This is a genomic window from Paenibacillus sp. ACRRY, from assembly GCF_022346995.1.
Lineage (GTDB): Bacteria > Bacillota > Bacilli > Paenibacillales > Paenibacillaceae > Paenibacillus.
In genome coordinates this window covers 115,344-173,014 of the sequence record NZ_JAKRNM010000002.1, presented here as the reverse complement: position 1 = coordinate 173,014, position 57,671 = coordinate 115,344, and the positions used below count along the sequence as shown (strand labels likewise).

Sequence of the window (57,671 nt, the reverse complement as noted above, 5' to 3'; positions counted from 1 at the left end):
GCCTCGTTTAAATGTATTTCCAATAATGCCTTCACCCGGCTTCAGCTTCATTTTCAGCATGTCCTCGCCCATTTCTCCAGCTCTCGCCTTAACCTTCAGTGCATCAATTGCAGGATCATATCTCCATAACACCCCGATACATTCATAAGGGATGACCGATAGCGCACTCACCAAAATCCGCCCCAACAGTTCATTCAGATCTAACAGCTGAGTCACATCACGGATACTGTTCATGATTTCGTTCAAGGCACGTTCATGCTTGCTGGCCACAGCCTCCGTATAATACGGATAGAGTAATGAGGATAACGTAACTAAATCTTCCGCAGAACAGTGCCAGTTCTTAAAAACACGAATAGCCACACATATATTATTACTATATGGCAGAAAAACTAACACAATATCATCTGATTCTTGCTCTACTTTAGGGTGTTGAAGAGGGAGACTTTCAGCAAAACAAGGCGGTATACTTTCCTTTCTGCCAATGGCTTCATTCAGCACCCAATCTTCCCAATTACTGCTGATCCAAACCTCATAATCGCATTTCCCCAAACGTTCTCTCAGGATTTCATGTAAGATTCCATTCAACAGAGCCGCCCCCAAGTCAATGTAGGTTTTCACATAAAACTATAATTAATTATACATATATATACATTGTGTTGGTACCCTCTCATCCTGTAACTTTATATCAACACAGAAATCAAGTTAACAATCGATGAGAAAGAAGGTAACACAATGTCCAAAATCATGCAAAGCAAACACTTTAAGTACATTGTTCTCGCTCTCTTGTTTCTTGGCTGGTGCCTAGGCAACCTCGATCGCTTCGTCATCAACTATGCCATTGTGGGAATAACTCAGGACCTGGGTCTGGGCGCTTCCGCACAAGGAATCATCCTCAGCAGCTTTTTTCTCGGATATGCCATCATGCAGATCCCGGGCGGAGCACTCGCTGACCGTTTTGGCTACCGGAAGGTCATACTCGTTTCCTTGTTCTCCTGGTCCATATTCACCATCTTGACCGGGTCGGCCTGGTCATTGCTCTCTCTCATCTTTGTTCGTTTCCTGTTTGGTATTGGTGAAGGCAGCTTTTTCCCTTCCGGTTCCAAAGCTATCGCCACCAACTTTCCAGTCAACCAGCGAAGTGGAGCCATGTCGATCATGCTGGCATCCGCTGCGATTATGGGGGTTGTCACTCCCATTCTGACTGGACACGCCCTTGTCACCATCGGCTGGCGCAACCTGTTCTATATCATCGGTGTGGTGGGCATCCTCATCACTGCCCTCATGTTCTTTTTACTCAAAGAACCGGCCAAACCTTCACTCGCTGCCTCTGCCTCGGGCCAACAACCCAAAACATCGCTTAAAGAAGTCCTGAAAACACCCATGATCTGGAACTTGTTCATCAGCTACTTCAGCATTTATGCCGTGAACTGGGGCCTTCAATCCTGGATGCCAACGTACATGGTCAATGTCCGGGGTTTGGATATGACGCAAATGGGACTGTATGCAGCCATCCCGGCTGTCGTCAGCATTTTCACCATGATCCTCAGTGGCTATGTACTTGACCGCATCCCGGCTGGCAAAGATCGAATCATCGCTTCCGTGTTCGGAGTACTAGTTGCCTTGTTCCTGTACCTTATGGGCTCTGCAGGCAGCATTACTACATTTATTACGTACATGACCATCGTAACGGCAATGGCTGGATTTATTTCCACGCTCATCATTTCAAAATCCCTTAAAACGATGCCCGAATCCGTGGTCGCAACCGCTAATGGATTCATTAACACAGGTGCACAGCTTGCCGGTTTTCTGACACCAATGCTGATCGGATTTCTGGTACAGGCCTCGGGGGGATCTTATGCAACGGCCTTCATCATGTTGATCGCCTTCGCCCTCATCTGCTCCCTTTCGTTATTGTTCTCGCGTCGTTCGAAAAACGACAGTGCTTCCGAAATACAAGCAACAGCTGTTTAATAAGGCAGCTTAGTACCCTTAACTCATGCCAAACACAAAAGCCATATCGTGCTCACTATAAAACTAATGTAAAGAGGTGTATCCCATGACAACAACGATGGATCTAACCCAATATTTATCCGATGCCATTGAAGGAAAACGCGAGTTGTTCACCCATGCCAGTGACCGAATCTGGGAATTTGCAGAGACAAGGTTCGATGAATTCCAATCCGCAGAGCTGCTGATCGAATTGCTTGAATCGGAAGGCTTCACGATCGAGAGAGGTGTTGCCGGACTGGAGACCGGATTCATTGCCTCTTATGGTTCAGGGCTGCCTGTTATTGCCTTACTGGGCGAATATGACGCACTGGCTGATCTCAGTCAGGAAGCAGGAATCAGCACATATCAGCCCGTTCAGCCGCGCGGTAACGGTCATGGATGCGGACATAACCTGCTCGGAATAGGCGCTGTAGCTGCGGCCGTCGCAGTCAAAGACTATCTTCGGGAGCATCCCGAAACCCAAGGAACGGTGCGCTTCTATGGATGCCCGGCTGAAGAAAGCGGATATGGTAAAACGTATCTTGCTCGAGAGGGCTACTTTAAGGATGTGGATGCCGCACTCTCCTGGCACCCTCATTCCATGAATGCCGTTATGCACGGAAGCTCCAATGCGGTCATTCACGGCACGTTTACTTTTAAAGGCATTAGTGCTCATGCCGCTGCCGCTCCCCACCTGGGCCGAAGCGCTCTCGATGCCGTTGAGCTGATGAATATCGGTTCAAATTATATGCGAGAGCACATGATTGATCAGGCCCGAATTCATTACGCAATCACCAACTCAGGAGGTTTGGCTCCTAATGTCGTGCAAGCGGAAGCCGAGGTCACTTATCTCGTACGAGCACCGAAGAGCGCTCAGGTACGGAGCCTGTTTGAACGTCTGGTGAAAGTCGCAGAAGGAGCTGCCCTAATGACGGAAACCACGATGGATTTTAAATATGAAGGCGCATGTGCCAACCTGATTCCGAACAGTACACTCGAGAAAGTAATGCATCAGCATCTCGTGGCTTTCGGTGCACCCGAATATGCAGAGGAAGAATACCATTATGCCAAAGCCATCTATGATACGCTGCCGCTCCCAAATCAGCAGGAAGCTGGCGCATTAGTTGGTCCTGAACTGGCCCCTCTTCTGGCTGAGCGACCGCTGCCGAACTTTATTGCTCCTTATTCGGATGAGAAGGAGACCTTCATGGGTGGATCAACCGATGTAGCCGATGTCAGCTGGAACGTGCCGACGGCGCAGTGCATTACAACCACGATGGCCTTTGGTACGCCGCTCCATGCTTGGCAAACCGTTGCCCAGGGCAAGAGCAGTTTTGCCCACAAGGGCATGCTGCTCGCCGCCAAAGCGATGGCAGCAACGGCCATTGAATCCATCTTGCATCCAGAGATCGTCAAGGAAGCACAACAGGAGTTACTGGACAGACTCGGCGGGGAAGTGTACGACTGCCTCGTTCCCGCAAATGTGCAGCCTCCCAAACGGGGAGAATGAGACGGTGAGGTTCAAAGACGTATTCTCCATTATCGGTCCAGCCATGGTTGGACCGTCAAGTTCGCACACTGCAGGAGCAGCACGGATTGGACGAACGGCTAGACAACTGTTTGGCGAATGCCCCTCCCATGCGGAGATCATCATGTTTGGCTCTTTTGCCGCAACGTATAAAGGACATGGTACCGATACCGCCATCGTTGGCGGTCTTCTGGATATGGACACGGATGACCCCGGATTGCCCGAGGCTTTTGCCCACGCAGACATAGCTGGCATGCAAACCGTCATCCGTCCGGGGACAGGTCTGTACCCGCATCCGAACACAGCGGAGATTGTACTGACCAACGCAGCGGGAAATCGCACATTAAACATGATCGGTACATCCATTGGCGGAGGGAATATCGAAATTGTCCGGATTAACGGCTACAACTTGAAGCTGACGGCTCTCTATCCTACACTCATCATTCGTCATAGCGATGAACCCGGTGTCATTGCTGTCGTCACCCGCCTGCTTGTAGATAATCGCATTAATATCGGACACATGTCCGTGGATCGTAAGAACCGGCGAGGTGAAGCCATGATGGTGCTCGAATGTGATGGCCGGATTGACCCCGCCGTGGTCAGGCAGATTGAGGTGATTCCGGAAGTCCAGGAAGTCACACTGCTCCATCTTTAATCTGAATATTGGAACTGATTTCCGCTTAATAGATAAAGGAGCCTACGCCAATGAACTTCCGAACGTTAAAACAACTTGCCGAACTGGCGGAGACCCGCAAGCTTTCTCTTGGCCAGCTCATGCTGGAAGAGCAATGTCATGAATCAGGCGAAGACACGGACGTCGTGTTCAGCCAGATGCAAGAGTATTATGAAATTATGAAAAGTGCCGTGCATCAAGGTCTTCATACCGATACCACTTCCAAAAGCGGCTTAACAGGAGGAGACGCCCGTAAATTGATGGCTTTTCGCGCAGATGGGCAGTCCATGCTCGGCGACCATGCCAGTCTGTCGATGAGTTACGCACTTGCGGTATCCGAGGTCAATGCCTCGATGGGCCGAATTATCGCTACACCGACGGCGGGTTCCTGCGGCATTATTCCGGGGGTATTTATCAGCAGCCAGGAGCGATTTGGCTGGACCGATGAACAGATGGTCTACGGCCTGTTCGCCTCCGGGGCAATCGGCTATGTCATTGCCAACAATTCGTTCATCTCTGGTGCAGAAGGCGGATGTCAGGCTGAAGTGGGGTCAGCGATCGGCATGGCAGCCGGGGCATTGGTGGATATCCGGGGCGGTTCTCCTTCCCAGGCTATCCATGCCGTTGGGCTTGCACTGAAGAATACCCTTGGCCTGATCTGCGATCCGGTGGCCGGGCTTGTCGAGATTCCGTGTATTGTACGGAATGGTTTTGGAGCCATTACTGCTCTCGGAGCCGCCGATATGGCACTAGCCGGGGTCCGCAGTGTTATCCCTTCCGATGAGGTGGTACAGGTCATGCTCGAGGTCGGCTCAGCCATGCCTGAATCATTACGCGAAACGGCAGGCGGCGGCCTCGCCCAAACCCCGACAGGGCGCAAAATCACACGGGATTTGCAGCACAAATAAAGATCAGGCATGTCATTTACACTCGGGGAGACGTTCAGAACGCCCTAAGGTAAATGCATGCCTGTTTTTTATTTTATGTTTATAATGTGTTCCAACCAAGGAACAGCTCGTACATCCTTCATGTAAGTTTTGTGGACTAAAAGGGGCTAAAGCTATAGCTTGTCCACCTGCAACAGTGTAACCTGTTTTACGGTACAGGCAGGACTGACCTGCTCTTCGGAAAGCACGTTCAGCTTAATCAGGCTTTTCAGCTTATGACTGTCTACCTTGGATAGCAGTCGCCAAATTTCCGGATCAGGCAGTGCGGCATACAGCTTCTGGTCATCATATTCCTTACGGTGCTGGAGCACCGTTTTCACCATGTAACCGCCAACCTGTGTTTCGTATGCCCCTTGTTCCGCACAATACGCGACAATCTCATCTCGTAGTACAGACAATTGCTGCTCGATGTCTTTTTGCTGCTGTTTCAGTTGAAAGTAGGTTTGCACTTTCTGTTCCATGACCTATCACGCTCCTCTATACCATAGGTATGCAGGAAACGATCGTTTAAGACAGGCTATTCATGACCATTGGCGGAGAAATAATGAATCATGATTTGAATGAAGATTACCGTTGGTAGTATTCCAGCAAAAATATAAGTACGGATTTCACCTGCTTACTCCACCATCTAATAACTCCATCGGGCGTTTCTGTCATGCTTGCAACAGACTCTCCCTCAAATACGGACTTTCACGAACAATTGCACGCACCCGCTGCATTACCTTCGGTCCCATGGGCACATCGGCGACCCGGCTTAACAGAATCCAACGCAGACAAGCCATTGCCTCAAATACTTTCTCATCCTCCAGCGAGTAACTTGCTGTGCGCCTGAATTCAGCACAATACGTCTCGCCATAATTCTCGCCACTGTAGATCGTAATGAGAAAAACAGACCATGCCATATCGTATCTCGGATCACCTACCTGTCCGTTCGTCCAGTCGATAATGGTATAGTGGTCTTCTGTTTCAAGAATGTTACCCAGGTTATAATCCCCATGGATTAAGCAGTCCTGCCTGAGCTGGACCCGTTGAAGGAGGTGCGACAAATGGGTGCTTATGTCTTCATAGAGCTCTATGGAAGGAAAGAAATAACCTACAAAATCATACCTGGATATGTATGCTCCATCTTCTGCACCCGATTCATTTAACGGATAACGATGGACCTCCATTAAATTTTGGGCTAAATGTGCCAGCTTGGAAGATGTTAATTGGGTAATAGCCGCGCCATCATAGCTCGTTAACAAAACCTGATTCTGCTCCTCATCCATGCCCCAGCCGTAAGGTGTGGAGACATGGATTCCATTACGGAGAAGTTTGGACAACAGCCTGTATTGGTTGCCGACGTTCGGTTTTGAATCCTTGTTCCATATCTTCAGAACATACGGCTTATCATCTAGAACGATTTTCATCACATCTGCTTCCAGTCCAGGAGACAAAGGAATGACCTCATATCCCCCTTTCACCATAAGTTTTAGACGTTCATCCAATTGGATCCAATTCATACGACTAAGTTCGATGGTCATTACTTCCTCCTCTTCTGCACATGGCCTTACCCCCAGTAACAAATGATCGTTCTCATCTTTTTTCAGCTAGTCACGGGTATACCCGATGCGGTCAGTCAGGAATAATCAAGCCTTTACCAATCACATTGGCGGACACCGGCTCCTTGCCCAATTCTCTGGCCCATACCGACAATTGTCCCATATGGTGAATCTCATGAGCGATGACGTGACGCATCACTTCTCCCCATGAATCAATTACGACTTTGCCATTCGATAGATGATCGATATGAGCTCTCTTTTCCATGTTTGTGTCCCAAGCCAAAACAAATGCTTCTACATCAGGACGCAATTTGCGATCGAATTGTCGCACCGCTTCAAGGCTCTTGTAATGTTCAAAATCTTCCGCTCCATCCGGCTTACCTTGCAGAATCTGAAGCCAGCTCCACTCCACATCAATGATGTGAAAAAACGTCTGCAAGATGCTCCCTACCCCGCCTGTACGAGGTCGCAGCAACTCTTCAAGCGGTAAGTCCTCACACCATGCATACCACTGTTCACGCACCATCCAGTTATAACGAAAAAAAGTTTCCATCCCCATCCCCCTTTTCCTGTTGCATTCCTAGAGTGTTTTGATTAATTCTGTGTTGGCAAACGCAGTATCCGAATGCTCAAGATCCCCGTAAATTCCGCTAATCTGATTGAATCCGGATTTAATCCAGAATCGTAATGCTGGCCAGTTTTTGAGCGCTACATTGATTCTGATTTCTCTGTAACCGAGTGAGGAAAGGTAGAGGCTCAGTGCTTGAATCATTTCCTGTCCATATCCTTGCTTCTGAATTTCACTTTGGATATATAAAAATTCAAGATATACGGAATCCTCAGAAGGGTAACCGTGGTACATACTCAATAGACCGATTTTTCGATTCTCTTCAGCTGTACGTATCGATTGAATCCGATAATTTTCCAACTTTCCTCCCGGAGGAAGATTGCCTTCTTTAACACATTTCTTCACATAATCCGGTTCATACTCCCGTCCGTCCCATTGTTGTAAGTAACGGCTTGTTTCACAAATGGACTGGATCTCGGGGATTTCGTATTCCTCCACATCCGAGATAATGAGTCGTTCTGACTTCCATTCTGCTGGAAGCTGCTGCATATTAATCACTCCAATGTATTGTTAGGCTCGTCTCCAAATACCTGGATCGGTCCAGTCCATCGTTCCTCATTCAGAATCATCTCCCTATACATTCCTTCCGTATAGCTATCAATAACACGATTCCAAAATTGATTGGCAGGCTTGTTGGCTAGCGTTTGCCGAATCTCCCATGCACCAGGGAATTGATCAAAGATGTGGAACGCTGCTCGCTTACCATATCCTTTCTTTCTATACTTGCGCACAATGAAAAAATCACTAATTATATTCGTCTCGGATGCCACACTGACATGCACGAACTCTCTCGGAACATCCAGCATTAATAAGGCAAACCCTGCTAGCTCTCCATTCACTTTGATCATTAGAGGTTTCCTGTAAGTGTCCGTCCATTGATGATCAATGTACTTGTATAGATATAGCCCATGAATAGTCAATTCATGTCTATCGAACTCACTTGAATCATATCGATATAGTTGCATCAGGTTATGTAATACATGTTTATCTTCATATTCTATCGCATTAATTTCTAACATTTCTCTTCTCCACTCTCCCTTCCTGTCAAGCAAATTTTCTGATGATTATCGCCCTCACCTTCTATCGTAACCCATGATATGGAAAAACCAAGAGAACCGCATGCTTGCGGCTCTCTACTCTTTTGAACGAGTTATTCTCTTTTTTATAGAAAGGAAAACATGAATTGCGGCATAAATAAGTAGAACATTAAACAAATAGGAAAGCACTTGGATATTGACACCTGAAAGAAACCAGATTGTGTCATGGGGACTGGCATGGTGATATTCCGTGTAAAACCGAATTGGGAAACCATACTCCGTCCTCGGTGTATCTTCCGTGTATGCTGTTCCAGGTATAAGCACGACAGCTAACGTGGCAAGCCAAGCGGAAAGGTTTAGTATTCTATAATTAATGTTCAAGCGATCTCCCCCCACTCATCTGGCTCTTCTCCGAAAAAACGTTCCTTGCAGCTTGTTATCAAAGAAGTCTTCCCAATCCTTCTGATCGATTACATATTTTCTATTAATTCAAACTCTTCCTGAACGTAACGCGCGAATACCCTGCTTGAAAATAATCCTTCTCAAACTTCGATACCGAGTAACCAATCGATTTATAAAATACTAATGTGTCTTCATTATCAGGATGGCCGAGGGTGTGCAGCATAACTTCAGTTACTCCTTTTTCTTGAATCGCTTCACATACATGATCCAGAAGAGTTTTCCCAATTCCCTTTCTCAGATGCCTGAGTGATACAACAACCCCTACGATTTCATACAATTTTTCATCATTGTTATACATAAACCCGGCATGTCCTACAATCTGATTCCTCTCAACTGCAACCCAGTATTCCGAATTACTGGAATGATTGAAATAGCTCGCCCAACGTTCTGGATAAAGGTTAATGATAAAAGCGGGAAACTGCAGCGCATGTTCCTCCATTAATCGCTTAACCAATTCCGGATCCTGTGGTTCCAACCTTCGGTAAGATATCACATACATCACCCTTTTATAAAATGGATCAATTCCTAAATACTGCGCTAAACTATAGCTGCTTTTTGCGAGCCCTGAAGAGAGCCTCCAACCCAAGATCAATCAGTACAAAGATCATAGCTGCAAGTATACCAAACAAGGTTAAGATAATGGTTTCTCTGTACCTCAAAATATCTTCCCCAGCACCCATGACCAGATAAAATATGTACATGCCGACGAACCCAGCGCACGCGTAACTCAGTAATTTTACAATTAGGTAGAGTACATGATTAGTAAATCTGATTTTGTTCACCAAGAAGTCTACTAATACTGACAAAGGTACCCCTATCAAAAAGATCAACGGAGCTGCATATATAGGGTACACAGCAAAATAAAAACCAAAACCATAGGTTTCACTCATGGATAACAAGCTCGCAGCTATAGTAAAAATGATTATGGTTAAAAGTGAAGTTAACAACTTTCTACCCAGGTTCATTTCATTTCACCACTCCAATACAAGTATCCACAATTAATCCAAGGTACTTATACGTCCGAATCCGTCGGATTCCACCCTACTTCCTGAGACCATAGATGGGCCTTCTGCAATATCTCCCACACTACAGGCGCTTTACCCTCCACATACTTCGAACGTTGTTCCTTGTATAAACTCATAAGCCTGTGTTTTTCCTCCGCATACTTCAGGCAATCCAGTGGATGTTCTCGTAAATAATCCCTAAACAGCAATGTCATCTGTTCAGAGAAACTTCCTGCTTGCCTAACGTGTACATGCGTTCGTCTATTCCCAGGTGCTTCGCGGAAGTATCTTTTACTCTGATCCGGATTATCCTCCCTAAACACAAAGCCTACCTTTTCAATTTCAAGCTGGATGCTCCGTAAGTTTTCGAGATGCAAAACGGAAATTTGAATGTCTATGATGGGTTTGGCATCTAAACGAGCGATAGAAGTTGATCCGACGTGGTCGATGCGAAGAGCCTTTTCTCCTAATGCCTCTCTTAATCGGAGTCCTGTCTCTAGAAACATCGACCTCCATGCCGAATCATACGTAGCAATTCTCCATTGCTCTTCCATACAGAACCTCAACCTCGTTTCAATATGTATTGGCTATATCATAAATAACAAACTCTATCACGCTTTTGTTACTCATTATCGAGTATTTCTTGAGATTCACGTAATGAAATTGAAAGTGCTTCTTCCCAATTACGTTTATCAATAGCTTCAATAGAAATTGGTATCATTTAAGTTCTTTCCCCTTAAACCACTTTCTTAGTTGATTAATATGAGCTTGATGGTAACGATTATGGTCGGCCATATGCCATATTCCCCAGCGTAGTGTGGCTTGTTTGTCATGGTCATGTCCAAAAGTAACAACACGGTCCAAATCAGCATCTGTTAATTGTGTACATGTCTCTGTTAAGGCGGATAATACTCCTTCGTATTGAGAGATAAGTGTGTCCCTTGACACACCACTTACCATGGGAAGTTTATTGTTTTCTTCGATCATCGGGCCGTATTGTTCTCTCAATGACTGGGGCAGCGCTACTCCTTTGATCCTGTAAACCCAGTTTAGATCAACATATAGGATATGTTTTATTAATTGAGCCGTACTATTGTGGTTATGATCGGGTCCCTTGTAGTCTACTTCCTCCTGTGACATTCCTTCTGTAATGGTTTGAAGTCGCTGGCTGTTCTCTCTCACCGCTGAATATAACATCCCCACTACAGGTGACATATCGGCTTGGCCTTGCAGGTCATGCAACATATTCATTATTCCTCCTTGCCTTGTTCATAGCAGCATAACAGATCACTTCATGAAGTATAGCTACGGATTCGGGTAGGTCTCCTGTAAGAAATTAACCGACTGGTTTATTAGAGCTTTCAAAATGTCCACATGAATGTCTGCGACTTTATTAATATACACGCATGCTTTTCCTGTCGTATGTTTCCCCAGGTCCTTTAAAAGTGTTTCTCGTTCTGTATCTCCGGTCGCAAAATACAAACTGATTTTTGCTTTTCGTGGAGAGAAACCTACCAGCGGGGCATCGCCTTCGTGTCCAGAATCATACTTATAATGATACGCACCAAATCCAATAATGCTCGGTCCCCACATCTTGGCTTCATAACCTGTCGTTTCAGCAAAAATATCCAACAACGTATAAGCATCCTCACGTTTCTTTGGATGGTCCACGCTTTCAATAAACTCAATAACACTATTGTCTGTTTCTTTTGTTTTTTGCTTGTACATCATTATTCACTCCTTTTCAACCCGATTGGCAGATTGGATCTGTCCAACTTCTCGCAGCTGATGATTCAGTTCATCCAATGATTTTTGTAACGATTCCATTCTCCTCAACCCTGCGTATTGATTACTAATTATGCCCGCAAAACCAATAACAATGACTATAATGAGATAGAGCAATGGACTCCCTCCAAAATGAATTATCGTCAATAGAACGGTTAATGAATGCAGTAGATAATTAATTCGTTAAGTCTTTTACTTTCATTGAAAAACTCTCCCAGTCACTACTATATCCTACATTTGTCCCCCAACCTGCTGACCTTAGATCATTTCTTAATTGGATTAGCTTGCTAATTTCATCATTGTCCAATTTGGTATTTGGAAATCCTGTAAATGTGGGAAAGTTAGCAAAATACCTATATAATGTCCATAAGTCATTTTCTTGCGATTCCGTAATCATTCCAGCATTCTTACCTGTAACCATTAGTTGGTTGATACCTTCTGTAACATCCTCAATCTTCTCAAGAACCGTATTTTCGTCGTTCCACTTATTATTCATTTGATAGTCAATTGTACTCTCCAATTGCACTAAATCGCCCTGAAGTCCAATGGATAAACCCGAATAGATTTCCCTCAGGTGACTTTCCCTCCAAAAAACATACGTGATCAAGATGATATTGAATACTATGGAAACAACAATAATGATATTCTTGGTCTTCATTGATTCCCCTCTCTATTAAATAACTTCGCCACCTTAAGCATCACGAAGTTCTCTTTCTAATCATTCTGATTTGGCCCCTGTGATTAATCTCATCCTCAAATACATGAAACCACATAAAATAATAATTGGCCGGTTTGTTATACCAAAATTCCTCTTCCTTGCTTAACCAGTCGTCATCTACGCTCTGAAAGAATTGAAGCGTTCTCCTTCTTACCTGGTCCATTTTCGTAAAATAAAACGTAATATCGTTACCTTTGATCTTTTCCTGTCCTTCCTTCCCTAATTGAAGCGCCGGGCCCCATTCCAATAATTCCTCTTCGTTCAGCTGCCGATTCTCAAACGTCGCCACCTGATAAGCGTATTCGACCCCCGCAAAGTGCAGCAGCAATGCTCCAATCGAGTTGCTTTCGGAATCCAACAAAAAATCCAGTTGATCAATGGATAGATCTTTGACTTCTTCAATCGTTGTATATCTGGCATAGTTCATCATTGAAATGAGGCGACTAATCTGTGGAGAATAACCCGGTATGTCACTAATCAGATAAATGTTATCCATGTTCATGATTTTCCTTCCACCTTAGGTATGTACTACTTGGTCCATGATAAAGTTCACAGCATCTTACAAATGCTCCACAATATAATTCGGCTCTGTCACAGCCCATCCCCTTTTATCAGGGTTAAGCTTCCTGTGCAAGGTTCTTCAATCAATATCCAAAAAAGCCAAGAATGATTTTCACCTTCTTCTCCTTTTTGTTCATAAATTTGATTCCCTCCTTGGTGTCTATGATCATTACCTTTTTTCCAATCCACGCTCTAACGTACACTGATCTTAGACTGAAGGGTTTAGTAAATCCCTTGACCTCGCTTTCCGTACCGTCTTCGTGTTCAAATTCCGTTCGTATGAACCAACGGTTTCCATATCCGATCTCTCTGAACTTTTTCACAGCATGCTCCTTTTCAAAGCCTCTTTCTTTATCTTAAAATTCAATATAAAAGGGCTGCATTTCAGGTTTTAAACAATATTCAATTCGCTGTCTGAAATTCTTCCATGTGACTAACCTTAAGGCTTCTTCCACCGGGAAATACTTGGTCTCCAGACTTTCTTTGGATACGGTCAATTGACCTCCGATTGGCTTTGCCAAAAATAACGTATTCACAATGGATTCCTCCACATTTTGAAATACGCCGCAAAACCGGGTGATCTCGATATCAATCCCCGCTTCTTCCTTCGTCTCCCTAATGGCTGCACTGCGTAACGATTCGCCAACCTCCACCTGTCCGCCTGGCATTTCCCAACCTCTTCTAGGCCCTTTAATAAGTAATATCTCATTCAGATCATTGATTACAACCGCAGCTGCCGAAACAATATGTTTAGGATGGGGCATCTTCTCAAGACCTCTCGCTTTAATTTGATTCCGCAGGAATAATCATTTGCTGTACTTCTTGTACTCCTGGCACAAAACCAAGGTTATAATATACGGACTCTGCATCGTTTCCTTCCATGACATACAACCGAAGGATTGGATATTTTCCTTTTAGGATTGTCAAAGCTCTCTGCAGCATATATGTAGCAATTCCTCTCCCTCTATGCGATGGGATGACACCAATACTATAGACTGCGGCCTCCGTGTCCTGTAGACAAAGCCGGCAATTGGCGACAAGCTTCCCCGTATTTTTGTCATACACAAGTGTAGATGCTTCCGTGAGGTTCTCATTGGTTAGAGCAGGATCTTCATCAGGTATGAACTGTTCCAACGAAGACTTATTTCTTCTTAACGCCTCAAAACCTCCTACAAAGCTTGCGAAGTCGCAATGAGCAATTTCATTTTCATTTGTAAATCGCTTGGTACCTGTTTCGTCTTCAATAATTTGAGGACTCTCGATGATCAGATCGTCTTCCCAAGTTACGTCGAATCGTTCCGTGGGACGCTGCATCCAGCGGCATCTGAACTCCACTGGCCAAAATCCGGCTTTGGCAAATAAATGAACCTGGTCCGGAAGGATTTCAAAAGCTTTAATGGCTTGGGTTCGATCAGACCAGCTTACCAGAATCTTTTTCAGAAGCTTCAGTACCTCAAAGGATTGATTGAACGGTGGAATGAAAAATAAATGATATATATTATTGGGTGCCATCCGTACCCCACCAATTTTCGATTCTCCTTGGTAAATCCAATACGCATTATTTCGGTTAGCACTGAAACGTTCTTCTCTAAAAAAACCGACAAAGCTTATATTGTAATAGACCGAGCAATATATTCCCCACTCTTCCGGGTCAGCCTTACGAATAGAATATTCGCTGGATAAATTATATTTTTCCATGTTTTCAGACCATTCAGCTACCTGCATTCGTCATTCCCCCACTTTTTCTATGCCTCGAATTCTTGTATTCTTCTTCCGTCATGCACTCGATCTGAGAAATTTCCTTGTGTGTATTCGTGTATAACCTTATTCCAAAATTGCTGTGCGGGCACGTTGCTTTCAAGCTGGTGTACTTCCCACTGTCCCTTATGCATATCAAATAGTTGTTTAGCTACCGCCGTGCCTATGCCTTCTTTTCTGTATTTCTTCATAATAAAAAACTCCGCAATGGAGCAGTACTTTCGCTCTTCTGATTCTACGCATCTCACTAACACAAAACCGATATAGTTATCCTCTTGTTTGATGACATATGGAAATCGATGATCCTCTTCGATCCAATAGTCTTCCAAATAAGGATAGGGCTTGAATCGTCCATCATCTTCCACGTCACAATGGATGAATTCAGAGAAATCATAAATATAGAATTGCATGAGATTTTGTATGATATCCTTATATTCCTTGGATACTTGAATTAACTCATAATTCATTTCGTGGTTACCACCTTTAAATTAGCTTTGAGTTTTCTTAAAGGCTTCAATCTGTTTTTTATGATGTTTATCATGCGAGATGAATGCCCTTACATACTTCTTAATACTGAATTTCTTCTTGTCTCCATCCTTATATTCTCGTGTATATTCTTCTTCGTTCAATCCCGTAATATCATGGATAATGTTCATTCGCTTTTCTACAAATTCTTCAACAATGTTCTTCTTCGATCTGGTCTTTGAGTATTCCATCGCATTTGCATTAAATTCATCAAAATTCAGATGCTTTACGGTCAATGGTTCGCCCTGTTTGATTTTATAGATCGCTTCCTCATAGAAATATTGATCCCACAGCATCATATGCGCGATAACGTCTTTCAAAGTCCATTTGCCCTCAGCTATTGGCGTATTCCAAACCTGCTCAGATAGATTGTCCAATTCTCTCACATAAGAAGTAAGTAACTTGAATTCCTCAATCATTTCACCCGTAGTTTTAGCCATGATATATCGCTCCTATAAATGATTTTGTTCACCTTACTTTAAGATCGAATTCTTCGGTTTGACCGTTCCATTCTATGCGAAAACTCACACTAGAATCTGCTTGCGGAATTGCTCCATTACTTGTTATATAGCCAACAAAATATACGTCCTCTGCATTCTGATTGGCAGATGTTGTTCCACTTCCCGATCCAGCAGTGGTATCGTAACTGTATTTAATTTCTCCATACAGCTTCGTATCATCTCCAATATATTTGAAAACCAGTTGTCTTTTATGATTGTCTTCGCCTATTTTTTGGAGAGATATAAGGTTTGCTGCCCAATTGTCAGCTGAGCCCTTGAATTCATTTAGAAACTCCAGCTCGGAAGCCTCTATATCATAAATATCATTAGCCATTAATCCAGTATAGACAGAAGACTTCAAGTAACCCCCGCTGAGCAAAATGCCCAATACCGCCAAAATTATAGTTGCATTTTTCAAGCTGCACCACTCCTTCCTTGCTTTTATACTTTTGATCGAAAGTTATACACGTTGTACCTTTTCTACTCTTCTACCATTCCAAAATTTCTCATATTATTAATAACGCTTTTCCATTTGTAATAGTTGTTACATTTCTAAAAAGTCTACAGCCTTTTCTTCAGAAAATACTGAACGATGCCCTCTGGATATTCATCGATGACCCCAAACACTTCATAGCCCATCTTCTGATAGAACTCTGGAGCCTGGTAGGAAAACGTGCTGGTGTGAGCAAGTTTGCACCCCATACTTGAGGCTATGCTTTCCGCTTGTAAGATGAGAGACTTCCCACTCCCCTGATTTCTATATTCCTCGTCGATCCAAAAGTTATCAATATATAACGTCTCACAGTATGTAGCACAGAAGATTCCACCTACAGCTCTGCCTTCCTTGTCCCTCAGAAATAGATTGATGCTTTTGCCTGGCTTCTTTAATAACCCTTTCGTTTCTCTTACATTGTAGTTATACAAATGATCACAAATGGCTTTGTAGTCTTCCTCATGGTCTTCATATACAATCTGCAGTTCAACATCTTGCTTTGGGCTACTCATCGCTCTATGACCTCATTTCGTTTCGATTAGATTTGTTTGCTCACTTGGTTCTTCATCTATAGGTATTTCTTAAATGCTTTGCTAGACTCTCCATCGTAACCTAGTTTTTCATAAAAATGATGTGCCTCGCTTCTGGATGTTCCACTGGTTAGAAATATTTTCACACCATTTTTCTGTATACATATATTTTCGATATGCTCCATCAGTTCTGAACCGTATCCCTTACCCTGTACATTTTCTGTAATGATGACACGTTCGACCACTCCAAACGGTCTATCCTCTACTAAGGCATCCAGGCAAATATGTAAGTGCGCTGTACCAATGACCTTTTGATCGATTTCACACACGAGCAAGAAACTGTTGGGATTAGTTTGAATCTCCTCAATACGTTCTCCCAACACTTTTGTATTCAAGTTGCCCGGTAACAATTCTTTATACAAACGTTCTATAGCCTGCGCATCTCTTGGCTCTGCTTCCCTAATCATCACGCTCACGCTCCTTATTTTCTAAAATAATTAATTCAGGTGATAACTCAATATAATATCTCCATTGTCTTCAACTTCGCCTGTGTCCAGGAATCCAGAAGCTTTATATAGCGTGTTAGCCACAACGTTATGAGGTACATGAGACACCCTGATCTGTTGGCAATCACCAATGCTTTTTAGTTTATTGATCACTTCTCTTATAGCTTGTTTGGCATAGCCTCTTCCTTGGTATCTCTCATCAATCATCAATCGCAAAATCCAGTAATACCCGTCACTATACATTTCATTATCAAATAGAATGAAACCCACCATCTGATCCTCCGCATAGATTCCGTATGGCTTGGAAGTGGTCTCCTTGATAGCATGCATGAGCGAATCCGAATTCGTAGCGACCAGGTTCATTTGCTCATCCCGTGGTTTAAGGTTCATGCATTCCAATTCGTTTTCTTTCGTTATCAACCTTAGCGTGATGTTCTCTACTGACATGAGGACCTCCCCTTAATCATTTATCATCGTTTTACCATAATCCATATGTATCCTTGAACGAGCCTGTCCTACAATTTATCCAATACATCTACATCTGGAAAACTAAATCCATCATAACCCAAATCATGGTATATGCGAATAAATTATTCCTCTTTCCTTAGAGGTGTATTTTCTTTTAACATCACAAAAAAACCACGGTTACCCGTGGCTTCACTTGATTTCTGCATTTCCCTTATACAGTTCCACTCATCATTTGCCCCTTGTACCATACCGCCTGCCGGGCAGATTTACGGGCAACAGCTTCCGCTGAGCAACTTGCCTGAACCAATACAAAGCTCGCCGCATCGCCTACTTTAGGCCAGACTTGTTTTCCTTCCGAATCCAGCGGTGTAACTCCACCCGTGATGAATCCAAGCGACTGGGACAACGAACGTTCATCATTGTATCCATACAATTCGGCGAAGCGCCCCGCTTTCTCCAGCTGATCCCCGCTGCCAAAAGGTGACCAATGATCGGTCAGGCTGTCTGTGGCCAGCTTCACGTTGACCCCCACGCGATGCAGCATCGGAAGGGGCATGACCATTTTGCCCATGGGTACCGTTGAAGCTACGCTCATGCCGAGAGAGGCCATGCGCTTCGCCATATCCTCTGCCTCCTGCGGCTCCGCTTGAGCGAACCAGAACGCATGACTCACCGTGACCTTACCTTGAAGCCCTGACTCTTCCGTCAGATCAGCGAGTCGCTGCAGCGTTTGCTTGCCCGGCTCGTTGCGATCATGCAGATGGATATCAATCCCTGCCTGATGCTGCACAGCCAGATCTACCATGGCATGCAGCGATTTCTCGATATGCTCGTCCACTGTATGAGGATCAAGTCCGCCCACGATCGTAGCTCCTTCTTCCATGGCTTGACGCATCAGCTCCACCGAATTGGAGCGAAGCAGCCCGTGCTGCGGAAATGCCACAATTTCTGAAGAGAGTTTGCCCGAGAAAGTTTCCAGTGCCTGTCTGGTCGCCTCAAGTCGTTTCAACCCGCTGACAGGCTCAATGTTACAATGGCTGCGTACATGAGTGGCCCCATAGCCCTGAATCAGGTGAAGGATACTCTCCGCTTGACGTTTCGCATCCGGCAGCAGCTTGGGCAGCAGCGCTTTTTCTTCTTCAATCCGTTCGAAAATGCTGGATATGCGCCTTACAGCTTTCCAAGGTCCATCGTAATACGTCTTATCCAGGTGGATATGTGCTTCTTCGAACGAAGGCAGCAGCAGCTGCCCTTTACCATCATATTGAGGTAAATCTGTCTGAAGTTCCGCTCCCTCATCCTTAATCTCAGTAATGATTCCGTTCTCCACTCGGAGATGGGCCTTCTTCGTCTGTGTTCCCGTTACCTGGCCCTCTTCCGTAACATAACCTTGCTCCAACATTACGTTGGTCAACCAATATGCCTGATTTAACATGTCATCCCTCTTTCCACGAAGTGTGCCGTGCACGGTATCGATCATCTGTGCTCTATGGTACCATAGGGGTGAACGAGGCAAAAATATGTAAAACGTTGGTTTTCCATACGATGATCGTTTGGATCTGACTAACGGAAAGGTGTGCACTCAACATGAATAAATGGCTTCATATCCTTGCAAGTGCAATCGCAATCACACTTTTTATGATGCTGTATTATTCAGTAACCGGAACGTCCCTTTCAGAAGTTCATTGGGGTTCGTACACGGTGATCCTCCTACTTGTTCTAGTTATTCCACAGACGCTCGGAACGATAATCAGAGAACGCAAAAACAGGCACAACTAAGTGCCTGCACCCTATTCACCCTCCTAAACTACCGCTCTTCTTCAAAAATGAAACCTCTCATGCCCGCCATCCGTCACGCCTTCAATCCGCTCTAAGTCCAGCAGTCTGCGCTTCAACTCCAAGCCTCCGCGGAATCCGGTCAGCTTGCGGTTGGCACCGATAATGCGGTGACATGGTAACAGAAGGGGAATGGGATTCGCACCGTTCGCAGCCCCAACGGCACGAACCGCCGTAGGTCTGCCGATTGCAGCCGCAATGTCGCCGTATGTGCGAATTTCACCATAAGGGACACGCCCCAGCTCTTTCCACACCTGCTGCTGGAATGCTGTGCCAATCAGATCAAGTGGAATCTCGTCCGTATAACGAGTCTGCTCCCCTGCAAAGTAAGCCTGCAGCCAGTCCACCATGCCTGTTTCCTTTATGGCTTGTTCATCTTCTACCGGCTCCACTCCCGGAGCAATACGGGTAATCCAGCTGCTCCAGCCCTCCAGCGTTTCACTTGGCATGACAATACGACAGATCCCCAGTTCCGTAGCGATCAGCACCCACGGACTTCCGTCCCAATCCAAGGCAGACCATATGATCTTTTTTCGCATGTATCCACTCTCCTCCCCATTGAATATTTCATTTCATTTCGTTTCTTTCTATATAAAGAGGGCTCCTCTGCTAAACACGAACAGATCTCTTGATTTTCCGTTTCATGCTGCGAATCATCTGCTTGGTCTCCGGATCCACGCGATAGGACTCCGTTATTTTCTGCAGAGCTTTATTATAGGTGAAATCATCGAGCGTATTGTTCTTCAAATATTGCATCGTCACTTCCGGCTGCTTCACATAGGCCATCGATATTGCCCAGGCTACCGCCATTTTCACATAGTACGCTTCATGCTTAATCTGATCCAATGAGAACAGAACCCGATCGATATATGTCTCATCCAGATAAAAGTTCAATAGCATAACCACGCCAAAACGTATCTCGTATTCCTGATCTGATTTCAGATAGGGTTGCAGGAAATTCCACACGGATTCCGCATGTACCCTCGTATATTTTAATCCGGCGCAGAAGCTATCACATATCGACCAGTTATCAATCTTGGGAACAAAAGCAGCGACATGCTCCAGCCATTCATCCAGATCCGCCTGGACATGACCAATAACCATGGCCTGCAGCATCACTTCTTCGAAGTATTCATCGTCAGCCGTTTCCAGGTACGCACGCCAGTCCCCTGCGGCGAGCTTTTTCGCCATCTTTCGTATCGCAGGCAATCGAACACCCATCAGATTCGTAATATTGGGAATCAATGCAGCCGAGAATTTTTGGTACTCCGGTTCGGCCAGACTGAGCAGCTGTGTTCTGATCTCTGTTTCCACGAGTGTAAGTCCTCCTCATCAGTTACTTGTACAACCAGTATATCTCCGCAGCGCCTATTTGTAAGCCTGTTCCGAATGGTTGAGCAAGATTTCAATAGCTCTGTCCATGCTTCACTCATACAATCTGCTGTTTACCCCGCTTTCATTGCGTTTAAAAATACGGAGCCCCGCCTCTAGAAAGGAGTCTTGATATGAACAAGAACGGACCTCAATCGCCTAAGAATAATTCAATCGATGAAATTACCGAGCTGCTGGTTCAATATGTACAAACCCAAGACCTCCCCGAATTTTATAAAACGATAAAAGAGCTTCATCCCTACGATCTTACGCTCATCTACAAAAAGTTTCCCGAACAGGAAACGAAGCGGCTGCTGCTGCTGTTCAAGCCTGATGTTCTCGCCGACATGGCGGAATCGCTCAAGCTTCATGACCAGATTAAGCTGTTCGAACAGCTAGGGCCGGAACGTACGCTTGAGGTCATGCAGCAGATGGACAAGAGTGATCTGATCAAGTTCCTGCATGATTTGCCTGCCAAACGCAGGGAACATCTGTTGTCGAACATGCATCTCGACCATTCTGCCATTATCCGCTCCGTGCTGAACTATCCGCCGGAGACGGCTGGCCGGATCATGACCGACCGTTACCGCACTCTTCTGGCGCATGAGACTGCAAAGGAAGCGATAAGGGAATCCCAGGGCACTCCGCCTATACCGGCTGCGAGCTATCTGTACGTTACCGATGATGAAGGCAAACTCGTTGGAGTGGTCAGTCACCGATCCCTGCTTCAGGCGGGTGACAAGACCCGGGTAGAGGACCTGATGACCAAGCGCGTCATCTATGCGACTGTGGACATGGACCAGGAAGAAGCTGCGCAGCTGCTGCAGCGTTATGAATTTATCGCCTTACCCGTTGTTGATGAGAACCACAGACTCTGTGGTGTCATTCAGATGGATGATGTCATTGATATCATCATGCATGAAGCCAGTGAAGACCTTGCGAAGATGGGTGGCGGCGGCAAGGATATTGATTTTGATACCAAGCCACTCGTGGCGGTCAAACGCAGGCTCCCCTGGCTCATCCTGTTACTATTCATCGGACTCATCTCAGGCAGCATTGTGGACTTCTTCGAGGATACGCTGAATCAGGTGGTTGCTCTCGCTTTTTTCATGCCCATGATCGCCGGTATGACCGGAAATACGGGAACGCAGTCTCTGGCTGTCGTCGTCCGGGGTCTTATTGGACGCAAGCTCGACAAGTCCACCGTACTGGCCTTAATCGGCCGGGAAATCAAGGTAGGTACCCTGATTGGACTCGTATGCGGAGTGATGATTACGGTTATCGCCTATTTCTGGCAGGGGGACTGGCTGCTGGGCGCAATTATCGGCGTGTCCCTCTTCTTCACACTCGTTATCGGCACATTGACAGGTACATGTATCCCTCTATTGCTAAGTCGCTTCAAGGTTGATCCCGCCGTTGCCTCCGGACCCTTGATCACTACGCTGAACGATATATTGTCGCTGTTTATTTATTTCGGGATCGCAACCCGGTTTCTGGATGCACTCATGTAAAAACGGCTGTGCCTGACACACGTAAAACAGACCCACTATGAAGGATAGCGGGTCTGTTCATGCATTTCCAATATACGAACGAGAAGACATTCCTCTATCGTTCTATGCCGATCTCTTATTTTTGTTATAGATATCGAAGGCTACGGCAAGCAGAAGCACCAGACCTTTAATTCCCTGCTGCCAGTCAATGCCCAGTCCAATGAGAGACATCCCGTTATTCAGTACCCCCATAACCAAGCCGCCGATGATCGCTCCAAACACAGTTCCAATACCTCCGGAAGCTGAAGCTCCACCGATGAAGCAGGCAGCAATCGCATCAAGCTCGAAGTTGGTACCCGCTCTTGGGGTAGCCGCATTCAGACGAGCAGCGAAGATGAGACCGGATATAGCAGCGAGCACACCCATGTTTACAAATACCCAGAACGTTACTTTTTTGGTTTTGACTCCGGATAGTCCTGCGGCCTTTTCATTTCCACCAAGTGCATACACATGACGTCCCATTACAGTGCGGTTCATGACGAAGGAGTAAACAACGATCAGTACAAACAGCAGGATCAGTATATTTGGAATCCCGGCGTAACTTGCGAGTACGAAGGTGAACAGGTTCGTCACCGCAGCTACCACAATCAGCTTGAGCAGGAACAGTCCCTGCGACACCACCGCGAAACCATACTTCCGCTGGGAGCGGCGTTCCCGCAGTTCATTTACGATATACCAGATTGTAAGTGCAATCCCTACAAGGATCGAGATGAGACCGAAACCTGAGAATTGGATATCAGGCAGGAATCCGGAGCTAATCTTTTGGAATCCGCCCGGAAAAGGAGAGATCGACTGGCCCTCCAGCACAATCATCGTCAAGCCGCGGAAGAGCAGCATGCCCGCAAGGGTTACGATAAAGGCGGGAATCCGCACATACGCGATCCAGAAGCCCTGCCAGGCCCCGATTAACGCCCCTACCAGCAAAGAAGCGATCACCGCCAGCCAGGCCGGAAGCTGCCAATCGACCATCATAATTGCCGCCACTGCACCGACAAAGGCTGCAACAGATCCGACCGACAGATCAATATGTCCGGTAATGATGACCAGTACCATCCCGATGGCGAGCACCAGGATGTAGCTGTTCTGCAGGATCAGATTCGTAATATTGATCGGCTTCAGCAAGAGTCCGCCTGTCAGCACCTCGAACAAGATCATAATGACAACCAGTGCGATAATCATGCCGTATTGGCGTATATTGTTTTTGAACAGTTTAGTTAGCATTTCCATGCTTCTCGCCTCCAGACTTCGTCATATATCTCATCAACGTTTCCTGCGTTGCTTCCTCGCGGCTGACTTCTCCCGTGATGCGTCCGGCATTCATGACATAAATCCGGTCACACAGGCCCAGAACCTCCGGAAGCTCGGATGAGATGACCAGCACGCCCTTGCCCTCAGCAGCAAGCCGGTGAATAATAGTATAGATTTCGAATTTGGCACCCACATCGATTCCGCGGGTCGGTTCATCCAGAATGAGAATATCGGGTCCCGCAAATATCCATTTGCTCAGCACCACTTTCTGCTGGTTCCCCCCGCTCAGATTGCCGGTTTTCTGAAGGATGCTTGGGGCCTTGATATTCATGCTTTTCTTCATCTCTTCGGCAACCAGCACTTCTTCACGTTCATTCACAACGGCGTTTTTGGTCAGCTTGCCCAGGCCTGTCAGTGAAATATTGCGTTTGATATCATCCATAAGAATGAGTCCGTATTCCTTCCGATCCTCTGTCACGTAGGCAAAACCATTCTGAATCGCCTCCGTTACACTGTTGTTCTGAATCGGTTGGCCATCCTTGACCAGCTGGCCCGATATGTTGCGTCCATAGGATTTGCCAAATATGCTCATGGCCAGCTCTGTACGTCCAGCACCCATCAGACCAGCTATACCGACGATCTCACCACGCCGGATGTTCATGTTGATACGTTCCAGCACTTTACGATCAGCATGATGCTCGTGATATACCGTCCAGTCTTTCACTTCCAAAATGATGTTACCAATATCCGCATGACGTTCCGGATAGCGGCTTGTCAGATCACGGCCCACCATACCACTGATAATCCGGTCCTCAGTGACGTTATCCTTCCTCATGTCCAGCGTCTCAATGGTCTTGCCATCCCTCAAAATCGTGACGGAATCCGATACCTTGGACACCTCGTTCAGCTTATGGGAAATCAGGATACACGCAATTCCCTGCTTCTTGAACTCCAGCATTAATTGGAGCAGGTTTTCACTATCGTCCTCATTCAGCGCTGCCGTCGGTTCATCCAGGATGAGTAGACGAACCTTTTTGGAGAGTGCTTTTGCAATTTCAACCAGCTGCTGCTTACCTACACCGATGTTGGATACAAGGGTGTTCGGGTTTTCGCTCAACCCCACTTTAGAGAGCAATTCACGTGTACCGACCAACGTTTCTTTCCAGTCAATGATGCCTTTGCTGGCACGCTCGTTACCCAGGTAAATGTTCTCGGCTATGGATAGGTAAGGAATCAGCGCGAGCTCCTGATGGATAATAACGATTCCCAGATCCTCGCTCTGCTTGATGCTTTTGAACTCGCAGGTTTTCCCCTGAAATAAAATATCTCCTTCGTACGTTCCATGTGGATATACACCGCTAAGCACTTTCATCAGCGTGGATTTACCTGCACCGTTCTCACCGCACAGCGAATGAATTTCACCTTCCCGGATCTTGAGATTGACGTTCTCCAGTGCTTTGACGCCAGGGAAGGTTTTGGTAATGCCCTTCATTTCCAATATGATTCCGGTCATGGGACTTGCTCCTTTCCATTATTATTTCAGTCCAATTTCTTCTTTGGTGTAATAATCGGTGCCGACAATGTCCTTCTCCACATTGGTCCGGTCCACGGAAATTGGATCCAGCAAGTAAGCCGGTATGATCTTAATTCCGTTGTTATATGACTTATCATCATTTACTTCTGCTTGTTTCCCTTGTAAAATGCTATTAGCCATCTCCACCGTCTGCTCCGCGAGCTTGCGTGTATCCTTGAATACGGTCTGTGTCTGCTCTCCGGCAACAATGGATTTGATGGAGGCCAGCTCCGCGTCCTGTCCAGTAATGACAGGCAGAGGTTTGCTCTCTGAGCCGTATCCGACGCCTTTCAGCGACGAGATGATGCCAATGCTGATTCCGTCGTACGGGGACAACACTGCATCTAGGTTATCACCGGAGTAATAGGCACTGAGCAGGTTATCCATCCTTGACTGGGCCAACGCTCCATCCCAGCGCAAGGTCGCAATCTGTGCCATCGTGGTTTGCTTGCTCCGTACCACGAGTTTGCCAGAATCGATATAGGGTTTCAGTACAGACATTGCACCGTCGAAGAAGAAATAAGCATTGTTGTCATCGGGCGAGCCGCCAAACAGCTCAATGTTGAAGGGGCCTTTGCCTTCCTTGAGGCCAAGCTTCTGCTCAATGTATGAAGCCTGGAGCACCCCAACCTTGAAGTTATCGAACGTCGCATAATACGTGAGATAAGGCGTGTTTCTGATCAGTCGGTCGTATGATATGACTTGAATGCCCTCATCGTGAGCCTTCTTGATTACATCCGTCAGTGTATTGCCGTCCACGGATGCAATGACCATCACATCCACTCCCTTGGTGATCATGTTCTCAATCTGTGAAATCTGATTTTCGACCACGTCCTCAGCATACTGCAGATCCGTTTTATACCCCTGTTCCTGAAATAAACGGACCATGTTCTCTCCGTCGCCGACCCAGCGCTCGGAGGATTTGGTTGGCATGGAGATGCCGACATATCCTTTTTCCTTGCTGCCTGTTCCGCTCTCAGCCAGATTGCAGGCCGATAACATCAAGGTCATCACCAGAAGCCAGATCATCACTGCTCCTTTTTTCATATCAAGTTCCCCTTTCCTCGAATCATACGGATCTGAATGTGTTTCACAAGATAACGCTTACAATCCAGAAATGAACTTCAATTGCCTTCTGTTTCTGCCTGATCTCATCGTAGCATTGTCAGGTTTGAACAGTCTTTGCAGCTTTTGAACCTTTTTTATAAAAATTTAACTTTTGTATCATCAGATGGAGTCCTCATCCCTTTCTTTGCATACCGTTCCATCTGGACACAAAAAAAGAGCTGATCCGCTTCGCAGAAGCAGAGCAACTCTGTTGTCTTCGCCATGTCTTGTGATGCTACACCCGATCTGCGGAGGCACTGTGCCCTGTGCCCCCATCCTTTCGATACTGTGCGGGTGAAATGCCCATCACTTTCTTGAACGCCGTGCTGAAATAGTGCTGGGTATCATAACCGACCCGTTCTGCAATGCTGTGGATAGGCAGTGCGGTTGAATCCAGCAGCTGTACTGCTTTGCGGATGCGGGCATGGGTGACCAGGGTTACGAATGTATCGTTCAACTCTTTCTTAAGCACCCGGCTGAGATATACCGAGGATACTTGCAGACGGGAAGCGAGCGATTCCAGTGTCAGTTCCCGATCCGCGTACCCTTCATGAATGATCTGCCTAGCTCTGCGCACCAACGGAGATAAGCGGGCTTCCCCATAGATAAGCTCACGGCATAATCGGTAAGCAGTTGGCACCTCCCCCAATGCACCTGTATTCTGCTCCACATGAGCATGAACAGCAATATTCAGACAGGTACTAATTTGCTGTTCGATGGTGCAATCCAGTTCTTCCGGAGCTTCCTGCCAGAGACAAAAACCAATTAATCCATTCGGGTCCCGGAACAGGACATGGGGAAGATCTCCCAGCAGTTCACCGATAATATTCTCTACGGCAAAAAGAAACAATTGACGATCATTCTCCCGCATAAGGGACTGCCGTGCTTCGGCCGCAGGCCAGCGGACGATCCCGATCTGCACAGGCGTATCCGATGGCAGGCGCAGGAACGCAAGCTGCTCTGTCAGATCTTTTCCTTCCGCCCGTCCTTCCAGCCACTCCAGACAAAAACGCTGCCGCAGCAGCGGAATATTGCGTTCGATCTGGTCGGCAGCCTGCTTGACATAAGCCGTACGTCTACGTTCTTCATCCATGCGCTGTTTCAGTCGCATAAGCGCAGCGTGCAGCCGCTCTGCATCTACCGGCTTAAGAATGTAATCCTCCACGCCAAGCCGCACAGCCTCCTGGGCATAAGCGAATTCATCATGCCCGGAGATGATGAGGCAGCGGCAATCCGGACACTCATCCTGAAGGCGACGGATCAGATCAATGCCGTTCAGAAATGGCATGTTCATATCCACTAGAAGGATATCCATACCGAACTGGACAGCCAGCTCCAGCGCTTCCTCTCCGTCCTCCGCTTCACAGGCAACCTCCATGCCCAGCGCTTCCCAGTCAATGGCATCCCGGATGCCTTCGCGAATAATCGGTTCATCATCTGCGATCAGCACTTGGTAACGCCGGGCCGACTGCAATGTCTCGGCTGCAGCCACCGATGCTGCCGTACTTTCCGTCTCTGCTTCTGTCCAAGCTGCTTGGATCATTGCTTCCTTCATTGACTATCCCGCCTTCCCTCAGTATCAAATTGCAACGTTTGTGGAAGTTCTTTCATCAACGGCTGAGTGATGGTCACACAAGTACCCTCACCTTCCCGACTATTCAAACTAATTCCATATTCTTCTCCAAATGAAAGCTGAAGGCGTGCCTGTACATTCAGCATGCCATAGCTTTTGCCGCCCTGACCGGCTTCCTGTGTTTCCATGCTTTCCAGGGGCGTACTGAGCAGCTGCGCCATCTCTTGCAGCCGCTCGCTGGACATCCCGGCGCCATCATCCTGTACCGTCAGATACAGCTTATGATCTTGTACTTTGGCTTCAATTTGAATCTTACCCGGACCTCGTCTACCCTTAATCCCGTGATAAATAGCATTTTCCACAATAGGCTGCAGCACCAGCTTAAGCACGAACAGCTCCTTCAGGTCCTCTGGTATCACCAACTCACATTGAAGTCGGTTCCGGTAACGGGTCTGCTGAATTTGCAGATAACTGGTTATATGTTCAATCTCGGATTGCAAGGGAATGAAATCATTGCCTTTGCTGAGCCCGATTCGAAACAGTCTGGACAGGGCACCCACCATCTCGGATACGTCGTCCACACCTTTTCTCTGTGCCATCCAATGGATCGTATCCAGCGTGTTATATAAAAAATGAGGTTTGATATGCTCCTGCAGGCTTCGTATTTCAGCATCCCGCTTTTGCCGCTCCCGTAGTTCGTTAAGTGACATGAGCTGCCGGATCTGTGCCAGCATTCGGTTAAAACTTCTGCCGAGCATTCCAATTTCATCAGCCCGGTCGCTCCAGCGGCCGGATCTGAGATTTCCCGTTTCCGCCCTGCGCATATAAGACATCAAGCGGAAAATCGGTTGAGCAATGGAACTGGAGAACCGAAGGGAAGCGGTCAGACCAAAGAGACAGACCACGAACACAAAACTGACGACGTAAAACTGGATCTGGCGGACTTCCGCTATCGATTCCCTTGCCGGGAACACCCCTACAGTTCTCCATCCGGTAAACGAGGATGACTGGTACATGAATAACAATTCCTTACCATCCGCTTGTGCGTTAAATATTCCGCTATCCCCGGATGGGAACCACGCTGACGGAATCTGCTCAACGAGTGGGTTGTCCGGCATATAGACACTTCGCCCTTCTGAATCGGTCACCATCACATATCCGGATTTCCCCAGCGTCACATCCTTGGCAGCCTGAGATATGGTTCGCAGTTTCAGATCAATCATAATGACACCGAGTACTCGTCCTGATGTTTCATCCGTAATGGAACGTGCAACAGACACAATTTCACTATCCTTATACCGAACATGTGTCGTGATGTTACGCTGTCTCGGTTGACCCAAAACAGTAAAAATGCCAGCATTCCGAGACGCATCTTGGTACCATTGCTCCTGAGCCAAGCTCTGATTGGTTTTCGGGTACATCTCGTTGCTAATGTAATCTCCGTTGCCATTCGCGAGGACAATTCCTGCAATCTCCGGATACAACGTCGTGAATCCCTGCAAATACTGCTTGATCCCATACAGTTGATCCTGATCCTTGGACTGATTCGAATCGCCACTCGATACGGCTGCTCCTGTATGACCGTCAAACTCCGTTTTTCCTTCCATGAACGCCCGGATATCCGGGTCAAACGCGATCAGATAGGTCATGTTTTGCAAATTCTCCATCTTGCTGTCAAGTGCTTCATTGACTTTGCCGATCAGCTGCATCGTGTGTCCCTCGACCTGCCTTTCAACAATCCGTTCCACAGTCCAGTTCACCAGCAGTCCGAGTCCCACTGAAGGAACGATCGCAAAGAGCAAAAAGAGCAGCATCAGCTGATAGCGCAGCGGCATATTACGCAAACGCAGCCTCTGCAATCCGCTCTTCATCCGGAAACGAATTTTCTTCAAGCTGAGTGGCATATGTGACCGATGTTCCGTTTTATTTGGCATAGTAATCATCTACATTCGATCGTGTTACGACAGAGATTCCGGTATCCACCCTAACCGGCAGAGGTGCATTTTCATCGGAAGAAGACGGTGCAGGTACGGTCAGTTGGTGGTGTAAATGAAACAGATATTGAAGGGACCAGTAACCCATGTTCCAGGTTCCCTGTGCGATTGTTGCAGAGATTGTACCGCTCTTGATCATATCCAGTGTAGCTTTATTGGTATCAAAGGATATGATCTGCAGCGGATGACCAGCATCCCCATTCTGAACCGCTTCACCAACGCCCGCTGCTCCTGTCGCTTCGGTTACAAAAATACCGCCGAGCTCAGGATATGTCTTCATCATTCGAAGAGCTTCATCTCTCGATTTCATTGCATCTCCATGCCCATCCGCGACTTCAACTACCTTCATGGAAGGGTACCGGTCACGGATGGTATCGCGAAATCCTTCGGTTCGTTCCTCATGATTTTGCTGTCCCGGCATGGTCAGAACGGCGACTTCTCCCTCCCGGCCCAGAAGCTCGGCCATTTTGTCCGCAGCAGTCACCCCTGCTTGGTAATTGTCCGTGCCGAGAAAAGAATATGCCCTGCTGTTCGGGGCATCCGCGTCAAACAAAACCACCGGAATACCTGCATCCAATGCTTTGTTAATCACGGGAATAAGAGATTGCGGATCAATGGCGGAGATGGCTATGCCTGCCGGTTTCCGTGCAATCGCCTGCTCAATGATCGTGGTCTGTTCCTTCGGGTCATATCGGGTAGCTCCCCGATACTCCACGGTTACCCCGAGCGCATCCCCTGCATCCTCGAAGCCTTTGAGCACACTTTTCCAATATTCCAAGCCGGACTGAAATGTGATCATGATATATGTTTCACCGATATCTCCGCGCAGTCCCTTGGCTTCCCATGAGCCATTCGCTTCGCTTGAGTATTCGTACCTGAGTACATACAGAGCAAAAGCCGAGATAAGTAAAATGTAGATTAGCAATGTCTTTTTCATATTCGTTTTCACATCCTTGAGATCTGTCCACTTGCGTTTCGCTTAAATTGTAAACGCAAACACGCAAAAAAGAAACCGCTTTCCTTTTTTAGCCGGAGTTACTTCATACTTTCGGTCCCAGGTTGTGCTGCTGCAATAATGTACTATCGGTTCAACCATCCCCGCAGTATGATCATGAAACTACAACTTGGGGAGGCACTATGAACCTTACATCCTTTTTGATTTATTGCATTGTGGTTACCTTTACGCCAGGACCCAGCAATATTGTCATTTTATCTTCCGTCCAGCACGCGGGCGCACGCAAAACCATGCAGTATGTATGGGGAGCCACCCTGGCATTTGGGTTGCTGCTTGCCGCATCGGCTTTTCTCAATCATCTTCTGGCCGGCATCTTGCCCAGTCTTCTGCATGTGATGCAAATCGTTGGCAGCCTGTATATGCTGTACCTCGCCTATCAGATCTACAAGATGGGATCTTCCGAGGAGGCACCGAAGCAAGCAACCGGATTTGTGAGTGGTTTAATCATGCAGTTTGTGAATCCGAAGGTAATTCTGTTCACGTTCACCGTCATCCCCAGCTATGTGCTGCCCTATTATGACACCTCACTCTCAACGGTGCTGTTTGTCTGTCTCATCACATTGATTGGATTTTTGGCCTTTACCAGCTGGGTTGTTTTCGGCTCTGTGTTCAGGAATTTTTTGCATGATCATCAAAAAGCTTTTAGTATCGTGATGGCCCTCTTTTTGGTATACTCAGCCATTATGGTATCGGGACTCATCTAGATTGGAGGTATGCATGGAGTGGAGCTGTTCAATTATAAGAAGTCGTCCGACGTTCTGGCCCTTTCGGCCAGTTTTACGGATTTTACGTATAAGAAGCATTGCCACGAGGAATACGCGGTTGGTGTGACGCTTCGCGGTATCCAGCAGTATCATCTGGACGGTCATTATCAGGCTTCCCACCAGAACGGTGTCATGCTGTTTAATCGGGAGCAGTCCCATGATGGCAGTTCTTACGACAAGGCTGGCATCGACTACGTCATGTTGTATCTGAAGCCGGAGGTGGTAGAAGACATTCTGGGGAAAAAGGAATTGCGTTTCTCCACTCCCATCGTCTATGATCCTCAGCTGGCACGAAGTATTCTCATGCTGAACCATGCCGTTCAGAGCGGGCAAGATGAAGCCAAATGCAGTGAGCTGCTCTTCAGTCTCGTACATCTGCTGTCCCAGTCGGAGATCGATACCCACATTCCCGGACCTCTTAACGGGCTTGTCCGAAAGGCCAAAGAAATGATGTTCAGCAGGTTCGATGATATCCTGAAATTGGACGATCTCTGTACCGAATTCAATATGTCCAAGTTCCAGTTTATCCGGGAATTCAAGTCACATGCCGGCATATCACCCTACCAGTTCTTCCTGAACTGCAAGGTTGAACATGCCCGGCAGGCCATAGAGAATCATAAGGATGTCTACTCCGCCGTAGCCGAATGCGGATTTGTCGATCTTACGCATTTGAACAGACATTTTAAGCGTGTCTTCGGCGTTACCGCCTATGAATATATGCTTCAACTGAACTGAGTCGTTAACCTTTTTGTTCAAGCAATATTTAATGTAAGATCATAGCATAATACCAATATCGTATGGCTGGCGGCCCCACATATGAAATTCAGACATCCTGGAGGAACATGACATTTGAACCAGCAAGGGAAAAAGGCCTTCTCTATCCCGCTGCTCCTTGCAGCATTGAGCCTTACCGTATTTGCACTGATTGCCCTGTCTATCAGTGATAACCAGATCCACCGTTTTGATGATAACCTGATCGGATGGATTCAGGGGATGGAAGCACCCGGAATGACCAAGTGGATGCAGGTATTCACCTGGATTGGCAGCGGATTGCCTGTGATCATCATTACGATCATTTCCATGTTGGTTTTATATCTTTTCCTGGGACACCGACGGGAACTTCTGTTTTTGGCAGCAGTCATTGCAGGTTCCACGCTGCTAAACACCCTGTTTAAACTGGCATTTCAGCGTGCCAGACCCACCATTCACCGAATTATCGAAGCGAGCGGATACAGCTTCCCAAGCGGACACTCCATGGCAGCATTCAGCCTGTATGGCGGACTGGCCTTTTTGATCTGGAAGCATATCCCCACGGCGACAGGTCGGGTAATCATGATCATCGTGAGTGCAGCCTTTATATTGACCATTGGCATGAGCCGGGTTTATCTGGGTGTACACTATCCCAGTGATATTGCCGGAGGTTACTTTCTGAGCGGCAGCTGGCTGGCCATTTGCATTTGGTTTTATCAGCGTTATGTGGAGCGGCTGTCCCTGCTTCGTTCCAAACCTCTAACATAGAACATCATCATTTCGAACATCTGAAAGACCCGCTACCCTCAGAGCTGAGGTTAGAGCGGGTTTTCTGTTTTTATTCCTGAATACCATCCTGGACGAGAGTCAGCTCCACATGAGCCCGAATATCCATCGAGCCATAATCCTTATAAAACGTTTCATTGTCCCAGTGGTGGGTACGACTTCTCACATACTCTCCAAACCCCAACGGATCCACATTCTCTCTCTGGCACTTGCGGATTAATTGATTGAGTTTGGCTTCCATATGCCTTTTCATTTCCGATTCCAGTTCCTTCATTTCCTTGCCGGATAACAGAAAATCATTCCGCGAAGCCTTAATCACGGACGCGCTGATGTGAATCTCTGAATCCAGCGTTGTTGCTGGCGTGTCTGAAACCAACCGATGCTTCACGGAGGAAGATAAAATTTTGATCAGGGCATCATTGTCTGTTATATTGACCGATGGCTTCTGGGCCCCCTCAACCTCATTGATCTGTGCCAGAAACTTGCCATTCTTGGCATCCTCCGTAAGCAGCTTCAAACAAAGCCCCTCTTCATCGCTCAGCTGAAGTACAGCTTTTTCCCCTTTGAAAACCACGAGTCCATCCAGCATAATTTTATCCTGATCGTTCAAACGAAGCCGAGGGAGATAGATATCTTGTCCTTTGCTGAAATATTGGAACAACGTCTGATGCAGACTGAAGTGAGGCAGATTGGCAAAATTGCCGTTTTGCTCGATTAACTTCATCAGATACAGCGGATCATGAGCGGGAATGGATGCCTTAATAATATCCAGCGCCCTTCCTTGCGCTACGGCAAACTGCATACGTCTGGACACCCGGGTATTATGGGATAACACGCGCAGAATATCGCCTATCCCGTGCTTCGCATAGTCCTCACCCAGCACCATCATTCTTAATTGGCCATACTCAATAGGCTCTTTCGCCTGCATATTCATTCTTGGCATCACATCGAAGCTGTTGGTTGAGTCGATCTCCAGCAGTTCAACATCACTCTTGTCCTTCTCGGTATACTCACCGATGAGCACGCTGTTGTGAATTTGATTATCTTTCAGATCATATGCGGAAGTTAGGACGAGACTGATCTCATTCACAATGCTCGTATCCTGGCAGGAGCTGAATAGCAGCATCCCCATTACCCACATTACGGCGAGGATCAATTTGGAAAGACGTTTCATACGCTCACTCCTCATCCAGTTGATTCGTTTGATGAACCCTGCCCGGCTTGTAGCGGATGAAGGAGAGCGGCCTTAGATAGCTCGGCCTCTTATCCGTCTGTTGATAGGAAGCGCGAATCAGGCTGTCTTTCAAATCCCTGAACCGCATCGGATAAAAAGGAGCCATATAAGGCGACCCCAGTGACTTTAATCGCGACAGATGGACGAGGAGGAAGCAGAGTCCGATCGCAATCCCGAATGCGCCCCAGATAGCAGCCAGTATAATGATGGGAAATCGCAGAAAACGAATGGCATTGGACATTTTATAGATCGGTGTCACAAACGAAGCCAGCGCAGACAAGGATACGATGATAATCAGTACGTTACTCGTAAGGGCGGCCTCCACGGCGGCCTGCCCAAGAATGATCCCACCAACAATACCCAGTGTTTGTCCGATTCGGTTCGGTAGTCTGGCTCCTGCTTCACGCAAGAATTCAATCGTCGTCTCCAGGAAGATGGCTTCCACAAAAGGGGGAAACGGTACATTTTGTCTGGATGAGATCAATTTGCCAAGCAGCTCCTTGGGTATGACTTCATAGTGAAAGGTCATTAATGCCACATAGAGGGCTGAAGCAAACAGCGAGAAAATGACTCCAAAAATGCGAATCAACCGAAAAAAAGATCCAAGCGCCCACGGCAGATAATAATCTTCCGGCGAGACAAAAAAATCAAACAACGTGGATGGCCCTGTAATAAAACTTGGCGAGCCTTCGCTGATGACCGCAACCTGCCCGGTGATCAGGGCATAGATGACTCTGTCTCTCCGTTCTGTGGTCGTAAACAAGGGGAACGGAGTAAGTGAGTTGTCTGCGATCAGTTGATCCAACTGTGACGTATCCAAGACAGCATCAAAGTCGATTCCCTTCAATCTTTCCTCCATCCGGCTGACGTTCTCGGGATGGGCAATACCATCGATATACAGAACGGCCACTTGGGATTGGGACAAGGAGCCCAGTGTCATTTCCTTGATGATCAGATTAGGTGTTCGCAGCTGTGTGCGGATCAGATGCAGGTTAATCGGCAATGCCTCCACGAATCCAACCTTGGGTCCGATTACGCTAAATTCATTTTCCGTGTCGTTATCACTTCGTATCCCTTCCTTGCCTGGCATGGGAACCAGAATGCCCTCATGGGTCTGTCCGCACTGCCGGATAAGCAGGCTGCCTTGAAGAAGGGATTGGACCATTTCCTCGTCTTGATCGGTAAGGCTTGTTTCCTCTATGGGAATATGCAAGAGCACATCATGCAAATTCACTTCTTCGCTTGAAGGGATGCGTTCCTGCACGGAGTGGATGGCTACTTCAAGGAGATGACTGTCCACAAGTGTTTTATAGTAGCAGACTTCAAGGGCCAGTCCGGAGACGGTCATCGTACTTATGATAAAATCATCAGAGCGACGGCATGGATCAAGCGGGTCATGAGATGTACTGGACATCTGTTGGTTGTTACTGGCAGGTGAATTCATGCTTCCTCTCCTTTGGGCGGGTCCGGCATATCCTGATGTTCAGCAGATCCCCCCAGATTCTTGCGGAACAGGGAGATGACGAACAGAAGCGGCACATATAACAAAATCAATATTTCGCCCGTTCTGGTGTATATCTCGTTAACCATATCAATATCCACGGTGTCTTTAACAACAAACAAAAAAATAGCAAAAAGGACGATGGCGAGTTTCAGTCCGAGACTGGGCTTGATTGCTCTCTCCAGTTTCAAACAATGACATGCTGCCCAAAGCCCCAACGTGATAATGGATAGAATTTTTAGCAGCCAAAAGGATAACACCAGATACTCCATCCGCTGGATCAGTGGCATTTCAATAATGCTGATCAGGCTCAGGGTAGGCCACAAATGTTCCTTCATCTGTCCATGATTGAAGTACATAAAGGAATAGATAAAGAAAACCAGGTACACTACGGTTGCAGTAATCAAGGCGATATAAGCCCATTTGAGGGAGCGACCTGGTGTCTTGATGTACGGATATACGACCAGCAGAATACCGCAGCCGATAAATTCATGAAGCATATCCCTTGTGGACAACCATATGGATGTGACATCATGATCCAGCACAGGAAGAAGGTTTCGTGGATGAAGATAGGAAGAGACCAGGAATATCTGCGGGAAGACAAATACTAGGATGAAGAGGGTGCCCCAGAGGCACATCCCGGTGACCGACTGAATGCCGCCTGATACACAGTAATAGACAAGCAGCAGAACCACGATACCTAGCAGCCAGTTATTTTGTGTCGGCAGAATCCACAGCTGGATGATATGAATATAGGAGCGATAGGCTACAAAAGCACCCAGCAGAAAATATAAAATAAAGATCCAATTCAGGACTGAACCCGCGATCCGGCCCCAATACCTTCGATTGATATGGACTAGTGAGGATTGACCGGGAGATTGGCGTGCCAGCAGGACAAACATCATTTTAAGGATGATGGAGATCATGACAGCAGCGGCCAAAATGCTGATCCAGCCATCTTTCTCGGCGCCTCGCAGCATTTTATATTGAAAATTCATCAAACCCACACCAACCAAACTCACATAGAGTACAAAATACAGATGAATGGGTGACATGCTGTAACGATTCCCGGAAGTGTTCACAGAGCTCTCCCCTTTCTGAACGAATCATATGAATCTGCTGACAAGATCACGTCTAGCGTTTACGTGCACTTATGTTCAGTCACTTGAGTTAAGTATGTAAAAAATTCAACATTTTATTCAAAAGCAAATACCCGCCAATTCCCTTAGAGGGAACAAGCGGGTACGACATCTCTTTTTATCAGCAATCGATTATACTTCTTCGCCATTAGATTCAATGACTTTTTTGTACCAGTGGAAGCTCTTCTTCGGCGTTCTACTCAGGTCGCCATTTCCATCATTATCCTTGTTGACATGAATGAAGCCATAACGCTTCTTCATCTCTCCGGTCGATGCGCTCACCAGGTCAATACATCCCCACATCGTGTAGGCAATGAGTTCCACTCCATCAGCGACTGCTTCTTTCATTTGCTCAATGTGACCTCTCAAATAATCAATGCGATAGTCATCCTGAATGGTGCCATCTTCTTCTACCACATCGACGGCACCCAGACCATTCTCAACGACCATCAATGGCACCTGATAGCGATCATAGAGATGATTCAGCGTGTAACGCAATCCTTTCGGATCGATCTGCCAGCCCCAGTCGGAAGCTTCAAGGTACGGATTTTTGATCCCGCCCAGCAGGTTGCCTTCGCCTCTCTCCAAGGACTCGTCCGCACTTTCAACCAAGGACATATAATAGCTGAAAGAGTAGAAGTCCACGCAGCCCTCACGCAGGGTTTGCTCGTCTTCCGGCTGCATTTCGATCTGAATACCCTGCTCAGCGAAGAAACGCTTGGCGAAACCAGGGTATGCCCCTCTGACTTGCACGTCCCCACAGATCATATTGGAGATCTGATCCTTCTTCTGCGCAAGCAAAATGTCGTCCGGATTACACGTATTCGGATAAGTTGTCATAAACGCAACCATACAGCCGATTTGGAAATCGGGGTTAATCTCATGTCCAAGCTTAACGGCCTTCGCACTCGCCACGAATTGATGATGCAGTGCCTGGAAGCGAGTCTGTGGATCGTCGATGCCGTCCGTCAATGTTTCTTTTCCTTCAAATAGAATCCCCGCCGCCATATATGCTCCCATCGGCATGGTCAGACAGTTGATCTCGTTGAATGTCAGCCAATATTTCACCTGATCCTTATAACGATTGAACAGGGTTGTACAATAACGGAGGTAACAATCGATCACTTCACGTGAAGCCCATCCGTTGTATTTTTGCGTCAGACCAAATGGTGTCTCATAGTGAGAAATGGTTACCAACGGTTCGATGTTGTATTTTTTCAGTTCGGCAAAAACATTATCATAGAACTGTAATCCCTCTTCGTTGGGCTCCAGATCGTAACCGTTTGGATAGATCCGGGACCAGTTGATGGACATGCGGAACATTTTGAAACCCATCTCTGCCATCATGGCAATATCTTCTTTGTAATGTCCGTAAAAGTCAACGGCTTCATGGCTCGGGTAATACGTGCCCTCTTCAAGTACTGGCGTAATCCGCCGCGGAGTCGTATGGGTTCCGCCTGTCATCATATCGGATGTGCTCGGGCCTTTGCCACCCTGGTTCCATCCGCCTTCGAATTGATTGGCAGCCGTTGCGCCGCCCCAGTAAAATCCATCTTTCATTTTCATGACAAGTCCTCCTATGAATGAGCTGCTTAACACTATAATACCAGTGTAACATTCATACCCTGACACCTATTGTCATGGTATAATCATGGCATGGAAAATAACCGATTATTCCGAATGCTGCTGCTGTTACTCGAAAAAAAGAAAGCTACTGCGCCTGAACTCGCCCGCTTGTTTGAAATCTCGGTACGCACGGTCTACCGTGACATTGACCGGCTGAGTGCAGCGGGAATTCCCGTCTACACCACCACGGGCAAGCACGGTGGCATTCATCTGATGGACAATTATGTCATGGACAAGTCCCTGCTGTCTGAAGAAGATCAGAACGAAATTTTGCTTGGGCTGTACAGCATCAGCGCCATTCCACACCTGAACAGTGCCCATATGCTGAAACGGCTAACGGCCATGTTTGATCACGAACTCGACTGGATCGAATTCGATTTCTCCCCGTGGGGTAGTATTCCTGTGCAGGAAAGAGAAATGTTCAACTTCGTGAAGCAGGCCATCCTGACCAATCAAGGGATGACATTCAACTACATTGACTCTGACGGAGAAGCAAGTGTGGAAACCATCGCACCCGCCAAACTCATTTTCAAAAATAGTACATGGTATATCGAAGGGCAGGACGAAAGCCTGCCGCATCCCACGGAGAAAAAGACATTCAAGATGAAACGGATCTCCGAGCTCCGTTTGCTGCCAAGACTGCAAGAGCATGGTTCAGCTTCCTCTACAGTCGATGTAGAAAAGACATCCGTGAACGCTCCCTTATCTCTGGATCTCTTATTTTCAAGTTCGATTGCTTATCGGGCGCTTGATTTCTTCGAACTTTCCCGGATGAACAAACAGCCCGATGGTCGGCTTCGCGTGACGATGGAAATTCATGAAGGAGAGCGGCTGTATTCGTTTCTGATGTCATTCGGTGCTGAACTGACCGTTCTCGATCCTCCACATGTCAGACATGAACTGCTCCGCCGATATCAAAACGCAGTCAAACACGTGCAAGAATTCAATCCTGACGGATTCAAACCCAATGAATGATATAATGGAATCGCCAAGAACTTGAATTCATCAATTCATTGCAAGTCGCCCATTTTGTAGAGGAGGTTTATCCATGCAAGACATCAGACGCAACAATGTGGAACGTTTCAAAGGCTTCGGTACGTTATATGACCAGAATCGCCCGGCTGCACCAACAGAAGTTGTGGAAATTTTGAACACCTATCTCGGCACCAAACCAAGATTGGTTGCAGATGTGGGATGCGGCACCGGGTTATCCTCATGGATCTGGCTGAATGAAGCTGAACGTATTATTGGTGTAGAACCTAGCGATGACATGCGAGCAGTGGCGGAGGCCAAATGGGAGGCTGCAGGAAAACCGGATCATCTGCGATTTGTATCAGGCTTATCTCATGAACTGGGATTGCCAGACGGCAGTGTGGATATTGTAACCTGCTCCCAATCGTTCCACTGGATGGAGCCTGAGTCCACACTTCGTGAATTCGCACGTGTACTGCGACCAGGAGGCATATTTGCCGCTTATGATTGTGACTGGCCGCCTGTCCTTGATTGGCAGCTGGAGCAGGCTTATCAACAGTTGATCGCCGAAGCAGATCATCAAGCCTCCAGTTTGGAAACCCCAGAAAATCAGGCACATAAATGGAGCAAGGACGGGCATCTGCAGCAAATTAGCCAATCGGGCCTGTTCCGCTATGTCCGTGAGATCGTATTCCATCACCATGAGACGTTTGATGCGGATCGTTACGTCAATCTGGCCCTCAGCCAGGGCGGCTTGCAGACAGCGCTGAAGCTTGGAGCGGACGAACTATTAACGGCTGCAGATGAATTCAGAGCGCTCGCAACACGGATATTTGACGGACAAACGAAAACGGTCTTATTTTCTTACCGCATGCGCCTGGGTATCATCTGATCTTTCATCATTCCAATCATATAGATCCAACGCGGAAGAAAGGCAGTGAATGGCTTTGAATGATTCCAACATCATGCTGCAAGATCGGACTTATATTGAACAATGCTTGGATAACTATTTCAACACCCCTCATCAAGACATCCTGATGTCCCATCCAGCCAAAACAGAGGACGAGGATTACGGCGTGCCTGTGGATATGCAGGATGGCGCGGTAGATGAAGAAGGCTGGGTTCGTTGGAGAATGCTCCCTTCTATGGTGACGGAGGATGAGATTCGCGATCTGGCACAGTCCTGTGGATTGCCCGTTCCCGTCCCGCCGCTATATCGTGCATATCTGAGCACAAGATATGTCATGAATGTCTATCTACGTTTCGATGATTTTGTCATAGGTCTGCCGGATTTACCCTCTGATCGTGCATTACGTCGCTTACAGGATTTATGGGCAGCCTGGAAACCACTAATCGCCGAAGGGTACATTCCACTCGCTAGATACGAAGATGACGCCGGACCGGTATGCTGGGACATTCGCAAACCCGATGGTGACCATGATTATGCTGTCGTTTGGTTTGATCATGAACTTCTGATGCACGATGAATTGCCTAGTCGCGAACAGCTTGAAGGCTGGGCTGTACCACTATTCCCATCATTCCGGGATATGCTCAGCCCACTCGCGTCCAGCCACCAATCATAACTTACAGCTATTCAAAAAAGACGGTTCCTCCTCTGTGGAGAGAACCGTCTTAGACATATTAATCATGATGAAAACAACTGGCTTAACTGCTCTTCCTGCACATTCAATGCAAGTACCAGCTTGGATGGATCCTGCTTGGAATAGATGACGTTAATGATGTGACCCTGCTGAACCTGAGAGAGGGCGGAAGGTAGAATATCCTTTTGCGTTGTCACTTGAAACGTCTCCCCATTCGGTGGGGTCACACTGAGCGTGAGCTGAAGCTTGATCTTGCCTGTTCCTGAATTCCCCAGCGGGGTGACGTCGAGAATTTTGGCCATTGCTTTCTCCCCTGTACGGGCAATATCCATCATATCTGGAGAAACGCCCTCCTGGATCATCTTCTCGTTAAGCAGTTCCTGCAAGTCCGCTTGCGATAGCTGTCCTTTCAGATCAATCCCCACCTTACGCTCATCCTTCTCAGAAACGACCAGCGGAACAAAACTTCCTGGCTGAAACTGCGCCAGCGCTGTAAGTGGGACGACCGTCTTCAATTCAGTGTCATATTTCTCCCGACCTTTGCGCGATACGGTCAAGCTGAGCCGCACTTCAGGCTGTTCATTAATATACGTGCCTGTCTGCTGAACGCTTCGAATGACGCCCACAGCAGGAAGTCCTGACTTCACCCGACCCACGCCGAAGATGTTACTAAGAATAGTTGGAATGAAAATTAGTCCAAAGCCTGCAAAGATCGCCGGTTTATACCACCAGGCCTGCATGATAATAAAGGGATCATTCCAGAGCTGCTGGGCCAGAAACGGCGAAAATCCCACCCCGAATACGGTCAACACACCAATCAATCTCAATATACCTGTCATATCTCCCACTCCTTCATCTCTGTCAATCGTTGTTATAAGAATAAATACAAGCTGTTCTCTATCTGTACTGCTTAATCCTTGGGGTGAACACTTAACCTGTCAACAACCCCATATAAATTAGCTCCGACGGATTCGCAGGATTCTGACCTAATCCAATCCGGTCTCCCACCCGGGGAATCTGCATTTTGGACACTAGCGTTTCCAGCGTTCGCTGATACTGTCTGCCACTCGTCTCGGTTACATCCAATACGAGTACCACAATGGGATCGAAGTTGATCAGTTTGCCTGTATCGGTAATCGTGACAACCGTAGCCGTGGCAGTTAAGGGAAGTGAACCTGTCGCCGCCAGTTGTGCCTGTTTCGCCGAGTCCAAACTCTGATTGATTGCTTCCCGGTGCTGCTTGGGTACGAAACCTTTCATCATCAGACTGGTAAGTCCTTTGTTCATCATTCGATCTGCTTTTGCAATGGCGTCTTCCTGTTTGTTCTTTTTGCTAAACCATCCCATCCGGAACACCTCATTTGTTTGTTTTTTATTATATATTAATTATAAACAGGAGGAACTCGCCTTGAATATACTTCTGACTGCATACAAAATAAACGCCAAATCCGTAAATTCAATCGCGAGATGATGGCTGATTTTTATGTTTATATCATTTAATTAGCAAAAAAAGAGCCAAGTATCGGCCCTTTAATTCGTCCCGGAATCATTTATTTTGTGGAAAATGGACCCGAGCTTAACAATAAACCTCATCAAAGCATGCATCTCAAGCCGATGTACTCCCTTATTTTTTGCGGAGCAGATAAACGAGCTTCTTATAATACATCGCTGCCTCTTTATACCTGCGCTGATCCTCGGATACTACCGCGAGTCCCTCATATAACGGCTCCAGCCTCATAACATGCTGTGTAGATTCAAAATAGGGTAGGCATGCGAGGGCCCGTTCCATAAACACTTCACGATTCCCATGTGCCAGGGCCAGATGACTCCGATAAAATATTCCACTCATCTGTTGATCCTCTGTTATTGCACATTTCAGCAGTTGATCCACACTTTGTGCAAGCATACCCCAATGTTTGCGGCCCAGTGCCACCTCACAGCGATACACACAGATGAGCGGCTTCATCGCCTGCTGTGTTTCTTCCGGTTCCTGCAGCAGCAGCGTCTCAAATCGCTCAATCTCCGTCTGAGCCTTGTCTAATTCGCCAGTCATGGTCAGCATGACAATTCGATTGTTAGCAATCGCAGTAACGAGATCTCCCTGATTCCCGGCATACACCAGGTTGGCTTCCGCCATCGTAAGAGCCGAGAGGGCTTCCTGTACAAGCCCCATGGCGAAGCAATAACCGCTATAGGCAACATATAAACCTGACAAGCGGTGGAATAGGCGCTGATCATACACATGTCTCATCGTCAGTTCAAAGACCTGTTTGGCCTCTTCATATTGTTTTACCTGAATGTAGGCCTCCATTTTGATATTTTGCACCGACAGCCAAAATTCACTTCCAGGGAGAGCCAGCTCACTGAGCCTTGTCGCATGAGTCAACACGTCGACATAAGCAAGCTTGGAACGATAATATTGCACTTTGTAGTACAATAGGGCTTTCGCCAGCGGGCGCGGCAGATCGACATCATCCGGACGACCGTATTTCTCCAAATAATAATTCAAATAGGAAGTATGTATGTATTCATGAGCGGCTGCGTCGTTCAGCTGCTGGTAATACACAGCTTTCATGAGCGCGGTCGTCAGTTCAACCGTCAGCGAATCATCCCGGTCTTCCAGCGCATGCACGGTGTCTTCCGGTATAACCGAAGCTGGCACGGACAGCTGTGCAAAAATGGCCTCTGCCCGTTCCAGCGTCTCCTCACTCTGATCAGCTGCATGCAGCAGGTAAGACGGCTTGACTGCCAGGCGTGAAGCAATGGCTTCAGCCAAGTCCTCGGGAAGCGGATAACGATCCGCCAGTATATTCGCAAAATGGGCCTGTGTCACCAGACCCTCTACAAGGTCCTTACGGGAGATTTGCTTTCTTTTACTCAGAAATTCAATCCGTTCCTTCAGCATGGGCGTGTGTTCCTTTCGATTCATTGCTGTAAATGCTATGAACTATCATCGCAAAATCAGGGAATCAATGCCACCCTTTTGACGAATTCAAATGAAACGGTTTCCGTTTCGGTGACAATTGTTTTACAATAAGGAGGTATGCAATGGAGAATATGGACTAACTATTGACACATGAGTTGATAATGAAAGGATGCCAATGAATGATTATTAAACCAAGAACGCGTGGTTTTATTTGTACGACTTCCCATCCTGTAGGTTGTGCCGCACAGGTGCAAGAACAGATTGAATACGTGAAATCCCAACCGGCGCTGAAGGGGCCACGTAATGTGCTCGTTATCGGTGCTTCTACCGGATACGGACTCGCATCACGTATTGTCTCCGCGTTTGGCGCAGGAGCGAATACCATCGGTATTTACCGCCCAAGCAGCTCGACGGACAAGCGCACCGCTTCGGCAGGATGGTACAATTCTGCTGCATTTGAGAAGGCCGCGGAAGAAGCAGGCCTGAAATCCTACAGCATCACTGGGGATGCATTCGCTAACGAAACGAGAGAAAAAGCGGTTGAGCTGATCCGCAGCGAATTCGGCCAGGTCGACCTTGTGGTCTACAGCGTGGCGTCCGCACGGCGCACCGATCCGAACACCGGCGAAGTTTCCAACTCCGTACTGAAACCGATTGGACAATCGTACACGAACAAAACAGTCAATTTTCATACGGGCGAAATCACTTCCGTTACTCTGGAGCCTGCAACCGAAGAAGAGATTCGCCAAACGGTAACGGTAATGGGCGGGGAAGACTGGGAACTGTGGATGGATGCACTGCAGCAAGGCGGCGTGCTGGCTGACGATGCAACAACGATTGCGTTCTCCTATATCGGTCCTGAACTGACACAGGCCATCTATCGTGAAGGCTCCATTGGTCAGGCCAAGGATCATCTGGAGGCGACGGCACACAAGCTGAATGATCGCATGAGTGCGACAGGTGGACGTGCATATGTGACTGTGGCGAAAGCACTTGTCACCCAGTCCAGTTCCGCAATTCCTGTTGTGCCGCTGTACATCTCTGCCTTGTACAAAGTCATGAAGGAAAAAGGACTCCATGAAGGCTGTATCGAGCAATTGCAGCGTCTGTTCGCTGATCGCCTGTATGCCGGAGGGGACGTTCCAACAGACGAACAAGGACGCATTCGGATTGACGATTGGGAGATGAGAGAGGATGTACAGAACGAAGTGGCGAAGCTCTGGAATGAGCTGACCACAGACAACATCTACGATCTGTCGGATCTCGAAGGGTACCGTCGCGAGTTCTTCCAGCTGTTTGGTTTTGAGACCGATGGCGTGGACTACGAAGCTGACGTGGATCCCAATGTGGAAGTACCGCATCTGCGCTAATCGGAGAAAACGCGGGTACTTACATTAAATGATAAACGTAAAGGAGAGCCCTGGGGCTCTCCTTTTGTTATATTCAGATTTATAGAGTGAATGATTTATCTTTTCAATCTCATATCCCCCTCCAAGCATCAGAGGATCAAAGGGACTTTAGCGCCTTTTTTAGAGCTGCAGGTACAGTCTTTTCCACCGTAATGGACTGGGCTCCATGCATGCTTGCGAAGAAGGCAAGTCCATCCCGAAAGTCGGACATCCATTCTTCCACCGGAGGAGCACTTTCCTCCATAGATAACAAACGGACCGTGAGCGTTCCCGTTTTACGATCCAGTCTGGGATCCATCCGCCCGATCAGCCGATCCCCGTGAAGAATGGGCATGGCATAATAGCCATACGTCCGTTTCGCTTCGGGCGTATAAATCTCCCACTTATAATGAAAATCAAACAAATCCACAATCCGTTCCCTTCTCCAGAGCAGGTTATCCAATGGAGGTAAGAAACGGACCGGTCCTGATGCCTCATAATGTGTCTCGTCCTGCTGCATTCTCAGCAGCGGTTCTTCATCCTCTGTCCGGATGTAGTAGGGTGTCATGACCCCCTCAATCTCCAGGGGGATCATTCGTCCATCGGCCACACGTGCAGCAATTTGGGCACGCCGCTCAGCTGCGGACCATTTAAGCCATCCCAGTCTGGCATCACGGGTATCCACTACCCGGTAGGCATGAATGTATTTATCCAGAAGTGCCTGCTGCTGCATATGCGTCTCCTGTTCGACACTAAGGCCAGGCCTCTGTTGAACCAGATGCGGTTCAGTGATCTGGAAGTATCGTTCATTGCCCTGCCTTGCAACGACCCGGATGGCGGCAGTATCCAGCAGCAGGTTCAGTGCAAGACTTGTATCCTTGGTCTTCGGTGCATCCGGACGATCCCAGTAACCACTGACTCGTTCAACCGCACGAAATGCTTTGGAGGGTAGCGGTCCTTCCTCTGCAAGACGCTGCAGGACATGCTGTACGGTTATTTCCAGACCCTGGAGGGATGGATTAAGCCGTTCTCTTAATCTTGCACGCACAGGTTCGAAGTACGCATAATCCTCCATCGGGATAACACATGCGGCATTGGCAAAATACTCGAATACCTTGTGTTCACGAAGCAATGTATGTAAATAGGCAGGATCGTACCCCGGATCGCGGGCTCCCAGAACCAAATGCTGATTGCCGGTCACTGCTGCAACCGGATCGATCTGCACGCAGCCCAACGTGCGAATCAGACGCATAATCTGATCCGGTCCGGACGATCCCGATTCTGCCGGCCAGCGTTCCAATAGCAATTGTGTATGCAGCAAAAAGCGCCGAACTGCAGCCTTTGTCGTACGCAGGGGTGTAGTCATGATAACTCATTCGTCCTTTCTCACAGGATTCACGGTTCATATTTTACGATTTTACAGTTTTTCCTATCCTTCCATTTTATCAGTCTTTAATGAAGCATTCCAACCAAAGCTTTAAGTATAACGTTCATTAAGCGCCCTTGCCGCACGTCCCGTGGACAAAATAAAAAGAAGCACCACCATCCTGGATGATCCGCTTCTTGTGTTTGACCTTTTGAAGTTTTTCTTGTTTGGTAGGCATGAGTCGAACATGTTGGGATAATGCCCCATAATTTTCGTTTACTCTTCGGCTCTGTTCGGGACAATATTGTCCTGAGCGCTCTGCTCTGCGTAATGCTTTTTGAGTCTGGGTACGTGCCATAATGGATATACACTCTCCTTTGGTTGGATACACTCAATATATCATGTGCAGGCATGCAAGTGAAGGTGAACTCTACCTACTTTCTTCATAAAAAGGCCCCATTGGGCCTGAGTAATGCATTTCTAATTTAGAACTCTAGCGTGTAGTTCGTTTTCGTCTCGATTGCCAGGTTTCTATCGGTTCCTGATCATCTTCTTCAATGAGCTCCATGGCTTCTTCCACTCTTCTCGACTTGAACAGGACAATCAGATCCATCAGATCTTCCCGGTCCAGCAGCTTCACACCGTTGACCGCAGCCAGGGTGCGGCAGGCTTCCGTGTACCTCGCTGAAGTCAGGACCATCGAGCGGTCAGCTTCATAATAACGCATCGAGGTGTAAATCTCCTGCACGGCACTCAAACCAACCGGATGATTGGCCCCATATCGTTTGGCCTGGATCACATTCCGTCTGCCCAGCCGGTCCGTAAACACAAGATCCGCACCGAAGTCACGGCTGCTGGTCGTTTTGTGAACTTCTTCGTATCCGAGCTGTTGAAATAAATGAAAGAGATACAGCTCAAACTCCGAACCATCTTCCATTTTGTCGATGTCCTTGATTGAAATCTTGCGAGGGTTGGCTTCACTGCGTATACGCTGTCCCCGCCGGATGGTTCGCCGAATTACCCAGGCCAGCAGCAGTAATACAGCGATTGATCCAATGACCCAAGGGGTTACGTTGTCATTCCAATTCATGTCTGTTCTCCTTGTACATTCCTCTGTCTGAATCGTGCCTATATTAGAATTAACCATCATTACCGCACTTAATATAACAAACTTCTACCCGGTTCGGAAGAAGATGAATTCCCTGTAACCGTTACACTTCATCAAACATAGATAATATGATACATCATTGATAAAAGGTTACAGTCTCTCAGGTTGAATTCGAACTGGCTTAAATGGTAGAATTCAACAATCGGTTCTATGTTGAACCGAAGAAAGGTGGTTTATAACTTGCTTACATTAAACAAACGCAATACCAAAACATGGGCAGCCTTGCTACTCAGCGGTGTGCTCCTCTTCAGTATGAATACAACGGGTTATGCCGCAGTACAGAGTGAACCGCTTCCCAAACCTGCTTGGACTTCACCTTCACTGATGCAGTCTCAAGTCAACGCGGAAAAAGACGTCCTCGTCAAGGAGATCCATGCTGTCCCTGCCAAAAACCTGGTATACGTACATTCCTCCCAACCTGTGACCAAGACAAGCAGCGCTACGACGCTGGCCTGGCAGCTTGATACACTTCAAGCCCTGGATGCAGCAACCGGTAAAGTGAAATGGAATTATATTTTTCATGAGAAAAGCGGGCCGTATACGACCTACTCCGATTCAATATACACCAGTTACGGCACAGCCTATGTATATATGGAATATTCGGATAAAACCAAGAAAGTCTACTCATTTAACACATCCGGTAAAACGAATTGGGTCAGAACGGTAAATGCTCCTTCCGATCTGTATCTTCTCGATGACGAAACATTGCTAATCGCTTCCAGTCAAGGTGCACAGTCCAACGGTTCAGTTCGAACCGCTATCTCGCTCTTTGACAAGAAGGGCAAGCTGATTACAGAGAAGACGATTAATGGTGCTGTTCTCCAGGCAGGCAGTGACCGCATTGTGGTAGATGCCAGCAAACGAACCAAAGTCGGCAGTTACTGGCAGCCTGCAGCGAATCCCAAAGTGGAGATTTATGATCGTTCGCTCACCCGCCTGTCCTTCTATCAATTCCCGAGCAATGCAAACACGCAGGGAGACGGTGGTGGTGAGTCGCTTGCCATATTGAACGATGGCTCCGTCATCATGCGTGCCAACTTTGAGAACACGGGCAACAAACTGATGGGCTTCGGAACAGATGGCAAGCTCGCTTGGGGACGCAGCATTCCAGGCAATGCCTTCATTCAGACAGCAGGCGACGGATATACTCTGTTTACAGGTTCCAAGCTGGAACTGTACAACATGAAAGGCAAAGTAACCGAGCGCACGTTCAAGGATCAACAGCCTGTGCTGATGCAAGTCGAGCGGACACAGGATGGACAGTATCAACTTGATTTTGCCAAAACGGGTTATATTGTAGATCCGGAAACGCTGGAAGACGTGCATGTGTACACAACAAGTGCTTCGGTTCCTTCCATTGAACATCCTTCAACATATGTCAATCATGTTCTCTACACCATTCAAAATGATGTATTATCCAAATATGTGCTTCAGTCCACGACCGCAAAATAATAAATTTATCCTGATCAAAAAAAGCCGGATCGGTTCCCTAAGGGATCCGTCCGGCTTTTGCTATATGATCTGTCATCTATTATTTCCAGTTCTCTTCAATAAACTCATCCCGTCCGGATAGGGCACGGTCTTCCTTGTAATGCTTCTCATTCTTCTTGTGGTAATCCTGATGGTAATCTTCAGCCGGGTAGAACACAACCGCATCACGAATCTCGGTCACAATGGGTTGATTAAACCTTCCACTTGCGGCCAGTTCCTGCTTGGACTGCTCTGCCAGTTCACGCTGTCGTTCATTGTGTACAAAAATCGCTGTACGATACTGGGATCCGCGATCCTGGAACTGCCCTCCGTCATCGGTTGGATCAATCTGCGGCCAGTAAAGCTCCAGCAGCCGTTCATAGGGAAACAGCTCTGGATCGAATGTGATCTCAACCACTTCAACGTGTCCGGTCTCCCCTGTTTTGACCTGCTCATATGTGGGATGTTCAACGTGACCGCCTGTATACCCGGATACAATTCCGTGAATGCCAGGCTGTTCTTCAAATGGTGTAACCATACACCAGAAACATCCCCCGGCAAATGTCGCTTTTTCCATTGTCTCTCTCTCCTTCATGCACTCATCTATTATCAGGAACCCTAGCTTGTCGTTCAAAACTAAGGTTTCGTTACGAACCGCTGCCTATATATCTTAAAACAAAAAGAGGTTGATGGAAAGCCATCCATATGGCTTCTCATCAACCTCTTCATTATAAACGGGAAACATCATTTATTTCCCATGGATTCGTAGTGCAATAACGTCGTTACCCTCGACTACGACCCATCGAACGGAAGATCAAGCTTACGATTGCTACAAGTACGATGGCACCAATTAATGCCGGTACGATGTAGAATCCACCCATTTCAGGACCCATCTCTCCGAAGATCACGCCGCCTAACCATCCACCGATGAAACCAGCGATAACGTTACCGATAACACCACCTGGGATGTCACGACCAACGATCAGACCTGCCAACCATCCAATAATACCACCGATAATTAATGACCATAACCAACCCATACTACTCACCTCAATTAAAAGTTTTTGTTGTTGTCTGTCTACTATTAACCGCTACAGAAGCATTTAAACAACTGAATTAAAAATTGTTGTATATTACCTTTTATGCATATGCTTCATATCCGCACGACAAGCCCGTCTCAGCAAGGAAACAACTCAATTTTACTTTCCGTTCAACCTTCAATAGCTTCAACGGCTTAATTGTACCTCCCGAAGGTCATTGTATGTAGGAGCAGACAACCGTAGTATATCCAATTGAGATGTATATTATTTTGGTGAGTGTATGGTATTAATAAAAACCGGCCCGTCCTTTTCCTGGCTGAGTCAGCCAGTTATGCTTATGGCTCTTGTCCAGCTCTCCCCGCATGGACTGAATAACTTGTACAATGTCTGTCTGGCCATTCTGATGCCATTCGAGTGCAGCACTGACATATAACTCACCGAGCTGTGCAAGGGAGAATGTATCCGTGAGCCGAGCCGCTTCCTGCGTTCCTTCTTCACCGGCAAAGACCGAAAATCCACGCTGCTGCAAGTATTGCAGTCGCAGTGCTTCATCTGGCAGTGGAATTTCATAAGCTCGATCAAACCGTCCAGCACGGTTCATGAGACCTGGATCTATTTTCTCCGGATAATTCGTTGTACCGATCAGAAAAATACCCTCTTTGGATGTCGCTCCATCCAGTGTATTGAGGAAGAAGGAGCGCACCTCGTCCGGCATCGAATCAATATCTTCAATGATTAGCACCATAGGAGCCAGGCGTTTGGCTGCCTCGAACACTTCCCGAACGGACTCACTGTTGGTATACTCGGTAATTTGCCAGTATGCAGCTGGACCCGGAATGCTGCCCGCAATGGATTTGACCAAGGTTGTTTTCCCGTTGCCCGGGTGACCGTACAGCAGAATCCCCCGCTTATACGGAATATCATATTCCCGGTAGAAGGAGCGATCCGCTTCGAAGAACTGATCCAGCGAGCGGAAAATATCCTGCTTGATTTGGGGCGAAAGAACCACATCGTCTCTTCCCACCGAGCGGGTGATGGATTCGACATGGCGTTCACTGCCATTGCGGGCATCGGTATACACCGTAACCTTTTTCATATTTTGCTGACGCTCCCGTTCACGTACACTGCCCAGAAACTGCTTGAGTTCTTGTTCTCCTATCGCGAATACAAAGTCCTCATTGTAAATGCCATTATCCCGGAAAAAAGGAATACGGACGAGTGCTACCCCCCATTTAGGATACGCAAACACGTTGTTCCGGATGGAATAATGCACACCATATGTAGGTACATCACCATCATCTTCATAATGCAGAGTACGGAGCTCCAGATCCTCGAAAATACGGGCAACCAGCTCCACTTCGTTACTGTCATTCAACAAATCTTCTTTCAGCAGCTCCCAGTATTCGTTGTTCGGATCATCACTGGCAAACAGTTCATAACGAACCCCGTACTTGCTGCTTAATGCTTCAATAATGCCCCGAATCAGGCGTGCATATGTCGCATAGCCCTGGATACGGATTTGGTCGTCCTGTGTTTGGTCATAAGCATAGATGGCTTGGGTCTGATTTACTTTTTCATTCGGTATTATCATTACTTGGCTCCTTTCACAGCGGCAAGCGGTTTGCATTTGGCTACAACCTGAGCCAGGCCTGCACCGGTAACACTATCAATAATTTCATCGACATTCTTATACGCCTGTGGCGATTCATCTATAATCGATTCGAGTGAACGCTGATTCACCACAATTTCATCTTCTGTACCCACGCCAAGTGCGGATGCAAAATCTTCTACCGTAACCAGACGCTTGGTTGCGGTACGTGAACGAATGCGCCCTGCACCATGGCAGATCGAATAATAGTTATCCTCGCCCTGCGGCTGACCTACCATGATATACGAAGCCGTTCCCATCGATCCTGGAATAAGCGCAGGATGACCTGTAGCCATATAAGGTTTCGGATTATCCGGATGCCCGGCAGGAAGCGCACGCGTTGTCCCTTTGCGATGGACGAATACGCTGCCTTCTTTCGCATGGGATTCTTCCCAGGCATAGTTGTGCATCAGATCATACAGCGTACGGAATTCACATTTGGGTCCGAATACTTCCCGGAATGCCTCCCGAATAGCGTAAGCGATCAGATGACGGTTAACCACAGCATAATTCAAAGCGGAATACATCATGTTAACGTAATGACGGCCTTCGGCGTGTTCCAACGGAGCAAAAACCAGTCTCGGATCAGATGTACCAAGCCCGTTTCTCTGCATCACTTTGGCAATGGCAGACGAGCTGGTCTGGCTCACATGTCCGCCCCAGGCACGAGAACCTGAATGAATCATGATGACAATTTGACCATCAACCAATCCCCAGGCTTCCGCGATCTCACGATTTTCCTCTGCAATTTCAATAGACTGGATTTCGGCAAAATGATTGCCCCCGCCCAAGGTGCCCAGCTGACGATGTGCACGGTGCCATGTCATATCTGGAACAAGATTCAGCACTTCCTCATCGTAAGCAAATTTGCTGCTTTCCACATGGGTGATCGATGTCGACTTCTTCGGTGTATAACTGTCCGGAATATATTTTTTCGGCAAGCCATGCAAGCCTTTGCGAACAATGTGTTCTAGTCGGATATCCGAGAAATGCCCCCGCTGACTAGCCTCCATTGGCAGTACCTTTTCAATGGCCTTGACCAGCTTGCGGCGCAATTTCACATCTTTCAGATCATCTCTGTGCAAATTGGTCATATGCACCCGCATCCCGCAGCCGATATCACTGCCAACAATGGACGGAGACACGTATCCCGTCTTTGCGTCCCATACGGCCGTAGTGCCGATGCAGGTTCCCACACCCACATGAACGTCCGGGGTATAACTCATATAGGAAATTCCAGGAATTTGCAGATTGTTGTTAGCCATTTCAAACACTTTGTAATCAAGCGAGGAAAATAATTGTTGTGCGGCATATACCGTCAAGTCTCCTGCTGGCAACTTCACTTCATGCCGATAGCCGCCAGGGAATTCATTTTGACTCGTAAATAAATTAGGTTCTGTATTCATAAATGGTGATTTTTCCTTCCTGTTTTTCATCTTTTAGTTGTTTTTTATAATTAAGAAATGTTTGTATCGCATCGTTCATGTCCGCTTCAGTCAATACAACAAAAAAAGAAGTCATGGACGCATCGCCCATGACTTCTTCATGACAATAACAGAGAACAGGAGGGCATGAAGATGCCATACCTCTGTTCTCCATCGCTATATAAGCCGAGATTGACATATCTATGCCTGCATAATGAACAGTGAAAAGATATGCCGATTCTCCTATGTCGCCCGTAAGAGGCCAAAGAGACGATGAGCTGGATATGCAGTTGTATCTATGCGACTTGGTGTCTGTGTTAATCGAACATCATAACCAACCATCATGTCTTTCGGCCTCCCTTCGTAAATGATAAGTCTTATATTAATAGGACTCGTTTTGATATGTCAACCCTTTTCTTGGAAATAAACCGTTTGGCATAGTTATGCATATACTAAAAAATCAGGGGTCTGTATCCATACAGCCCCTGATTTTTACGACAATATATGCTGTTTTGGTTAAGCTTACGGGCTTAATTTCCCGCTTGTTTTTCCAACTCTTCAATCGGATTTTCATCCTCTTTGGCTGGTACTTTGGAAGACAGGAACCAACCACATACCGCAATGGTAATCAATACGATATAGAATCCGAATTTCCAAATTTTATTTTCCGGGAAATGTTCATCCAGCACACCAAGCGAAGGATGCGCCAGCGTAATGACTGCCAGCTTAACCCCTACCCAACCTACGATAACGAAGGCTGCCACTTCAAGTCCCGGACGGGAATGAAGCAATTTAACGAAGAACGAAGCTGCAAAACGCATAATGACGAGACCAATAAATCCGCCCAGGAAGATGACGATAAACTGTCCACCATCCAACCCGCCAATTGGAGGCAATCCACTTGGTGGCAACGCCACAGCCAGTGCTACGGCTGCAAGAATGGAGTCAACTGCAAAAGCAATATCCGCTACCTCGACCTTGAAAACGGTCATCCAGAAACCGGATTGTTTCTTGGCTTTCTTCGGTGCATCATCGGCTGCTTCGTCTGTCTTGTTTCGGCTGCCCATAACTTTCTTGGCAATGTGGTTAATCGAGATGTAGAGAAGATACAGTGCTCCGATCGCCTGAACCTGCCACACATCGACGAGGAACGAGATCAGGAACAAGGAACCTAACCTGAAGATGAAGGCACCGAGCAAACCGTAGAATAGTGCCTTTTTACGTTTCTCATCCGGTAAATGCTTAACCATAATCGCAAGCACCAAAGCATTATCTGCTGCCAGCAATCCTTCCAGGACTACTAGGACGATTAATACCCATCCATACTCCAATAATAATGACAAATCCAAATTTGACTCCTCCTTAGTATCCTTATGATGTACAAAAAAAGGACCTTTACCATCGCTGGTAAAGATCCTTTTATATCCATAAAAAGAGACCTTTACCCAGCATGAAAACTTGGTAAAGGTCTCGCTAACAACAAATTGCTGCCAATAAAGCCGGGGATGTAATCCCGAATTGACGACTTTACTGTGAAAGCTACTCCCCTTTAACATCAGGAATATGCAGTTTTAGTTGATGCATTTCTTACAGTTCAAATAACCTGTTCTCATCATATTCACAACACTACACAAAGTCAAGCTTTATTTAACAGTACCTTGACCCTGATCCAATTTGCGAAAAACGAAAAAATCATAAACGAAATTGCCCAGGGGGATAAATGATATGAAAAATAAAGCGATCGGACGACGTAAACGCCACTTTTGCGTCGTATATAGACTAACCATAAACAACATGTACATCAAAAACAAAAAACCGTACAGATTGCCAAACCATGTGACCGATTGAGGCAAGATCCCTGCATTCTTCAAGGGGAATGCCACAAACAGCAATAATACATATGAAAGTCCCTGCAGCCACAGCAGTAATCGGAAGCGGCCCAGCGTTGAATGTAACATCATGTTCCTCCTGTTTCTATCCACGTAACGAATATTTGCAACCTGTTCATTATATCACAAATACATATTTCTTCGGTACTACCGAGGCGCCAAACGTCTCGTAGAAGCATAAGATGTGACGAAGATTCGTTACGAGTATGGGACAAGGAGGAGCCACCCAATGAAAATAGCGATGGTCGCACCGGAGAAACTACCTGTGCCTGGAAACGGTTCAGTTGAAATAAGCATTCTGGGTATCGCTCGCGAACTTGCACTGCGTCATGAAGTGACCATTATTAGCCGCGAAATGCCTGGTCTTCCAGCCAAAGAGCAGCTTGAGGGCATTACGATTCGCCGTGTTACATCCAGTAGTCCCGATCGATATATTCAGGCCGTCATTCGGCTCTTAAAGGACAGTTCGTTTGATCTGATCCAGGTGGATAACAGGCCGCGCTGCTTGGCCCGAATCAAACGAAGCCTGCCTGACATCCCTGCAATCCTGTTCCTTCACTCCCTGACCTTCGCTCAGCCTGGACCCGCCAGATTAACGTTGTTACGACAAGCCGACTGCATCGCCGTCAACAGTTTGTCGCTGAGAGAGAGATTAGGACGCAGGTTCCCTTCGGTGAAACATCTGATGAATGTTATCCCTCTGGGCGCCGATCTGACCCGCTTCGTCCCAGCCCTAAGCGATGGCAAAATCTCCACGCTTTCAGAGCGTTCACAACCCTTTTCTGTGCTGTATGTCGGCAGACTGATTCCAGGCAAAGGTGTGGATATTCTGATTCGCGCAGTAGCCCTTGTGCAACAGAAGGTTGATGTACAGCTGATTATTGCAGGCAAGGGGCCACAGGTCTATGTCCGCAAGCTGCGTCTGCTAGCCCGAAAACTGGGGATACGTTCATCTTTTCTCGGACAGATTGCCCATGAACAGATACACCATTTGTACCGGGCCGCTGATTGCCTGGTTTGCCCGTCTCAAATGCACGAAGCCTTCGGCCTGGTTAACGTTGAAGCCATGGCTTCCGGTCTGCCTGTCATCGCTTCAGACAATGGTGGCATTCGTGAAATTATTGAATCAGGCAGCAGCGGTTATCTGGTTTCTCCTTATGACAAACCTCAGCCATTTGCTGCTTGCCTTCAGAAGCTTGCCCGGGATCCCATGCTGGCCGAATCCCTTGGAAAGGCCGGGCGAGCAATTGCCGTGAACCAGTTTGGCTGGTCCCGAACCGCCATGCATCTCGAAGCAGCTTATACAAGACTTATTCGTCAGTGAGCATATATTGGAAGAAGTCATAACGAAGCTGCCCCAATGGCTGCTAGGGACTGGTTATGCTTTTTCCCGTGACTGCCAGCTTGTGATCCATGACTCCATTTGGGGGATGGGGACATGTACCATTTCAATGAGCTCAACAATAATCATATCTTTCATGGCAAACCGGACCTTCGCACAGGTCTGCTGATGAAAGACATCATAAAATCCAGAGCCTGCCCAGCACCCGTGGGGAACAGCTACTGGATCGTTCACGATATATCCCACGGTGCCTATTGGTGGAATAACAACCTTGATGGCCTGATGATCTGTACGATTATTGGGATCCTTAACCAAAAATACGGTATCATCTACATTTAATGCCTGGATACCGTGATAATGCTCCATTCGATCCATGGCTGCAAATAAGTTGCTGCTCATAACATGTTCTGCTCCTTTTCCTTATATCCAAGTTTCAAGTTTAAATAACCAATCAAATTATTCATCTCCCTCATAGTGCTCCAACCATTGAGTCAGTTGTTTGCGAATCTCTGTTCGAAATTCTCGGGGCTCAAGAACCTCCGCTTGAGGGCCAAATTGATATAACCACATTAGGAACTCACGACTGCTGTTTAGTGTGACTTCGAATAACAATCCGCCATCGGGCAGATCGGTCATGCGCGGACGAACAAACATTTCTTCTTCTTTTATGTAGGGTGCCATTTTTTCAGTAAATCTCACCTTGAAATGAATATGTTC

At 47.0% G+C, this 57,671-nt stretch carries 64 protein-coding genes (2 of these 64 cut by a window edge); 15 read left to right on the top strand and 49 right to left on the bottom strand.

The features are described 5' to 3' along the window. On the bottom strand, positions 1–585 hold the 5' portion of the coding sequence (locus MH144_RS10030; RefSeq protein ID WP_239299492.1) for a helix-turn-helix domain-containing protein. 1,485 nt of this gene lie to the left of the window's left edge; the window shows 585 of its 2,070 coding nt (coding positions 1–585); the start codon lies at positions 583–585; its stop codon lies beyond the left edge, outside the window. 147 nt (positions 586–732) lie between these two features. Here MH144_RS10030 and MH144_RS10025 point away from each other — a divergent pair, with 147 nt between their 5' ends. From MH144_RS10025 to sdaAA, 4 genes are all read left to right on the top strand, one after another. Further along, the gene (locus MH144_RS10025) at positions 733–1,971 is read left to right on the top strand and encodes an MFS transporter (protein WP_239299490.1); all 1,239 of its coding nucleotides are present in this window, start codon (positions 733–735) and stop codon (positions 1,969–1,971) included. Between the two features lie 97 nt (positions 1,972–2,068). After that, entirely contained in the window at positions 2,069–3,499 is a 1,431-nt protein-coding gene (locus MH144_RS10020) for a M20 family metallopeptidase (RefSeq protein ID WP_239300572.1), read from the top strand. Positions 3,500–3,503: 4 nt separating this feature from the next. Then, positions 3,504–4,172, top strand: a complete 669-nt coding sequence (sdaAB, locus tag MH144_RS10015; RefSeq protein ID WP_239299488.1) for an L-serine ammonia-lyase, iron-sulfur-dependent subunit beta — start codon at positions 3,504–3,506, stop codon at positions 4,170–4,172. Positions 4,173–4,222: 50 nt separating this feature from the next. Beyond that, on the top strand, positions 4,223–5,098 hold the full coding sequence (sdaAA, locus tag MH144_RS10010) for an L-serine ammonia-lyase, iron-sulfur-dependent, subunit alpha (RefSeq protein WP_239299486.1): 876 nt from the start codon (positions 4,223–4,225) through the stop codon (positions 5,096–5,098). A gap of 152 nt (positions 5,099–5,250) precedes the next feature. On the opposite strand, the gene MH144_RS10005 is transcribed toward sdaAA, so the two are convergent. The 21 genes from MH144_RS10005 to MH144_RS09905 all read right to left on the bottom strand — a co-directional run bounded on the left by MH144_RS10005 (position 5,251) and on the right by MH144_RS09905 (position 19,088). Then, positions 5,251–5,598 (bottom strand): hypothetical protein, encoded by a 348-nt coding sequence (locus tag MH144_RS10005; protein ID WP_239299485.1) that lies wholly within the window; start codon positions 5,596–5,598, stop codon positions 5,251–5,253. A gap of 192 nt (positions 5,599–5,790) precedes the next feature. Then, complete coding sequence (locus MH144_RS10000; protein WP_239299484.1) at positions 5,791–6,660, bottom strand: aminoglycoside phosphotransferase family protein; 870 nt, start codon at positions 6,658–6,660, stop codon at positions 5,791–5,793. Between the two features lie 91 nt (positions 6,661–6,751). Next, entirely contained in the window at positions 6,752–7,231 is a 480-nt protein-coding gene (locus tag MH144_RS09995; RefSeq protein ID WP_239299483.1) for a DinB family protein, read from the bottom strand. 27 nt (positions 7,232–7,258) lie between these two features. Further along, positions 7,259–7,795 (bottom strand): GNAT family N-acetyltransferase, encoded by a 537-nt coding sequence (locus tag MH144_RS09990; RefSeq protein ID WP_239299482.1) that lies wholly within the window; start codon positions 7,793–7,795, stop codon positions 7,259–7,261. 5 nt (positions 7,796–7,800) lie between these two features. Further along, positions 7,801–8,325 carry a GNAT family N-acetyltransferase gene (locus MH144_RS09985; RefSeq protein ID WP_239299481.1) on the bottom strand — a complete coding sequence of 175 codons (525 nt, stop codon included), beginning with the start codon at positions 8,323–8,325 and terminating at the stop codon, positions 7,801–7,803. Between the two features lie 502 nt (positions 8,326–8,827). After that, entirely contained in the window at positions 8,828–9,280 is a 453-nt protein-coding gene (locus tag MH144_RS09980) for a GNAT family N-acetyltransferase (protein ID WP_239299480.1), read from the bottom strand. A gap of 537 nt (positions 9,281–9,817) precedes the next feature. Next, positions 9,818–10,363, bottom strand: coding sequence for a GrpB family protein (locus MH144_RS09975; RefSeq protein WP_239299479.1), 546 nt, complete (start codon positions 10,361–10,363; stop codon positions 9,818–9,820). 163 nt (positions 10,364–10,526) lie between these two features. Next, a complete protein-coding gene (locus MH144_RS09970) occupies positions 10,527–11,054 on the bottom strand; it encodes a DinB family protein (RefSeq protein WP_239300570.1) in 528 nt (175 codons plus the stop codon). Between the two features lie 60 nt (positions 11,055–11,114). Continuing rightward, the gene (locus MH144_RS09965; protein ID WP_239299477.1) at positions 11,115–11,537 is read right to left on the bottom strand and encodes a DUF1801 domain-containing protein; all 423 of its coding nucleotides are present in this window, start codon (positions 11,535–11,537) and stop codon (positions 11,115–11,117) included. A 232-nt stretch (positions 11,538–11,769) separates the two neighbouring features. Further along, entirely contained in the window at positions 11,770–12,252 is a 483-nt protein-coding gene (locus tag MH144_RS09960) for a hypothetical protein (RefSeq protein ID WP_239299475.1), read from the bottom strand. 40 nt (positions 12,253–12,292) lie between these two features. Then, on the bottom strand, positions 12,293–12,808 hold the full coding sequence (locus MH144_RS09955; RefSeq protein ID WP_481857353.1) for a DinB family protein: 516 nt from the start codon (positions 12,806–12,808) through the stop codon (positions 12,293–12,295). A 148-nt stretch (positions 12,809–12,956) separates the two neighbouring features. Next, complete coding sequence (locus MH144_RS09950; RefSeq protein WP_239299471.1) at positions 12,957–13,196, bottom strand: DUF3977 family protein; 240 nt, start codon at positions 13,194–13,196, stop codon at positions 12,957–12,959. 33 nt (positions 13,197–13,229) lie between these two features. After that, positions 13,230–13,637: an NUDIX hydrolase gene (locus MH144_RS09945; RefSeq protein WP_239299469.1), complete on the bottom strand. Its 408-nt coding sequence runs from the start codon at positions 13,635–13,637 to the stop codon at positions 13,230–13,232. 19 nt (positions 13,638–13,656) lie between these two features. Beyond that, complete coding sequence (locus MH144_RS09940) at positions 13,657–14,598, bottom strand: GNAT family N-acetyltransferase (protein WP_239299467.1); 942 nt, start codon at positions 14,596–14,598, stop codon at positions 13,657–13,659. Positions 14,599–14,618: 20 nt separating this feature from the next. Beyond that, entirely contained in the window at positions 14,619–15,098 is a 480-nt protein-coding gene (locus MH144_RS09935; RefSeq protein WP_239299465.1) for a GNAT family N-acetyltransferase, read from the bottom strand. A 21-nt stretch (positions 15,099–15,119) separates the two neighbouring features. Beyond that, the gene (locus tag MH144_RS09930) at positions 15,120–15,596 is read right to left on the bottom strand and encodes a DinB family protein (protein ID WP_239299463.1); all 477 of its coding nucleotides are present in this window, start codon (positions 15,594–15,596) and stop codon (positions 15,120–15,122) included. Between the two features lie 28 nt (positions 15,597–15,624). Continuing rightward, the gene (locus tag MH144_RS09925; RefSeq protein ID WP_239299461.1) at positions 15,625–16,074 is read right to left on the bottom strand and encodes a hypothetical protein; all 450 of its coding nucleotides are present in this window, start codon (positions 16,072–16,074) and stop codon (positions 15,625–15,627) included. Positions 16,075–16,217: 143 nt separating this feature from the next. Further along, positions 16,218–16,661: a GNAT family N-acetyltransferase gene (locus tag MH144_RS09920; protein ID WP_239299459.1), complete on the bottom strand. Its 444-nt coding sequence runs from the start codon at positions 16,659–16,661 to the stop codon at positions 16,218–16,220. A gap of 56 nt (positions 16,662–16,717) precedes the next feature. Then, positions 16,718–17,146, bottom strand: coding sequence for a GNAT family N-acetyltransferase (locus MH144_RS09915; RefSeq protein WP_239299457.1), 429 nt, complete (start codon positions 17,144–17,146; stop codon positions 16,718–16,720). Positions 17,147–17,176: 30 nt separating this feature from the next. Next, complete coding sequence (locus MH144_RS09910) at positions 17,177–17,632, bottom strand: GNAT family N-acetyltransferase (RefSeq protein WP_239299455.1); 456 nt, start codon at positions 17,630–17,632, stop codon at positions 17,177–17,179. 232 nt (positions 17,633–17,864) lie between these two features. Beyond that, positions 17,865–19,088, bottom strand: coding sequence for an amidohydrolase family protein (locus MH144_RS09905; RefSeq protein WP_239299453.1), 1,224 nt, complete (start codon positions 19,086–19,088; stop codon positions 17,865–17,867). A 152-nt stretch (positions 19,089–19,240) separates the two neighbouring features. On the opposite strand from MH144_RS09905, the gene MH144_RS09900 reads away from it, so the two are divergent. Continuing rightward, a complete protein-coding gene (locus MH144_RS09900; protein ID WP_141236694.1) occupies positions 19,241–19,432 on the top strand; it encodes a hypothetical protein in 192 nt (63 codons plus the stop codon). A 41-nt stretch (positions 19,433–19,473) separates the two neighbouring features. Here MH144_RS09900 and MH144_RS09895 read toward each other — a convergent pair whose 3' ends face one another. After that, complete coding sequence (locus MH144_RS09895; RefSeq protein ID WP_239299451.1) at positions 19,474–20,028, bottom strand: methylated-DNA--[protein]-cysteine S-methyltransferase; 555 nt, start codon at positions 20,026–20,028, stop codon at positions 19,474–19,476. 70 nt (positions 20,029–20,098) lie between these two features. Continuing rightward, a complete protein-coding gene (locus MH144_RS09890; protein WP_239299449.1) occupies positions 20,099–20,803 on the bottom strand; it encodes a DNA alkylation repair protein in 705 nt (234 codons plus the stop codon). A gap of 191 nt (positions 20,804–20,994) precedes the next feature. Here MH144_RS09890 and mgtE point away from each other — a divergent pair, with 191 nt between their 5' ends. Then, positions 20,995–22,371 carry a magnesium transporter gene (gene mgtE / locus MH144_RS09885; RefSeq protein WP_239299447.1) on the top strand — a complete coding sequence of 459 codons (1,377 nt, stop codon included), beginning with the start codon at positions 20,995–20,997 and terminating at the stop codon, positions 22,369–22,371. A gap of 102 nt (positions 22,372–22,473) precedes the next feature. On the opposite strand, the gene mmsB is transcribed toward mgtE, so the two are convergent. The 6 genes from mmsB to MH144_RS09855 form a co-directional block, all read right to left on the bottom strand. Beyond that, entirely contained in the window at positions 22,474–23,637 is a 1,164-nt protein-coding gene (gene mmsB / locus MH144_RS09880) for a multiple monosaccharide ABC transporter permease (protein ID WP_239299446.1), read from the bottom strand. After that, positions 23,621–25,171: a multiple monosaccharide ABC transporter ATP-binding protein gene (gene mmsA, locus MH144_RS09875; RefSeq protein WP_239299444.1), complete on the bottom strand. Its 1,551-nt coding sequence runs from the start codon at positions 25,169–25,171 to the stop codon at positions 23,621–23,623. Before mmsA ends, mmsB begins: the two co-directional genes overlap by 17 nt. A 21-nt stretch (positions 25,172–25,192) precedes the next feature. Further along, positions 25,193–26,278: a multiple monosaccharide ABC transporter substrate-binding protein gene (gene chvE, locus MH144_RS09870; protein ID WP_275440052.1), complete on the bottom strand. Its 1,086-nt coding sequence runs from the start codon at positions 26,276–26,278 to the stop codon at positions 25,193–25,195. Between the two features lie 295 nt (positions 26,279–26,573). Then, a complete protein-coding gene (locus MH144_RS09865) occupies positions 26,574–27,893 on the bottom strand; it encodes a response regulator (protein WP_481857345.1) in 1,320 nt (439 codons plus the stop codon). Then, positions 27,890–29,746, bottom strand: coding sequence for a cache domain-containing sensor histidine kinase (locus tag MH144_RS09860; RefSeq protein WP_481857352.1), 1,857 nt, complete (start codon positions 29,744–29,746; stop codon positions 27,890–27,892). Before MH144_RS09860 ends, MH144_RS09865 begins: the two co-directional genes overlap by 4 nt. Before the next feature lie 88 nt (positions 29,747–29,834). Next, positions 29,835–30,842, bottom strand: coding sequence for a substrate-binding domain-containing protein (locus MH144_RS09855; RefSeq protein ID WP_239299443.1), 1,008 nt, complete (start codon positions 30,840–30,842; stop codon positions 29,835–29,837). Positions 30,843–31,042: 200 nt separating this feature from the next. Between MH144_RS09855 and MH144_RS09850 the strand changes: the two genes are divergently transcribed. From MH144_RS09850 to MH144_RS09840, 3 genes are all read left to right on the top strand, one after another. Beyond that, complete coding sequence (locus MH144_RS09850; RefSeq protein ID WP_239299442.1) at positions 31,043–31,624, top strand: LysE family translocator; 582 nt, start codon at positions 31,043–31,045, stop codon at positions 31,622–31,624. 18 nt (positions 31,625–31,642) lie between these two features. After that, positions 31,643–32,419: an AraC family ligand binding domain-containing protein gene (locus MH144_RS09845; protein WP_239299441.1), complete on the top strand. Its 777-nt coding sequence runs from the start codon at positions 31,643–31,645 to the stop codon at positions 32,417–32,419. A 114-nt stretch (positions 32,420–32,533) separates the two neighbouring features. Further along, on the top strand, positions 32,534–33,202 hold the full coding sequence (locus MH144_RS09840) for a phosphatase PAP2 family protein (RefSeq protein ID WP_239299440.1): 669 nt from the start codon (positions 32,534–32,536) through the stop codon (positions 33,200–33,202). Positions 33,203–33,272: 70 nt separating this feature from the next. On the opposite strand, the gene MH144_RS09835 is transcribed toward MH144_RS09840, so the two are convergent. The 4 genes from MH144_RS09835 to MH144_RS09820 all read right to left on the bottom strand — a co-directional run bounded on the left by MH144_RS09835 (position 33,273) and on the right by MH144_RS09820 (position 38,660). Then, entirely contained in the window at positions 33,273–34,394 is a 1,122-nt protein-coding gene (locus MH144_RS09835; protein WP_239299439.1) for a Ger(x)C family spore germination protein, read from the bottom strand. Between the two features lie 4 nt (positions 34,395–34,398). Further along, the gene (locus tag MH144_RS09830; protein ID WP_239299438.1) at positions 34,399–35,898 is read right to left on the bottom strand and encodes a spore germination protein; all 1,500 of its coding nucleotides are present in this window, start codon (positions 35,896–35,898) and stop codon (positions 34,399–34,401) included. Further along, positions 35,895–37,037, bottom strand: a complete 1,143-nt coding sequence (locus MH144_RS09825; RefSeq protein WP_239299437.1) for a GerAB/ArcD/ProY family transporter — start codon at positions 37,035–37,037, stop codon at positions 35,895–35,897. Before MH144_RS09825 ends, MH144_RS09830 begins: the two co-directional genes overlap by 4 nt. A 189-nt stretch (positions 37,038–37,226) precedes the next feature. Next, positions 37,227–38,660 (bottom strand): glycoside hydrolase family 1 protein, encoded by a 1,434-nt coding sequence (locus MH144_RS09820; protein WP_239299436.1) that lies wholly within the window; start codon positions 38,658–38,660, stop codon positions 37,227–37,229. A gap of 114 nt (positions 38,661–38,774) precedes the next feature. Here MH144_RS09820 and MH144_RS09815 point away from each other — a divergent pair, with 114 nt between their 5' ends. The 3 genes from MH144_RS09815 (at position 38,775) to MH144_RS09805 (ending at position 41,275) form a co-directional block, all read left to right on the top strand. Then, positions 38,775–39,695 (top strand): helix-turn-helix transcriptional regulator, encoded by a 921-nt coding sequence (locus MH144_RS09815; RefSeq protein WP_239299435.1) that lies wholly within the window; start codon positions 38,775–38,777, stop codon positions 39,693–39,695. A 73-nt stretch (positions 39,696–39,768) separates the two neighbouring features. Next, complete coding sequence (locus MH144_RS09810; RefSeq protein WP_239299433.1) at positions 39,769–40,584, top strand: class I SAM-dependent methyltransferase; 816 nt, start codon at positions 39,769–39,771, stop codon at positions 40,582–40,584. A gap of 55 nt (positions 40,585–40,639) precedes the next feature. Continuing rightward, positions 40,640–41,275 (top strand): hypothetical protein, encoded by a 636-nt coding sequence (locus MH144_RS09805; protein ID WP_239299431.1) that lies wholly within the window; start codon positions 40,640–40,642, stop codon positions 41,273–41,275. Positions 41,276–41,337: 62 nt separating this feature from the next. Here the strand turns inward: MH144_RS09805 and MH144_RS09800 are convergent, their stop codons facing one another. The 3 genes from MH144_RS09800 to MH144_RS09790 all read right to left on the bottom strand — a co-directional run bounded on the left by MH144_RS09800 (position 41,338) and on the right by MH144_RS09790 (position 44,198). Further along, on the bottom strand, positions 41,338–42,132 hold the full coding sequence (locus tag MH144_RS09800; RefSeq protein WP_239299430.1) for a hypothetical protein: 795 nt from the start codon (positions 42,130–42,132) through the stop codon (positions 41,338–41,340). A gap of 91 nt (positions 42,133–42,223) precedes the next feature. Continuing rightward, entirely contained in the window at positions 42,224–42,640 is a 417-nt protein-coding gene (locus MH144_RS09795) for a hypothetical protein (protein WP_239299429.1), read from the bottom strand. Positions 42,641–42,917: 277 nt separating this feature from the next. Next, positions 42,918–44,198 carry an XRE family transcriptional regulator gene (locus MH144_RS09790; RefSeq protein WP_239299428.1) on the bottom strand — a complete coding sequence of 427 codons (1,281 nt, stop codon included), beginning with the start codon at positions 44,196–44,198 and terminating at the stop codon, positions 42,918–42,920. A 200-nt stretch (positions 44,199–44,398) separates the two neighbouring features. Between MH144_RS09790 and fabV the strand changes: the two genes are divergently transcribed. Beyond that, the gene (gene fabV, locus MH144_RS09785) at positions 44,399–45,589 is read left to right on the top strand and encodes an enoyl-ACP reductase FabV (RefSeq protein WP_239299427.1); all 1,191 of its coding nucleotides are present in this window, start codon (positions 44,399–44,401) and stop codon (positions 45,587–45,589) included. A gap of 136 nt (positions 45,590–45,725) precedes the next feature. On the opposite strand, the gene MH144_RS09780 is transcribed toward fabV, so the two are convergent. From MH144_RS09780 to MH144_RS09770, 3 genes are all read right to left on the bottom strand, one after another. Continuing rightward, complete coding sequence (locus MH144_RS09780) at positions 45,726–46,973, bottom strand: winged helix-turn-helix domain-containing protein (RefSeq protein WP_239299426.1); 1,248 nt, start codon at positions 46,971–46,973, stop codon at positions 45,726–45,728. A 127-nt stretch (positions 46,974–47,100) separates the two neighbouring features. Then, positions 47,101–47,331, bottom strand: a complete 231-nt coding sequence (locus MH144_RS09775; protein ID WP_127538689.1) for a hypothetical protein — start codon at positions 47,329–47,331, stop codon at positions 47,101–47,103. Between the two features lie 135 nt (positions 47,332–47,466). Further along, positions 47,467–48,063, bottom strand: a complete 597-nt coding sequence (locus tag MH144_RS09770) for a restriction endonuclease (RefSeq protein WP_239299425.1) — start codon at positions 48,061–48,063, stop codon at positions 47,467–47,469. Positions 48,064–48,321: 258 nt separating this feature from the next. Here MH144_RS09770 and MH144_RS09765 point away from each other — a divergent pair, with 258 nt between their 5' ends. Next, entirely contained in the window at positions 48,322–49,593 is a 1,272-nt protein-coding gene (locus MH144_RS09765; protein WP_239299424.1) for a hypothetical protein, read from the top strand. Between the two features lie 79 nt (positions 49,594–49,672). Here MH144_RS09765 and msrA read toward each other — a convergent pair whose 3' ends face one another. The 7 genes from msrA to MH144_RS09730 form a co-directional block, all read right to left on the bottom strand. Further along, positions 49,673–50,188: a peptide-methionine (S)-S-oxide reductase MsrA gene (msrA, locus tag MH144_RS09760; RefSeq protein WP_239299423.1), complete on the bottom strand. Its 516-nt coding sequence runs from the start codon at positions 50,186–50,188 to the stop codon at positions 49,673–49,675. Positions 50,189–50,393: 205 nt separating this feature from the next. Then, complete coding sequence (locus MH144_RS09755) at positions 50,394–50,651, bottom strand: GlsB/YeaQ/YmgE family stress response membrane protein (protein WP_127538685.1); 258 nt, start codon at positions 50,649–50,651, stop codon at positions 50,394–50,396. Positions 50,652–50,937: 286 nt separating this feature from the next. Then, entirely contained in the window at positions 50,938–52,242 is a 1,305-nt protein-coding gene (locus MH144_RS09750; RefSeq protein ID WP_239299421.1) for an AAA family ATPase, read from the bottom strand. Continuing rightward, positions 52,242–53,705 (bottom strand): RtcB family protein, encoded by a 1,464-nt coding sequence (locus tag MH144_RS09745; protein ID WP_239299419.1) that lies wholly within the window; start codon positions 53,703–53,705, stop codon positions 52,242–52,244. The genes MH144_RS09750 and MH144_RS09745 overlap by 1 nt, the downstream gene beginning before the upstream one ends. Beyond that, positions 53,689–53,898: a hypothetical protein gene (locus MH144_RS09740; RefSeq protein WP_239299417.1), complete on the bottom strand. Its 210-nt coding sequence runs from the start codon at positions 53,896–53,898 to the stop codon at positions 53,689–53,691. The genes MH144_RS09745 and MH144_RS09740 overlap by 17 nt, the downstream gene beginning before the upstream one ends. A gap of 355 nt (positions 53,899–54,253) precedes the next feature. Continuing rightward, positions 54,254–55,072, bottom strand: a complete 819-nt coding sequence (locus MH144_RS09735; protein ID WP_095289570.1) for a TerC family protein — start codon at positions 55,070–55,072, stop codon at positions 54,254–54,256. A gap of 294 nt (positions 55,073–55,366) precedes the next feature. Next, entirely contained in the window at positions 55,367–55,681 is a 315-nt protein-coding gene (locus MH144_RS09730; RefSeq protein WP_239299415.1) for a DUF3817 domain-containing protein, read from the bottom strand. Positions 55,682–55,841: 160 nt separating this feature from the next. Here MH144_RS09730 and MH144_RS09725 point away from each other — a divergent pair, with 160 nt between their 5' ends. Next, complete coding sequence (locus MH144_RS09725; protein ID WP_239299413.1) at positions 55,842–56,936, top strand: glycosyltransferase family 4 protein; 1,095 nt, start codon at positions 55,842–55,844, stop codon at positions 56,934–56,936. Positions 56,937–56,990: 54 nt separating this feature from the next. On the opposite strand, the gene MH144_RS09720 is transcribed toward MH144_RS09725, so the two are convergent. Beyond that, positions 56,991–57,353, bottom strand: coding sequence for a DNA-binding protein (locus MH144_RS09720; protein ID WP_239299412.1), 363 nt, complete (start codon positions 57,351–57,353; stop codon positions 56,991–56,993). 57 nt (positions 57,354–57,410) lie between these two features. Beyond that, a protein-coding gene (locus tag MH144_RS09715; RefSeq protein ID WP_239299411.1) for a helix-turn-helix transcriptional regulator crosses the window boundary here: on the bottom strand, positions 57,411–57,671 show its end. It continues 705 nt past the right edge of the window; the window shows 261 of its 966 coding nt (coding positions 706–966); the start codon falls outside the window, past its right edge; its stop codon occupies positions 57,411–57,413.

Excerpts from the sequence above, each read along its gene's own strand:
- MH144_RS09750 (WP_239299421.1), bottom strand. The coding sequence starts at position 52,242 with ATGATAATACCGAATGAAAAAGTAAATCAGACCCAAGCCATCTATGCT.
- MH144_RS09940 (WP_239299467.1), bottom strand. The coding sequence starts at position 14,598 with ATGCAGGTAGCTGAATGGTCTGAAAACATGGAAAAATATAATTTATCC.
- MH144_RS09725 (WP_239299413.1), top strand. The coding sequence starts at position 55,842 with ATGAAAATAGCGATGGTCGCACCGGAGAAACTACCTGTGCCTGGAAAC.
- MH144_RS09835 (WP_239299439.1), bottom strand. The coding sequence starts at position 34,394 with ATGAAACGTCTTTCCAAATTGATCCTCGCCGTAATGTGGGTAATGGGG.
- MH144_RS09780 (WP_239299426.1), bottom strand. The coding sequence starts at position 46,973 with ATGACTACACCCCTGCGTACGACAAAGGCTGCAGTTCGGCGCTTTTTG.
- mmsA (WP_239299444.1), bottom strand. The coding sequence starts at position 25,171 with ATGACCGGAATCATATTGGAAATGAAGGGCATTACCAAAACCTTCCCT.
- MH144_RS09730 (WP_239299415.1), bottom strand. The coding sequence starts at position 55,681 with ATGTTACATTCAACGCTGGGCCGCTTCCGATTACTGCTGTGGCTGCAG.
- MH144_RS09945 (WP_239299469.1), bottom strand. The coding sequence starts at position 13,637 with ATGCCCCATCCTAAACATATTGTTTCGGCAGCTGCGGTTGTAATCAAT.
- MH144_RS09930 (WP_239299463.1), bottom strand. The coding sequence starts at position 15,596 with ATGGCTAAAACTACGGGTGAAATGATTGAGGAATTCAAGTTACTTACT.
- MH144_RS09935 (WP_239299465.1), bottom strand. The coding sequence starts at position 15,098 with ATGAATTATGAGTTAATTCAAGTATCCAAGGAATATAAGGATATCATA.
- MH144_RS09970 (WP_239300570.1), bottom strand. The coding sequence starts at position 11,054 with ATGTTGCATGACCTGCAAGGCCAAGCCGATATGTCACCTGTAGTGGGG.
- MH144_RS09815 (WP_239299435.1), top strand. The coding sequence starts at position 38,775 with ATGCTGCTGCTGTTACTCGAAAAAAAGAAAGCTACTGCGCCTGAACTC.
- MH144_RS09820 (WP_239299436.1), bottom strand. The coding sequence starts at position 38,660 with ATGAAAATGAAAGATGGATTTTACTGGGGCGGCGCAACGGCTGCCAAT.
- MH144_RS09745 (WP_239299419.1), bottom strand. The coding sequence starts at position 53,705 with ATGAATACAGAACCTAATTTATTTACGAGTCAAAATGAATTCCCTGGC.
- MH144_RS09755 (WP_127538685.1), bottom strand. The coding sequence starts at position 50,651 with ATGGGTTGGTTATGGTCATTAATTATCGGTGGTATTATTGGATGGTTG.
- MH144_RS10005 (WP_239299485.1), bottom strand. The coding sequence starts at position 5,598 with ATGGAACAGAAAGTGCAAACCTACTTTCAACTGAAACAGCAGCAAAAA.
- MH144_RS09790 (WP_239299428.1), bottom strand. The coding sequence starts at position 44,198 with ATGCTGAAGGAACGGATTGAATTTCTGAGTAAAAGAAAGCAAATCTCC.
- msrA (WP_239299423.1), bottom strand. The coding sequence starts at position 50,188 with ATGGAAAAAGCGACATTTGCCGGGGGATGTTTCTGGTGTATGGTTACA.
- MH144_RS09900 (WP_141236694.1), top strand. The coding sequence starts at position 19,241 with ATGAATAAATGGCTTCATATCCTTGCAAGTGCAATCGCAATCACACTT.
- MH144_RS09810 (WP_239299433.1), top strand. The coding sequence starts at position 39,769 with ATGCAAGACATCAGACGCAACAATGTGGAACGTTTCAAAGGCTTCGGT.
- MH144_RS09770 (WP_239299425.1), bottom strand. The coding sequence starts at position 48,063 with ATGAATTGGAATGACAACGTAACCCCTTGGGTCATTGGATCAATCGCT.
- MH144_RS09955 (WP_481857353.1), bottom strand. The coding sequence starts at position 12,808 with ATGGATAACATTTATCTGATTAGTGACATACCGGGTTATTCTCCACAG.
- MH144_RS09910 (WP_239299455.1), bottom strand. The coding sequence starts at position 17,632 with ATGTCAGTAGAGAACATCACGCTAAGGTTGATAACGAAAGAAAACGAA.
- MH144_RS09865 (WP_481857345.1), bottom strand. The coding sequence starts at position 27,893 with ATGAAGGAAGCAATGATCCAAGCAGCTTGGACAGAAGCAGAGACGGAA.
- MH144_RS09995 (WP_239299483.1), bottom strand. The coding sequence starts at position 7,231 with ATGGAAACTTTTTTTCGTTATAACTGGATGGTGCGTGAACAGTGGTAT.
- MH144_RS10020 (WP_239300572.1), top strand. The coding sequence starts at position 2,069 with ATGGATCTAACCCAATATTTATCCGATGCCATTGAAGGAAAACGCGAG.
- fabV (WP_239299427.1), top strand. The coding sequence starts at position 44,399 with ATGATTATTAAACCAAGAACGCGTGGTTTTATTTGTACGACTTCCCAT.
- mmsB (WP_239299446.1), bottom strand. The coding sequence starts at position 23,637 with ATGGAAATGCTAACTAAACTGTTCAAAAACAATATACGCCAATACGGC.
- MH144_RS09740 (WP_239299417.1), bottom strand. The coding sequence starts at position 53,898 with ATGGAGAACAGAGGTATGGCATCTTCATGCCCTCCTGTTCTCTGTTAT.
- MH144_RS09720 (WP_239299412.1), bottom strand. The coding sequence starts at position 57,353 with ATGAGCAGCAACTTATTTGCAGCCATGGATCGAATGGAGCATTATCAC.
- MH144_RS09920 (WP_239299459.1), bottom strand. The coding sequence starts at position 16,661 with ATGAGTAGCCCAAAGCAAGATGTTGAACTGCAGATTGTATATGAAGAC.
- MH144_RS09960 (WP_239299475.1), bottom strand. The coding sequence starts at position 12,252 with ATGAAGACCAAGAATATCATTATTGTTGTTTCCATAGTATTCAATATC.
- MH144_RS09795 (WP_239299429.1), bottom strand. The coding sequence starts at position 42,640 with ATGGGATGGTTTAGCAAAAAGAACAAACAGGAAGACGCCATTGCAAAA.
- MH144_RS09800 (WP_239299430.1), bottom strand. The coding sequence starts at position 42,132 with ATGACAGGTATATTGAGATTGATTGGTGTGTTGACCGTATTCGGGGTG.
- MH144_RS10000 (WP_239299484.1), bottom strand. The coding sequence starts at position 6,660 with ATGACCATCGAACTTAGTCGTATGAATTGGATCCAATTGGATGAACGT.
- MH144_RS09830 (WP_239299438.1), bottom strand. The coding sequence starts at position 35,898 with ATGAATTCACCTGCCAGTAACAACCAACAGATGTCCAGTACATCTCAT.
- MH144_RS09985 (WP_239299481.1), bottom strand. The coding sequence starts at position 8,325 with ATGTTAGAAATTAATGCGATAGAATATGAAGATAAACATGTATTACAT.
- MH144_RS09850 (WP_239299442.1), top strand. The coding sequence starts at position 31,043 with ATGAACCTTACATCCTTTTTGATTTATTGCATTGTGGTTACCTTTACG.
- sdaAA (WP_239299486.1), top strand. The coding sequence starts at position 4,223 with ATGAACTTCCGAACGTTAAAACAACTTGCCGAACTGGCGGAGACCCGC.
- MH144_RS09990 (WP_239299482.1), bottom strand. The coding sequence starts at position 7,795 with ATGCAGCAGCTTCCAGCAGAATGGAAGTCAGAACGACTCATTATCTCG.
- MH144_RS09975 (WP_239299479.1), bottom strand. The coding sequence starts at position 10,363 with ATGGAAGAGCAATGGAGAATTGCTACGTATGATTCGGCATGGAGGTCG.
- MH144_RS09905 (WP_239299453.1), bottom strand. The coding sequence starts at position 19,088 with ATGTTAAATCAGGCATATTGGTTGACCAACGTAATGTTGGAGCAAGGT.
- MH144_RS09775 (WP_127538689.1), bottom strand. The coding sequence starts at position 47,331 with ATGGCACGTACCCAGACTCAAAAAGCATTACGCAGAGCAGAGCGCTCA.
- MH144_RS10025 (WP_239299490.1), top strand. The coding sequence starts at position 733 with ATGTCCAAAATCATGCAAAGCAAACACTTTAAGTACATTGTTCTCGCT.
- mgtE (WP_239299447.1), top strand. The coding sequence starts at position 20,995 with ATGAACAAGAACGGACCTCAATCGCCTAAGAATAATTCAATCGATGAA.
- chvE (WP_275440052.1), bottom strand. The coding sequence starts at position 26,278 with ATGAAAAAAGGAGCAGTGATGATCTGGCTTCTGGTGATGACCTTGATG.
- MH144_RS09855 (WP_239299443.1), bottom strand. The coding sequence starts at position 30,842 with ATGAAAAAGACATTGCTAATCTACATTTTACTTATCTCGGCTTTTGCT.
- MH144_RS09895 (WP_239299451.1), bottom strand. The coding sequence starts at position 20,028 with ATGCGAAAAAAGATCATATGGTCTGCCTTGGATTGGGACGGAAGTCCG.
- MH144_RS09915 (WP_239299457.1), bottom strand. The coding sequence starts at position 17,146 with ATGATTAGGGAAGCAGAGCCAAGAGATGCGCAGGCTATAGAACGTTTG.
- MH144_RS09965 (WP_239299477.1), bottom strand. The coding sequence starts at position 11,537 with ATGTACAAGCAAAAAACAAAAGAAACAGACAATAGTGTTATTGAGTTT.
- MH144_RS09860 (WP_481857352.1), bottom strand. The coding sequence starts at position 29,746 with ATGCCGCTGCGCTATCAGCTGATGCTGCTCTTTTTGCTCTTTGCGATC.